The following is a 57,671-nucleotide window of genomic DNA, read 5'->3' on the forward strand; positions in this document are numbered from 1 at the left end:
GTTTTTGAGTAACAGCTTGCCTGCTCTTCAAAGCCAGCTACTTTTAGCTGCGACTATTTTTTAGTCTAAACTACAGTCACCGTCAACATTTAGCAAAACCACACCACCTCTACCATCAGAAACGCTGCTAACACCGGAATTTTCGGCATTGGCGCGAGTATAAACGCCCCAACCGTGAACTTGCAACCGGGGAGCAAGGCGGTAGAATCCTTGTACGCCAACAGAATCGCTGGATGTAGCAATATTGTCCCCAAACGGTCGCGCAGCCAGAAAACTGCCCGTACCGCCTGTGAGATCAGCTTTACCGCTTGGTGCAAAGGTACGAGAATAGGCTACGCCAATGGCGCCGCGATCGCCCCGGTAGGCAAGCTGAACCAGAGCATTGTAGGAACCGTTGAATAAACCGTTACTTTGCTGCGAGAGATTGGGATTTCCGGCGACATAGCCTACAGTCAGGGTGAGGTTTTTGACGATCGTCCAGTTGACAGCCGCACCGCCACCTCCCCGGCGGTAGAGGGGATTGTATTGTCCGAACTTCGAGGGAATTCCCTCACTATCGCTGGCGATCGTGGGAGGAGTCAGTAAATCCGTAATATCGGGATACCCGACACCTGTGGGGCCGACGGTCAGCGCGAGATTAGAAGTCAGCGGGGTCACATACAATACGTGAGGGACGGTGATTGTGTTATCGACATTGCCATCAAAGTTTAAGGCCGTCATATTTGTACCCGTCTTGTCGGCAATCCTGCCCAAGTTGCCGAATTCCAAACGGGTTCTCAGCAGATCGCGACCGGTGAAGCTGGTTTCAAAATTTAATCGCCCCCGGTTGGCAATAATAGTGTTGGTGCGATCGCGCGAATCCCCAACACTGTTACCGGAGGTATCTGTTACCACCACGATAATTTCTGCATTCAGCTTAGTTGTAGTCGAGAACTGATTCGCTTCTAGTTGTGCCGTGCGTGCATCTAGGGCATCGACTCGACCCCGCAACACCGATAATTCAGTTGCAAATTCTGCTTGCAGTTTTTGGACGATCGCTAAATCTTCCCCAGTAATCAGGTTGGTTGTTCCTGTGGCAATTAGTGCGCTGAGTCGATCGAGACAGCTATTCAATCCTGCTGCAAATTCGTACCGCCCCGTCGCGCGGTTTCCTCTGTATGTGCCGTCGGGATAACCGGCAATACAGCCGTAGCGTTCTACTAAAGATTGCAGCGCCTGAAACGCCCAGTCAGTTGGTTTTACATCCGAGAGTTGAGAGACAGAATTCACCTGTGCGAAGGGGTCTTCTGCCAAGGTATTTAACGGTTCAGGAGCAACTAATCTATCAATTGGTGCAGCAAAACTTGGGGATGATGTTAGTAGAAATACAGCAGGTGAACCCAGGATAAAAGCAGTAATCAGGTGATAAAAATGCTGGATTTGCATAGGAAAAAGCTCCGCATCAGGAACCGAGACACCGAATTAGCAATACCTTTACGCTGCGCTAGAGCCTGTGCGAACTTTGTCAATCGTCACTGCGATAATTATCACCAAACCTTTGACAACTAACTGCCAGAAGAAAGACACATTCATGAGAGTTAGTCCATTGTTGAGCAGGGCAATAATTAAAGCCCCCAGCAAAGTACCCCAAATAGTACCAATTCCACCTGTAAAACTCGTTCCTCCCAAAATTACAGCAGCGATCGCATCTAATTCGTAGCCCTGCCCCAACATCCCCGTCGCACTGTAGAGGCGCGACGCGCTCATAATTCCACCTAAACCAGAAAGCAACCCACTCACACCATAGACAAATAACAGCACGCGACTCACCTTAATACCTGTCAATCGTGCTGCCCGAATGTTGCCTCCCACGGCATAAATATGCCTCCCTAGAACAGTCCGCCGCAAGACAAACCAACTCGCTAACACTGCGAGAAAAGCGATAATAACTAACCAGGGAATAGGGCCAACATAGCTGTTACCTATCCAAGCGAAAGTGAGATTTCTATTGATAACTGTAGTGCCGTTAGCTACTAAATAAGCCACTCCCCGCAAAGCAGTGTAAGAACCCAGGGTTACGATGAACGGAGGCAAACCTAAATAGGCAATTAGCGAGCCGTTAAGTAATCCTAAAAATACTCCGGCTATTAACGCAGCCGGTACGGCAAACCAACCGAGGCCTGGAACTAAAGAAACCAGCACCCCGACAACTGCTGTCACGCCCAAAATTGACCCGACTGAAAGGTCAATTCCGCCTGTCAAAATCACAAAAGTCATGCCGGTAGCTAGGACAATATTGATCGATGCTTGCCGGATGACATTGATCAAATTTCCTACTGAAAGAAAGTTGGGCGTTACCAAGGAAAAAATTATACAGATCCCCACCAAAATTGGTAAGATACCGGCAACCTGAATAAAATTTCTCCAAGCTTGAGCTTTACTTGCTTTCTGCCGATCGCTCCCTGAATTTCCGCTGGTTTTTGTTTCCGTTTGACTCATGATTTTACTACCTCTTTTGCACCAGTGGCATAAGCCATAATGTTTTCTTGCGTAATCTTTTCCCCAGTCGTTCCGCCTACTTCACCGACGAGGCTTCCTGCTCGCATCACTAAGACGCGATCGCTCATTCCCACAATTTCCGGCAACTCGCTGGAAATCATCAAAATAGCCACACCTTTGGCTGCCAAATCGCTAATAATTCGATAAATTTCGCTTTTTGCGCCAATGTCCACACCCCGCGTCGGTTCATCTAGCAAAAGTACCTTTGGGTTGATAGCCAACCAACGCGCTAGCAGCAACTTCTGCTGATTTCCTCCAGAAAGATCCATTGCCCTGATGCTCGGACTTGCAAGGCGAATCTGCAAATTATCAATAGCATCATTCACAATTTTCAACAGAAAATTTGAGTTGATAATGCCAGCTTTTGCTTCTCGATCGAGGACATTCATGGTGATATTTTCCCCCGAAGTTGCCTCCAAAAATAGTCCGAGAGCCTTGCGATCTTCGGGCACGTAAGCAATTCCAGCGGCCATTGCTTCATTGGGTGTCGAGACATTGAGATGACGATTTTCGAGTTTTATTTCACCGCTTGTCTTTCGATCTGCACCAAAAATCAGGCGGGCAAGTTCTGTTCTGCCAGCGCCAACTAAACCCGCTAAACCCAGAATTTCGCCCGCATGAAGTTGAAAAGTAGCAGGCTTTACTTTGTGGCCGTCGCTTAAATTTGTTACGTCAAGAACAACAGCACCCGGTGTTATTTGATGCTTGTTTTCGTACAAATCCTGTAAAGAACGACCCACCATCATTTCCACCAAGCGATTGGCAGAAATTTCGTGCTTTTCAAGAGAGCCAATATACCCGCCATCTCGGATGACGCTCACGCGATCGGCAAGGGCATAAATCTCTTCCATCCGGTGGCTGATGTAAATAATAGCAATTCCCTCAGTCCGCAAACGGCGAACCACTTCAAAAAGCTTATCTGTTTCGCGGTCTGAAAGCGCTGCCGTCGGCTCGTCCATTACTAAAATTCGGCTTTTATCTTTGAGCGCCCTAGCTATTTCCACTTGCTGCTGTTCGGCAATTGAAAGTGTGGAAACCAGGTCTCCAGCATCAAAACTTGCATCGAGGTTTTTTAATACCTCAGCGGCCCTACGTCGCATTTCATCTTGGTCTAAAAATGTACCTCCTTTCTTCAGCTCGCTGCCCATAAAAATGTTTTCAGCAACTGTCAGATTGGGGGCGAGATTGAGTTCTTGATAAATAATCGCTATCCCTAAATTTCTGGCTTGACCGGGGTCTGTCATCTTAACAGCTTGACCGTCAATTCTGATTTCGCCTGCATCAGCTATGTAGGCTCCCGCCAGAATTTTCATCAGCGTACTTTTGCCCGCACCGTTTTCCCCCATGAGGGCGTGGACTTCGCCTGGGTAAATGGTGATATTTACATCGTGCAAGGCTGTAAAACCGTGAAAGGTTTTTGTAATACCTTGCATTTCGAGGACTGGCTTAGTTTTAATTGAATCTTGAGTGCTATTTACCATCGTAAATACCTTAAGGAAATCTGCTTGACTATTAAACTTATATCCCCCTTCTTAAGAGGGGGAGAAGATGCTTTTCAAAGTCCCCATTCTTAAGGGGAATCTAGACTAGGGTAAAAACGGGATTCCTCCAAGGTTTTAGTCTTAACTTGACACGAAGAAGGTCACTCGCTTGTCCAGCCTTTATGTTGATTGACGTTTTCGCGAGTAATCAGCGCGACTGGAATCAGAATGTTTGGATTGGCTGGCTTTTTGCCTTTCCGAATGTCGTTGCCGACTTCAACTGCCTTGGCTGCCATGCGAAAGGGATCTTGAGCTGCTGTAGCCACAAATAAACTGTTGTTCTGCTTGAGCGCATCTAAAGCTTCAGGTGCACCATCGACTCCAACAATAAAGAATTCGCTCCTTTGTGCTTGTTTGGCTGCTAATTCTGCACCAATGGCACAGGGGTCATTAATTGCAAAAACAGCATCAATTTTTGGGAAGGAAGTAAGCAAATCGCTCATCACTCTTAACCCGCCATCGCGGCTGCCTTCAGCATTCTGATCTTTGGAAAGAACCTTGAGATCGGGATATTTGGAGAAGACACTCTGGCAGCCCTGAACTCGCTCGACCACTGAAGCGACGGGAGGCCCGTTGATAATCACAACGCTGCCTTTTCCTTTCAAGCGATCGACTATATATTGACAGCTTACTTCGCCAGCTTGCACGTTATTTGAAGTAACTGTGGCATCAACACCTCCCTCGGCGGCGGTATCAACTGCAATTATCGGAATTCCGGCTTGCTTGGCTTTTTCGACAGCGGGTGCAATGCCTTTGGTGTCCGCAGCATTAAGTATAATCATGCTGACATTAGAGGCAATAAAGTTTTCGATTTGATTAAATTGCTGATTTAAATCGTCGCCGCTGGAAACGAGAGTTGTCCTCACGTTTGCACCGCCGAGTTTCTTGGCTTCGGCCTCAGCGCCCTTGCCGACTTGTACGAAGAATGGATTACCGAGGTCGCGGACTGCTACAGCAACTGATGAAAGTTCAGAGTTGCTTGGTTGTGTGCCGTTTTGAGCGTTCCGGGAAGCTGCTGTGCAACTTGCCAGAGTGCTGCTGAGTAGACTAAAAAGACTGAGTGCGATCGTTACTCGTTTCACCTCAAACTCCAATGAAGGCTCGTTTGGAGAGAGTCGTTCGTAAATATGACGTTGCCAACCTAACATTAGCTTTTGTCAGGTTTCAGCTCGAATACCTAATGTTTTAGGTAACAGGATTTTCCCGGTACAGGATTGTACGATACCTTGTTTCTTTTGCGCTCGTAAAATTTTCTCGATCGGCTCGCTAGACTGCTTGTGCGAACAGAAGAAATACGAATATAAATCTCTGTCCTAGCTGCAAATAAAATCAACGATGCTTGAATGTATTAAATGCTTGATGAGCATTCTTTTTTTCAATCTTCAAGAAAACTTTTAAGAGACAATTTTTGACAAAATATTTCACAACTTGCTTTTAAAACCCGAGCGAGTCATATTTAATTTAGTTCTCTATCTTGGTTTATCCTAACAGTTAAATAAGGGCTTAATATCTATCTTTGGATAGACAATACTTCTACCAAAAACTAAATATCCGATCCTCTATATCGGCACTGATAATAATAACCCGCATTCTGGTCTGATTCCGCTAACTCAATAATTCTTAAAGTTTGCTCGGTGTAGGAGATTGTAAAAATTCATTAAGTTTAGAGTCCATTAGGGTCGATTATAGTAGACTGTAATTGCCATTTTTTCGCAAAGTCATTTTACAGAAATAATTGTCTGCGCCCTCAAGGCGTAAATCTGAGATGCGATCGACAAATCACCTATTCTGTTTCCTAGAAATATTTTCCAGCGAAGGCGGCATTCAATCCTACGCCCAAGACATCCTGAAAGCTTACCTGTCACTAACCGCAGCAAACAACTTTCCGCCACAAGCAGAAGTTTTGCTATTGCGAGATTCTCCAGATTGCCAAAATCCCTTCGAGTCAAAAAATCTCAAATTCTCTTACCTAAAAACTCATCCCGCTTGGCTTGGTCGTCTTAAGTTTGCCGCAAAATTGCTAACTTGTTTGCTGCAAAAACGACCGGAACGGGTTTTTTGCGGTCACATCAAACTCGCACCGCTAATTAAAACTTTATGCCAGCCGCTGGGAATTCCCTACACAATTTTAACTTACGGTAAGGAAGTTTGGGAACTGCTTCCACCAAAATATCAAATAGCAATGAGAGAATGTGACAGTATTTGGACGATTAGCAGGTACACGCGCGATTGTACTTGCGAACTTAACAATTTAAATCCTGACAAATTCCAAATAGTGCCTTGTACTGTAGATGAAAATATATTTACGACTGGGCCCAAACCGCTGCATTTATTAGAAAAATACGATCTGGTTGGTGCTAAAATATTGATAACTGTGGCTAGATTGCGATCGCACGATAGTTACAAAGGAATCGATGTCACAATTCAAGCTTTGCCGGAAATTGCCAAAAGTTTTCCCAATGTGAAATACTTAGTTATTGGACGCGGGGACGATCGCCCTAGATTAGCAAAAATCGCCCAAGATTTGGGAGTTGCCGAAAAAGTAATATTTGCGGGTTTTGTACCGACAGCAGATTTAGCAGCACATTACCAGTTGGCGGATGCTTATGTAATGCCCTCCCAGGAAGGCTTCGGTATAGCTTATTTGGAAGCTCTAGCTTGCGGAGTACCAGTGCTGGCGGGGGACGCGGACGGTTCGGCAGATCCGCTGCAAGATGGTAAACTGGGATGGCGAGTTCCTCACCGAGATTCGGCAGCAGTAGCGGTTGCTTGTGTAGAAATTTTGCGAGGACAGGATCAAAGGTGCGATCGCCCTTGGTTGAGGGAACAAACCCTGGCACAATTTAGTTTTGCATCCCTTTGTCAATCTTTACAAGGGATTTTTCAACCCTCTGACTCAGATTAGCTTGTAACGTAGAGAGCGGTTTCTGCGTGTACAATGGGAAGATTAAGTCGATCGACCGCCTGAATTTCTGAGTAGGATAGAGTCAAGCCTACCTGCAAAGACACCCAAGGAGACCACCGTGAACCAAGGCACCCCCAAAATATCTTTAAATTTACCGCGTATTAGCAATTGGCTGATACTGCTGGGCATCGCTTGTTTGTTGGTGTCAATTGGTTTGGGCTGGGTAGTTAAATCATTTTTGATTGTAGTAGGTTTGTTGCTGCTGACACCTGTGGTGGGATTTTTCGTGCTTCAGTGGTGGTTGAAACGCAATTTAATTGAAGACAAGTGTCCAGTTTGTCAATACGAGTTCACAGCTTTAAATCAAACTCAGTTTCAGTGTGCTAATTGTGGCGAACCTTTGAAAATAGAGGAAGGTCATTTTAGCCGCTTGACGCCGCCCGGTACGATCGACGTTACCGCCGTTGAAGTATCATCGGTACAACAATTAGAAGATTAATCATTGGGAATTGGGAATTGGGCATGGGGCATTGGGAATTGGGCATCGGGCATGGGGCATCGGGCATCGGGCATCGGGCATGAGTTAATTGTTGGTTATTATTTGTTATTTGTCACTTGTTAAGCTGTCGCGCATTTAAATTACATATTCGGTACGGCGTCGAATCCCATACCACTCATTGTTTGATTGATTTTTGAGACACAATTTAAATGTAGAACAGCTTATTTGTTATTTGTTATTTGTTATTTGTTATTTGTTATTTGTTATTTGTTATTTGTTATTTGTTATTTGTTATTTGTCACTTGTTATTTGTTATTTGTTATTTGTCATTTGTTATTTGTTTTAATAACCAATTGTCCATGCCCAATTCCCGATGCCCAATTCCCGATGCCCAATGCCCCATGCCCGATGCCCCATGCCCGATGCCCGATGCCCCATGCCCGATGCCCGATGCCCCATGCCAAAAATTACTTTTCTAGACGGACTGCGTACCACTGCAAAAACTTTCCAGGCCCGACATCTAATTCACAATAAGTATCAATTAAATACTTAGCTTGTTCTTCCACAGAAGAGAATTTTAGCACGTCGGCTGGCAAATCTTCATGTTCCTGAGCTAAGACCGCTTTCAGCTTTTCTAATAGTTCCGCCGCAGTCACAAACTGCTCCGGCTGGTTTGTTTCTAACACCACAAAGGTGTCTTCGTCATACAGTGACATAGTTTCAGTGTTTGAGGTTAATTATTTCTAAAGTTTCCGGCAGTTAAGCTAGCGAAAGTATAAACTCTTAATTACAATTTTCTTGCCCCGGCTCGATCGTGTTACAATAGAACAACATCAGAATTCCTACCGGATTACCGTTATTAACTTAGTTATTAACCGAGTTGTCAACAGATCCGAACAAGCATTTCTGCGAATGTTTCTCAATTACAAGTTGGTCGAGCGTCAAATTCTCAAGAAATATTCGATCGACCTTCCTCTAATTATAACTGGCACTATACATTCCCATGATCACATCTTCGACTTCAACCCCTGTTGCGCGCAAGCCATCTAAATCAGAAGGCCTCAAAGAACGCAGCAACTATTTACGAGAACCCGTTGCGACTGAACTGTTACAAGACACAACCCACTTCACCGAAGACGGGATTCAGATTCTCAAATTTCACGGCTCGTACCAGCAAGACAATCGCGACAATCGAGTTAAAGGACAAGAAAAAGACTATCAGTTCATGCTCCGCACCCGCAATCCCGGCGGGTTCGTTCCGCCGCAGCTATTCTTGGCCTTAGACAAGCTATCCGAAGAATACGGCAACCACACGCTCCGCGTCACAACCCGCCAAGGTTTCCAAATTCACGGCGTGTTGAAAAAAAATCTTAAAGCAGTGTTTTCCTCAATTATTAAAAATATGGGGTCAACCTTGGGAGCTTGCGGCGACTTGAACCGCAACGTCATGGCACCGCCAGCACCGTACAAAAATCGCCCAGAATACGAGTATGCGCTCAAATATGCCAACAATGTCGCCGATTTGCTAACACCGCAAACTGGTGGTTATTACGAAATTTGGTTGGACGGCGAAAAGGCAGTTTCGGCTGAGGAAGACCCCGCAGTCAAGGCGGCCAGACAGCAAAACGGCAACGGCACAATCTTTAGCGACGACAAGGAAGAACCGATTTACGGCGAGCATTATATGCCGCGTAAGTTCAAGTGTTCTGTTACCGTACCGGGAGACAATTCAATTGACTTGTACTCTCAGGATTTGAGCTTGGTGGTAATTACCGACAAAGCTGGGAATCTGCAAGGTTTTGACGTGTTTGCTGGCGGTGGTTTAGGCCGCACTCACAATAAAGAAGATACTTTTGCTCGCCTTGCTGATGAGATTTGCTATGTTGCCAAGGATGATGTTTACAGTTTGGTCAAGGCAATTGTAGCAACACAAAGAGATTTTGGCGATCGCACAGACAGACGACACGCGCGACTCAAGTACCTGATTAATGACAAAGGTGTCAAGTGGTTCCAAGAAAAAGTCGCAGAATATTTTGGCAAACCGCTAGAAGCGTTTAAACCGCTGCCTGAGTGGAAGTATTTGGATTTCTTGGGCTGGCACGAACAAGGCGACGGCAAGCTGTTTGTCGGCATTTCCGTAGAAAATGGCCGGATTAAGGATGAAGGCTCGTTTCAGCTAAAAACGGCTTTGCGGGAAATCGTGCAGAAGTACAACTTGCCGATGCTGGTGACTCCGCACCAAAACGTCATGATTTACGATATTTCACCGGATATCAAATCAGAAATTCAGGGCATACTCGATCGATGTGGCATTCAGCGGGAAACTGCGATCGACCCCTTAGTGCGCTACGCTATGGCTTGTCCGGCATTCCCAACCTGCGGGCTGGCAATTACCGAGTCCGAGCGCGTGATTCCGGCAATTTTAGATCGAATTCGGGCGAGTTTGACCAAAGTTGGTTTAGAAGACGAGCATTTTGTGGTGCGGATGACTGGTTGCCCCAATGGATGCGCCCGCCCTTATATGGCAGAATTGGGGTTTGTCGGGAGTTCGCCGGAATCCTACCAGATTTGGCTGGGCGGTTCTCCATCGCAAACGCGGCTGGCAAAACCGATTGAGGAAAAGCTGCACATCAATAATTTTGAAGCTTTTCTGGAGCCGATTTTTGTTTATTTCAAGCAAAAACGGCAAAAGAGTGAGAGTTTTGGCGATTTTTGCGATCGCGTTGGGTTAGAATCTATCCGTCAATTTGTAACCAATCACCAATCTACTGACTCGATGACAACTGAGATTAATGATTTAGCTGTTACGTCTAGTAACGACGATGAAAACGAGACTCCCACTGCTGGCGGTGGCAAAGTCCGCCGTCGAATTAGTGTCCGCGATGAAATCTACAACGAGCTCAAGGAAGAAGCAGCCCGCCAGGGCAAGCCAATCACGCAGTTAGCTACAGAGGCAATTTCCACTTATTTGAAGAAGATTAAGGAGGAAGCATAAGCCGATTCTTGATTTTCGATCGCATCAGATAAACCTCACACAAAATTAATATAAAGGCAAAGCATTTGCAGAAAAAATTAGATTTTCAACATAAATCTGATTGTAAATGCTTTGCCTTTAAACTTGCCAACAAAAAAACGATCCCTTCTCCTCCTCTCTTCCTCTGCGTTCTCTGCGCTCTCTGCGGTTAAAGAAAAAAAATCTAATAGAAAAACGAACAATCCAAAATTAAATGCCCCAACTACAAAGATTAGCAGTTAATGCAGATCAAATTTGCGATCGCACAATCAACTTAACCCCCGAACAACAGCATTATTTATGCCGAGTGTTGCGACTGAATCAGGGCGATCGATTTATTGCAATGGACGGACGGGGACATTGGTGGTCAGCAGCCCTAGAAGCACGGGAAACCGGGTTATTTGCCTCGATAGCAGAGGAGATTGCTGTAAACATGGAGCTACCAGTGGAAGTAACTTTGATGGCGGCATTGCCCAAAGGAAACGGCTTTGACGAGGTTGTGAGACAGGCGACGGAGTTGGGTGTGGCAAGTATTGTGCCGATGACGAGCGATCGCACTTTGCTCAAACCGAGTGCTCAAAAGGTCGATCGCTGGAGAAGGATTGCTGCGGAGGCGGCGGAACAGTCGGAACGTCAAATTGTACCAGCGGTTTATGAACCTGTTTCCTTTGATTTAGCTGTCAAAGATTGCAGTCAAAAATATCGATTTATTTGTCTTGCTCGCGGGGACAATCGGCATTTGTGGGATTGTTTGAGTGGTTTGGAACCCCCCCAGCCCCCCTTGCTAAGGGGGGAGCAAGAACCGGAGGAACCCCCCCAGCCCCCCTTGCTAAGGGGGGAGCAAGAACTGGAATCGATCGCGATTGCGGTTGGCCCGGAGGGCGGCTGGACTGATGGAGAAGTGGAAAGGGCGATCGAATGTGGCTTTGAACCTGTTTCTTTGGGTAGTAGAATCCTGAGAGCAGTAACAGCACCGATGGTGGCTTTATCGTTAGTAGGAGCAGCTTTTGAAAAGTGGCAATCCTCAACAAATATTTCTCTGAAGTGCTAGATATCGTAAACGAAGCTAAAATGTCAATGATTCATTAGGAATAAAACTAAAATGTTAAAATCAGTAAAGGGTATATATCGAGATGGCAAAGTTGTGTTATTGGAAACTCCGGGTGACTTAACAGAAGGGAAAGTTATCGTTACTTTTCTGGCAGAATCAGGATTGGTAGAGCTACAATCTCGCGGTATCGATCGGGAGAAAGCAGCAGATTTAAGGATCAGGTTGAGCAGATTTGCAGAGGATTGGGAACTACCGGAAATGGATGCTTATGATGCTTTATAATCGTGGTGATGTAGTCCTGGTTTTGTTTCCCAATGCTGATTTGCGTACTGCCAAGCGCCGTCCTGTTTTGATAGTTCAATCAGACAATTTGAGATCTGGTTTAGGGCAAACTATTACAGCAATGATTACTAGCAATTTAGCCCGTGCAGGACATCCAAGCCGAGTTTTAGTTTCCCTAGAAACACCGGAAGGTAAGCAAACACGATTGTTGGCTGATTCGGTAATCATGACAGACAATCTGGTGACGCTTCTAGAAGTTGAAATCGATCGCAAAATTGGTATTTGGTCAAATATGGCCGCAGTAGATGCAGCGCTCAAGCATACTTTAGCAATCTGATAAACAGGGCGATAGCTCGCAGAATCTAAAAATAATCTTTAAATTCATTGAATCAAATCAGTCTTGTGTTAGGAAAATTAGTAAAATAGGTTGACGGCTAATGAAAATAAATTTAAGGAAAAGTCGATCGCTCTTTTGCTCGATTGCGCTTTTGACAATGTTAGCAACAACATCAGTTTTTGCACAATCTGGGCGTTTTCCGATTGCTCAACAGATTAATTGCGATCGCCCGCAAGGAGACGTGGAAGTCAGAGCTTGTATTAGGTTTAGGTACGAAACCTCAGACAAGAAGTTGAATGAGGTTTACAAGCAACTGGTTGCTAAATTGAGCGGCGAAGAGCGATCGATTCTTGCGGAAGCACAATTAGGGTGGATTAAGTTGCGCGACAATAACTGCGAATTTGAAACCTATAGAAGTCGTGGCGGTACTGGCCATTCCGGTTTCCTTAATGAATGTTTGGATCGCATGACAAAAGCGCGCACTGCGGAATTGGAAAAGTATTGAAATTGGTTTGATTTGCTTGAAAGGCGATCGATCTCAACCCGCCTCGGCTATTCCTATCCAGCCAGATTTGACCAGTTTATGTAAATTTTTGTAATAAAACTCGATTTTTTGCATAAATATAGCGGAATCAGGCTGAAAGAGAGAGAAATATACATATATACAGCCTTTTGAGTATTGCTGTTGCGGTTTACCAAGGCTGGATTTGCAACAACAAGAAAACTTATAACACAGAGGAAAATTTATGAAAGGGCGATCGATTTTTAATGCAGTCGTAGGCTTAGTTATTGTGGGATTTACGTCTTCGCCAGTGTTTGCAGAGTCAAAAGGGGCGATCGAAGTCGCACCAACTCTGATAGCTCAACAACACTATATTTGCGAAAACGCCACAAACACCATAGAGATTAACAGGTGTCTGCGCTTAAGGTACGAGGCTTCGGACAAACGACTGAACCAGGTTTACAAACAACTAATGTCTAAATTGAGTCGCCAAGAGCGATCGACACTGATCAAAATACAGCGACAATGGATTAAGTCACGGGATCAAGACTGCAATCTTGAAGTTTCAATCAATCGAGGTGGTACTGGTTATAGCGGTTTTCTCAATCAATGTTTAGAAAGAAAAACCACACAACGCACCGCTGAATTACAAAATCGTTTAAAAAAGAGATAAAACAGGAAGTACACCGTGTAAAAGTTGGTGTTTCTGGCGATGTTTGACGAAGACAAAACTTAGACAGAAGCTGATGTAGGGTGCGCAGTGCGCACCTTCCCCCTTCAATTAGCGCATCAAACCAATTTTTATGTTAGTCCTGCGATCGTTTGAACGCTGACGAATCAACTTGATTTTGTGTTATAAAAGAGCGATCGCCCAAAATAACTAAAAAAATCATAAAAATGCGATCGCACATCCTACTCAGCACCAACCTAGCAATCTTCAATATTTGCTGTTTACCCATTTTAGCCCAGCCAGCGCAGACACTCCAAAACCTACCAGACGGCAAATATTTTTACGGAGAAGTACCAGAAGCCAACCGCCTAGCAACTCAATACATAATTTTCGAGAAAACTGGTGAAACTTTCACAGCCTTTGAATACCGCAGCAATACGAGCGACAATAGCTGTTTAAAAGGTACAATTAGTCAGAATACCTTTAATATTCAAACCATAGCATCTCCTCCCGACCGAGGTTACGATCGCCTTAAATGGCAATACTCCTCCGGGAAACCCGCCGATTTCAGTAAATGGCACCAACTCAACATCAGCCAACTACCTGATTTTGGCGAAAAAAGACTCGCAGAATGTATCCGCGTATTCACTACAATTCCTGACCAAAAGAAATAGAAGCAAGTATTATGAAAACTCTCCCCTTTACCATCACCCTCATTTCAGCATCATTTATAACCGCCATCACACCAGCGATTTTCGCCCAAGCGCAGCCAGCCACCGAAATCTACATCGATAAAAATTGTCGCCGTAACCAACAACTACCCCAACTTGAAAGATACACTATCTTCTTCAGAAATGAATTTACAACTAACGGTCAAAAATATTTATTCTACAGCGCCCGCTATCAAGATGGAGGCGTGATTCTATGTGTATCAAAACCCAATTTTAACCAACCAAAATCTTTAAATCAACCCAAAATACAAGCAAATTTTATTGATAAAATAGTCCCAGATACCAAAAATAAAACTGCTTTTATCATCACAGTCAGAGAAGGAAATGGTTTGGATACACCCATGACAAATTCTGGCTTAGATTTCAGTAATGTCGATCGACCAAAACTCACCTCCCTTTCCCTCCTACAGCAACGCGGAACCCTCAAAGACGGCGACCCCAGCCTTCCCAACGGCAGCTTTTACCGCGAACACAGCTTCCAAGGACGTGCAAATCAATCCATCACCATCGACCTCAAAAGCAGATCATTCGAGCACTTCATCACACTCATCGCACCCAGCGGCAATAAAATTGTAGACATCAAAGCTGTTCGCGTCAATAACAGAGAATCCCAAATCACCGTAAAATTGCCTAGTAACGGCACTTACAAAATAATTGTTCAAGGACTCGATCGCACCAGCAAAGGTACTTACACATTAAGCGTTAATTCCAACCAACTTTAACTAAACTTTAACCAACCGCTAAGCAAACTCAAAAACAGGTGTTTCAATCACCCTAGTCGGCTTTCTATCTTCCCAAATCATCTTCTGCAACTGTTCCACAGTCTCAGGCGAAAAAAAACGCTCTCCCGTTTCCAAACACACTCTAGCAGGAACATTTTCAATAATAATAAACTTACCATTGATTTCAAGCGTGTAAGTTACCTTTTGTTCCACCATTGTTTCTTTCCAAATATCATTGTTCATTTTGATTTATCCTTAACTTAAAATCAAGCCAAATTTTCGGATCTGGTTCGTATAAAGTAATGATTTTTACCAAAGGGCGAGATGGATAACTGCACTGAACGTGCAAAGGTCTATTGGCAATGGTGAAGCCGAAAATCAAACAGCTTGGGCCATATTTGTCATCGGGATACTCTTCGATAACTTCACCAGCCATTATTGCTTCCCGGAGTTCTTGTACCCTGATACGGCGAACTATGCTTTGGTTTACGGCGTGTTGTGAAAGCTCAAAATCATTTTTTACAATTTTGACACGTATTTTTTCAATGATTGTCATAGTTTCATATCATATCTATAACTTAACACAAGAGCCAAAATTGTTAACCACTGGCGGAACCAACCAAACATCAGCCAAGATAGAAACACACCCATTCCCCCAACCGCCATGACAGACATCCACCAAATAGCCACCGCCCTAGAAAGCCAAGACTACAAACAAGCAGCCCAACTCATCAAACAACTGCAAAAAGAATCACCCGAAAATCCCTGGGTAAAATACTACATTGGCCGCTACTACGAACTCACCAATAACCTCGAAAAAGCCCAAACAACCTACAAACAAATACTCCGCGACATCACCAACCCCAAAATCGTTACCCAGGCGCGCCAAGGCATTCAACGGATAGAAACGATAGAACAAAACCTCCGCCAACAAGCCATAGAAACCGCCAAAAACGACCCCAGCAACCTCGAACCCGGACTCCTAATCCTCGAAGCCGTCAGCCCCGAAAACAAACCCGCAGCCGTACAAAATATCAGCAGAATCTTCAAAATTGACGCCTACACAACCCGGACGCAAATTCAAAGCCGCGGCTGGAGACTCTACAAAACTGGCCCCATCGCCGAACTCCGAATTTACGGCAAAGAACTCCTCAACGTCGGCATTCCCGTATTTTGGGCAACCCTAGCCGACATTCAAAAAATCCAAATCTTCCGAGTGCAACACTTCCAGTCTCTCTCTTCCCCAGCCGTTGTTTGCAAAGACAACCTAAATAGACTCGGTTCTATCGAATTTCACTGGTCAGAAGTCAGCCAAAGAGTAGAAGGCTTGTTGCCGATGTTCATGGAAATCATGGACTACTCGCCCAACCGCAGAACCGATCAATTTCGCCACAAAGAAATTACCCAAGATTACGCTCAAATCTGCGACTTGCACATTCCCAGCCGCAACTGCATTCTGCGAATTTGCGACCAAAGCTACGAATTTCAACAAGGCGTTGACTTCACCCAAATTTCAGCAACTAGCGCAGCTTCACCGAACCCGAAAAACAAAACATCCAGAGTCAAAAAATCCCCACAAATACCTCAAAGTACCACCAGAATTAACTGGAATCACTTGCTGGAAATATTTGACCAACAGCTTGACGTTACAGTGTGGTCGGAATTTACTTTATTTGCCGAGACAGTCCTCGATTACACGCAGATGTTAAGCAAAATCGTATCTCATGTAGAGGTCGAGCGCAAATCCGAAACTCCTTGGGACTCTGCGTTCCAGCTATACAGTGGATTAGCCTTTCTCAAAAACCTAGGAAATAGGGAATAAAAAAAGAGTTAAAAATTCAAAATGAGCAATGACATTTTGAATTTTTTAACCCCAGCATTTGCAATTCTCAAATGCCCAATTCCCTATTACCAATTCTCAATTTCCTACTTCATTTTTACCTGACGTGCCATTTCCCGGAAATTGTTCATGCTAGGGCCAGGGCTGCGACGAGTTGCAGTTGGTATCGGCATTAAATTATTAGGAGCAAAAGTCCGAATCGGTTCAGCTTGACTCGGCACTTTTCCGTTAGTTGCAGCAGCCGGTACCTTGGCGGGTTCGGAAGTCTTAGCAGGAACGCTAGCGACTGGTTCCTTTTCTTTCTTAGACTTTTTCTCTACCTTAGCCTTCTTAGCCGGTTCAGACTTGCCTGACTTAACAGCCTCAACTTTTGCAGGTACGGCCGCAACAGCATCCCCTACCTTCGCAACAGTATCCCCTACCTTCGCAACAGCATCCTCTACCTTCGCAACAGCAGCCTCTACCTTCGTAGGTGCAGCCTCTACCTTCGCAGGTGCAGCCTTAGCGGGTTCCTTCGCAGGTGCAACCTTAGCGGGTTCCTTCGCCGAAGATTCACCTAAATCCATGAAATATTCAGACTTTTTCAAGCCCAACAGTCCGGCAAAAAAGCCGAAAATACCGCCGAAGAAATTTTTGATAAAACCAAACATTAGACTTACTCCTTTTGTTCTTTTAGAGAAATTTGTACAAGTTTGTCAACAAAGTTAGAATACGAGGTAAGGCAATTTTTGTCTACATTTCTTAATCAATATTAACATTGTTTGATTAAAAATGTAGAGCTTCTAGTAATTTTTACTCAGTAATGCCAGTCTTAACTTTGCACTTATTCACGATTATCTCAGAATTTATGACTTATTTCCTAATTTGCCCGAGATACCTCGATCCGATTCGCGATCTGTCCCACTAGGGGTCAAACTCCCTAAGGCAGTGATTTATGCTGTAATCGGCAAGCAATTTTTCCGCAAAATGAACAGTTCGCTCGATCGCAATCCCGTCATCCTGATCCACGGAATCTGGGACACAAAGGCTATTTTCAGCAAAATGTCCGCCCGCCTCACCCAACTCGGATGGTGCGTCCACAGCCTCAACCTCACCCCCAACGACGGCAGCCTCGGCCTCGACTCCCTAGCCAAGCAACTCGCAGACTACATTTCTGAAACCTTCGATCCAAAACAGTCTTTAGACATAGTAGGCTACAGCATGGGCGGCATCGTCAGCCGCTACTACGTCCAGAGACTCGGAGGCATTAACCGAGTCCAGCGTTTCATCACCATATCTTCCCCCCACAAAGGAACCCTCACAGCCTATTCCCTACCCCTACCAGGATACCTGGATATGCGACCCAATAGCGACTTGCTGCGCGATTTAAATCAAGATGTAACCGTACTCAAACGCATAAATTTTACATCAATGTGGACACCATTTGACATCATGATTTTACCGTCAAACAGTTCCCAAATGCCAGTAGGTAAAGAAGTCAAACTAAACGTCATGCTGCACCGCCAAATGGTGACAGAACCCCAAAGTATTAACGCATTAGTTGAAGAACTAAAAGCACCTATTAAAAATAAAGTTCCCACTTAAAAATGAATAGCAATTTCAGCCGCAACCCAGTCTTGCTAATTCACGGAATCTTTAGAAGATCGGGAATTTTCCACAAAATGTCTGCCTACCTCAGAGATTTAGGTTGGTCAGTCTACACCCTCGATCTCTCGCCCCACTGGGGCAACGCCAGCATCGACGAATTAGCCAAACAAATGGCAGATTATATAGACAAAAACTTCGAGCCACAACAGCCTTTAGATATAGTAGGATTGAGTATGGGCGGTTTAGTAACTCGCTATTACTTGCAAAGGTTAGGCGGAATTAACCGAGTCCAGCGCTTTATTGCCATATCTTCCCCTCACAGCGGTACTTGGACGGCTTGGGTTCTTTGGGGAAAAGGCTGCATCCAAATGCGTCCGCGCAGTGCTTTTCTGAAAGATTTAAATCGAGATGCTGCCTTGTTGGAAAAGCTGAATTTTACTTCGATTTGGACAGATTGGGATTTCATCATCGTCCCTGCTTCTAGTTCCCAAATATCAGCAGCAAAAGAAGTAAAATTGTCCGTGTTCGCCCATGCTATGATGGCGAGGCATTCCACCAGTTTAAAAGCGGTCGCTGAAGCACTTTCAGAACCCTTGAAAAATTCTTATTAACTTGTGGCGACTATCATTTGTACGGTGCGTCAGCATACAGATGCTCAATGACACACCAAATAACTCTCTGCGGACGCACCCTACTAGCTGTCAACTGTCAACTGTCAACTGTCAACTGTCAACTGTATCGCCGACTTCAGCGTATTCGCTGCGGCCAAAAATTGCTTCAGCTTCGCAGTAATACTTGAACTCCAGTATATTGTGGAAAGGGTCTTCTAAGAAGAAAGTGCGGTGTTCTGTGGGCAAACCGATAAATCGCCTTCTCGGTTCTTGATAGAAATTCAATTTGTTTTGCTGGGCTTTTTCTAACAGCCCTTCCCAGTCAGCCTCGTTCGTAAAAATTAACCCAAAATGCCGGGGATAGATGCCTCGCTGAGGGGTCAAAGGTTCGTGGCTGAGGTGGGCGACTATTTGATGGCCGCACAGCCCCATAATTGCAGAATTCGGCGATTCGCGACCGAGTTCGCAGCCGAGCCCGTCTACGTAAAAGGCTTTGGTTTGGGCAATATCGGTCACGGGGAAGGCAAGATGAAATAAGACTTTGCTCATGGAGGTACTAAATGCAGAATTCAGAATTGTTCTTTAATTATTTATCTTGGTCTAATCCTTGGTTGGTGGCGATCGCCCTGAATACATTTTTACTCGCGATCGCCACACTTGCTCCTAAAAAATTGCTTACTCCGGCTGGACAACTCCACGGTTGGCTGCTGGGTGTCATCATCTGGGGCAGTTTGGGATGGCAAGGCTATGCTGTGGTCATGTTCTACTTTCTTGTCGGATCTGGAGTTACCCGCATTGGCAAAGCCCAAAAAGAAGCTGAAGGCATAGCTGAAAAGCGATCGGGTACGCGCGGCCCGGAAAATGTCTGGGGTTCGGCTTTAACCGCTGCTACTTGTGCTGTGGGAGTTTTGGCTTTATCTATTTTAGGAGACACAGGCGGTATTTTAGGAGACACAGGCAATTTTTTAGGAGACACAGGCAAGATGCCTGTGTCACAAGATCTGATTTCCCTGTTATTGCTGGGTTATGCGGCGAGTTTCTGCACCAAACTTTCTGATACCTGCGCCAGCGAAATCGGCAAAGCTTACGGGAAGCATACGTTTTTGATTACTACCTTGCAGCCTGTACCTAGGGGTACGGAAGGGGCGGTAAGTTTGGAAGGAACGATCGCGGGTATTGTCGGATCGATTCTGATGGCGCTTGTTAGCTGGGCTGTGGGTTTAATTGACTTGACAGGAATTCTGGTTTGTGTTATTGCAGCTTTTATTGCTACGAATATCGAGAGCGTGATTGGCGCGACGGTGCAATCAAAGCTTGAGTGGCTGACGAATGAGGTAGTGAATTTTTTTAATACGCTCATCGGAGCGATCGCTGCGATCGTCTTAGCCTCTGTCTGGAAAGCTTTTTTTGCTTAGTCAGTTCTGGATGTAATCGCCACTCAAGAAACCGGGTTTTTTACCACAATTCAAGGCATTAATGCAATGTTTTCGGAAAAAAACCGGTTTCTGCGCCCAGCACAATTAGTAATTAATCATTACCCATTAGTTTCAAGCAACTGACAACTGACAACTGACAACTGACTAACCACATTAATCGTCGTCTTGTGGCCCAAAAACCATTTGTACAATCATCGTTGGTTCGCCCCGTTTGTGATAGCGATCGGCCCAATTACGAATAATTTCATCTAATTCCTCAACAGCTTGGTCGAGCCGTTCCGGCGGAATATCTAAAGTTTCCATAACTCGCATCACCTTGGGTTGTTTTTCCGCCCAATCCTGCATCAGCCGGAAATATCTAGCCGTATCCTCCACCATAATAAATGTCCGCTCTTCCTGCTCTGCCGGAGAGTAAGTAGCGCGGGTGAGGGCATAAAAAGGCATTCCCCAAGGAGAATCAATGCGAGTCACTGTTCCCGAATAGATCAAGCGGCGCTTGATGTGTTCTGCTAGAGCTTCGCTCAAAGGCATTCGCCTTTCTGGAGACATATCATCTTGCGATCGCCTGTGCAGAAACTCGATCAACTCCATAAACTGAAAAGAATTGATCAGTTGAGCATCAGGTGGATTAGCAGGAACCTTGCCTTCGAGATATTTTTTTTCATCCGCAGTCAAACTGTTGCCCGGAATCCGAGGGCGTCCCGGAACCCAAGCATACTGTTCCAGCCAGACATAAGGAAACTGAATCAAATATCTAGGTTCTTGGGAACCCAACATTTTCAGCAATTTTCCCTTAGTCAGAGCTTCCCGGACTTCCTCGACGATCACTTTCACCCGTTTAGGCTCAATGTGATGCAAGTGTCCGGTCATCCGCAGGTTGTTATCCTGCTCCATATAGGTCATATAAATGGCACACTTAGCCGCCGTTGCGGCCGCGTCTAGAAACGCCCCGTGCCTGTGCCCACTGGTTCTCATGGCGCTAAACGCCAGATATAGCATGATCTGATCCATTGCACTGGGGCTCAGGCTTTTGACCAAATCTAAAGAGTCATTTTTCATCACAATCTCCGAAATAGTAAAACTTGGAGGCATCTTTTCATCCTCCATTAATAAAATATTGCGAGACCGCCGAATCAAGCATAGCCGACTGTCGCCGGAAATCTTGGCAGCTACCCTAATATTCAGGCGAGTTCATTTCCCTGAGATAACAGGGGCATTGACTTAAAGGCGATCGACACCGAATAAATGGTTCTTATTGGCCAATTTAAGTCAAGTGCTGCACCCTCTGCACTCAGGGTGTACTTATATATAAGTTAGTTATCGCACGTTAATTATAGTGCAGCCGTTGAAAATTCAACCCCACCTGCGGGGGGAAAAGGTAAAGAACTATTGCGATCGGAGGAATTTGAGGTGGCTCCGAGAGGGGGGAGATTGACACTCAAGCGGGCTGAAGCCACTGAGATTCTGCTGACAGAATAACCTTAGTTATCACTAAAGCCTGATTCTCGCTACGGTAGCCAAACACCGTCTACCCAGTCGGTCAAGTTTTACACCTAACTTACTGGCTACTTTTCTTAGAATATTAGCGGCACCGTGAAGATCCGCGTTAACTAAACTTCCGTCCGCAGAACAATACAATCCACGCTTAATTCGCCTTCCAGACGCTTTCCACCCAAGCGGTTTTTCACCGTACTTGGGTAGGGAGTCTCCATCAAGAAAGCTAGCTTTGGAACTGTACGCTTCTTCTGTTTCGGTGAACTGAATACCGTGCAAATCACAAAGTTGATTTAAACGCTCTTTCAATTTGCCCAAAGGCATCTGAACAAATTTCTGATTATTCAGACTGCCCATATCAACATTGGATTTAAACCCTTGGTTCCATCCAATTACTAGATTGCCAATACCGTGCTTCAAGCAATAATCGACGATTAACTTTGCAGCTTTATTGACACCATCGCGCATCCGATGATTGCGCTTACGAGTTACGCGGTCTAACCAGCTATCCCAATAACCTGTGGGCTTCCCTTCTTTCCTGGTCGCTATTTTTTTGTTCCAAAGCTGATTCATCGCCTTCATAACGCGAGCGTCGAGCAAGAAAGAATTTCCCAACGTGTCAACACCAGCAGCTAAATTGTCGGCAGTTCCCAAATCGATTGATAATGCTTGACTGGGATCTAAATTATGCTGCTGGCATTCTACCTCGTAAGACACTTCCAAATAGAAAGCACCGTTTTTCGGGAGAATCGTGAACTCTTTAACCTTTGCACAGTCAATATTTGATGGCATCGGCAGAAAGAATTCAGAAATCCCAAACCATCGCCGCACTGTTAAACCCAGGGAAAATCGCAATTGATTACCGACAAGGGCTGGCTTTAGTCCTCCCGAATTGGGGTAAGCTACTTTAAATAGTTTAGGCCCCGTTAGATAGTTCGGCGGTTTAGGTTTAAAGTGTAAATTACCTTGAAGATATAATTTTCTCAATTCCTTGAAGCTTTTAAATGCCTCCGCCACCGACATCAGAGTTTGCTGCATGGGTGTTGAAGGCAGTGACTTAGCAACCATCGATTTAGAAATTGACGGTTCAAAAGATAAGTCGAATTTTCCTGTTAGCAGTTTTCCCGTTTTAAAAAATGTCTGACGAGCGAAATAAACAGCGCTATTGTATAGCTTGCCCGATTGCCGACAGAGATACTGCAACACTGCTTCAACTTCTTTGGTGGGAGCCAGCAATACCTGTTGTACTCCCATTGCTTTTTTGATTTTAGCCACCCCTTTTTCCTAAAAAATTAATTGATTTATTTAGTTTAGAGGAATATTGTGGACAAGTCAAGTTACGACAACACAATTTTATTTAGTAGTGAAGTCGTTAAGAAATATATAGAATATCCACACCATTGTGCTAACTAAGAAAGACACGGGGACTGAAGTCCCCCGCGTCGCTTTCCTCTCAGGACTAAAGTCGCTGAGTTTCCCGCTTCCCGTATTATTTTTATGAGAGCGTTTTCAATAAAAAACCGCCACCTACTAGAATTTATCTCTAAGTAGATGGCAGGTTGCAGTTTATATTGTGACATTTATTGCGAAAAAAATCTCCTACGGAGTATCAATAAAAAGTGCAGTTGCCTGATCAACCTGACCAACTATAAATCCCAGAAAATCAGATCGACAGGGGCGATGTCAAACCAGCCTCGAAATAAGAAATAAGTCTGTTGCGGAACGAGCTTTCTGGCAATGCGATTAAAATTCTTGTTGTAGCTGAGTGTCAGCGCTGGGCCCCATAAAATCGTACCGTCCGCTGCCTCTGCGGGGAGCGCGATCTCCTCTTTGTTGAGTTTGCGCTGACAACATATATTGAGCGGTGGAAGTTTCTAGCTGTTCGACTGGGGATTCTATGGATAGAGCGCAGGTAGCACTCAAGCTAAGGCCCAACAGACTGAGTAAAGCAATTGCAGTGTAGTTTTTCATGGGTAGTATCCGTGGAGCGTGTCTATTTAGAGATACGGACTTTCCCCTTGCTAATCAGGATTGATTTCCCTGAAATTGCCAGACTATCCCAAAAACATGATGCGAGAATTATTTAACTTGTCAAATTGTGTCACCCACAATAAATTTTAGTTGCCTACATTGATAGGTAAAATGTATCTCCAGCCTGGAACAGACAAAACCGCCAAATATCGCAAGAGTAAATCCCTTGATAGATGGCGGTTGCAGCTCGATCTGCTATTATTTTTAACACACAAAAAATATCCTAATAACTGTCAACAAGAAGTGTAGTTGCCAGATGAACATGACCAACTAGAATCCCAGAAAATCAGAGCGACACGGGCGGGCGAAACCCACTCATTTGCAGAACTTCCTTTCGTCCTATGCCATTAAAATGCTGGTATTTGACATACTCCCAATTTTTTGGTAAATATCTGTCTGAGCAAACTCTCTGCGTCCGCTGCCTCTTTCGGGAGAACGATCGCCTTTTTGTGATTGAGTTGGCGCTAAAACAATATAATGAGCGATGGTAATTTCGAGCAGTTGGATTAGAGATTCAAAAGCTCTCTGGGCGCTGGCACTAAAGGTAATGCCCAACAGGCTCAGTAAAGCAATTGCAGTGTAGGTGTGCATGGGTAGTATCCGTGTCAGTGTCTATAACCTGATACAGACTTCCCCCCATCCGTCAGGATAAATTTCTGGCAATTTTCGGAACTTTGCAAAAAACCTCACCCCTTCTATGCTACTCCTGTCGCCAGTAGCCAAGCACCAGAAAAATTCAGCCTGCCCCATACCGTCAGAGGCTTTTCGGTTTCGCAACTCTCTAAAAATCTGTCGGTTTCCCAGTCCAAAGTCACGAGTTGCCAAGTTTGATCGGCTAAGGATGCGGGACTTGTCAGCCTCAGTGTCCAGTCTTGTGGGCCCAGACGGCGGAAAATTCCCGAAAATTCGCTCTCGGTATTTGCTGTTTTACTGGGCGGATTTACGTATAAACCGGGTTCAAATACAGAACTTTCCTTGAGAAACGGGGTTTCTCCATAGTTTTTGACTGACAAAGGACATTCGCCGCTGGCGGGATATGCTTGAGGTCGATCGAGATAATAGCGTTGCCAATCGAGCCAGTCCGATCGCTCCCGTGTCAAATTAAATAAAGGAACAACCGCCGCCCTAGCCGAAGCATCTTGCAGCAAAGCCTCCTGCAACACCCTAACTGACAAATCCCGCGGCTGACATCCAGCTTCGGCGCACAAAGCCGCCGCCATCCCCGCAGCCTGTCCGATATTCATCACTAAAGGTTGCAAGCGAGTTGCACCGTTGGCGATGTGAGACACGGAAATATTTTTTTCGCAGACTAGCAATCCGTCTGTACTCGCAGGAATTAGCGCACTGTAAGGAATTGTAAAGGTCGTTCCAGTCCAGCGGCCGCCCCAGCGGATAGATTTTGGCTGCAAGGGAATGTCACCACTGGGATAATGATGGTCATTGGCATAGTTGCCGATCGCAATTGTCTCGCAAATTCCCTCACAATCGATCGGCAATTTCGCAACTCTGCCGCCGACAATCGGCAAAATATCTTGTTCTCTGACTGTACTTATTCCTCGCAAACGGCGGCTTTCTCGGTAGTAAGGATGTAAGGCGAAGGAAGGAAGAATGGGAGAATTTTGTTGATGTTCGCTCTGGGAAATGGGGAAAATGTTTTGTGCTAAACCGTAGCGGCGGCCGAGTTGCATTTGAATGCAGCGGGCGAAACTTTGGCTGTGCCAGAGACTTTCTTGGAGGAATTCTTGTCGAGATGTTTCAGATCCAATTAGTCGATCGACTCCTTCACCATAATCATTACCACGAATCGGCCAATTAATCATCAACAATCCCCCCGGCAGTCGGCCGTAATTGAGAAATTGTTCAGGAGTGTAATCTTTCCAAGCATCGGAAAATCGATCGGGATTGTCAACAGGCGGCGCGGGAATTTCTGGCCGGGCCACACCAGCCCCAAAATCCTGCATAATTGCCACCCAAGTCGGAGCTTGCACCGAATAACGCTTTGTGAGAACATTAGAGGCGATCGGCGCGCTGGGTTCTCCCCACTCAGCTTGGAATTCCCAACCCCAGCGGTGTCCAACCTCCCCTAAAGCCAGCAAATCTCCCAATTCCGTTGCATCCAAAGTGATTTTCGCCGAAACCGTAAAATCTGCAAACCGAACTCCAGAAATGCGATCGCCTTCCCATAGCACATCTTGAGCTATTTGTCCAGAAATCCACTGCAAGTTCGGTAAACACTTAACCCAATCAGCAAAAATTTTCGCACCGATGCGGGGATCGTAAGTAAAAAAACTGACCCAGCCCCAATCCAAACCTCCCGGCTGTCGCTGCTGAAGTTCCCGTAGAAACGCGCCCCACAAACCAGTTTGAAAAGCTGCTAATTCATTGCCGTCCGGGGCAGAAACACCAGCCGAAGTCAGCATTCCTCCCAGCCAGGGGAATTCGCTCACCAAAATAGTTTTGGCACCGCGGCGGGCTGCTTGCACGGCGGCTGCTGTACCACCGGTGCCGCCACCGACTACCAAAACATCTGCTTTTAAGGTTGGGGACATGGGGAATAGGATTTTAGATTTTAGATTTTAGATTTTAGATTGCCAAAGACTCCTTCAGGTAATACAGGATAGATGTTAGGCATGGGCGTTAGCAAACATATTTTAAGATTGCCTATTTCTCCTCTTCCCTCGAACCTGGGAATCTGTGTCCTCTGTGTCCTCTGTGTCCTCTGCGGTTCATAAAAAAAATTAGTTGTGGGAGACAGATAAAATTAAAAAGCATCGGAAAGTAGGGAACTCGCACAATAAAGTCCTGCGTCATGTAATTTCCCCGACTATTCACTAATCACCAAGCAATTGAAAATGGAAAAAGGTTTTATTTTGTGGTTCACCGGGCTGAGTGGTTCCGGTAAAACAACTATCAGCAAAGCTCTCGAACCCGAATTGAAGGCTCTAGGCTGCAAAGTTGAAATCTTGGATGGAGATGTCGTTCGCACCAACTTGTCAAAAGGTTTGGGATTTAGCAAGGAAGACCGAGATACTAATATTCGGCGGATTGGATTTGTCGCGAACCTGTTGAGCCGCAATGGAATTGTGGCAATTACGGCAGCGATTAGCCCCTACAGAGCCATTCGTGATGAAATTAGGGCGATCGAGCCAAATTTTGTTGAGGTGTATGTCAAAGCGCCTTTAGAAGTGTGCGAAGCCCGTGATGTCAAGGGGCTGTACGCTAAGGCCAGAGCAGGAGAAATTAAGGGCTTTACGGGCATTGACGATGCTTATGAAGAACCCCTGAATCCTGAGATCATTTGTTACACAGAGCCGGAAAGTATCGAAGACTGTGTTAAACAAATTCTGAGCAAGTTAGAAGAGTTGGGTTACATTTGAGATTGGCGGGGTAGGAACAGGATAGGGGCAAACAGCGATGGTGGTGAAAAGTTCTTCGCGCGGGGTGCAACTTGATAAAAAATCTCAGCCTTCGGCCTCCTTCGCGGACAGGGAAAGGAGAGAAGTTCTCCCCTATCTTCGCAGGAAAGGGTCTGAGGGAGACGTTTTGAGCAAAAGTGGCAAGCTGGGTTATCGGGCAAGTAATGCTGTCAAAAATTTAATTTTCCAAAGTTTAACCGTGTCAGTGCTGGCGGCGGCTGTGGGCTCATCTCCGGCGGCGGCCCAGTTTTTGCCTCCTCCTCCTCCTCCTGCTTCGGGTTCTCCCCTTCCTGTACCGGTACCCGCAGCGCCGGGATTTTCGACATCTCCGGCAAATGCGCCTTCAAGTATACGATCGGAAGTTTACACTTTGGGCGCGGGCGATCGCATTCAAATGGACATCTTCAACGTCCCAGAATACAGCGGCCCCAACGGTCAACACCAAATACAAGCCGACGGTTCCCTGAGTTTGCCGTTAATTGGCAGCCTGGGAGTGGCTGGGATGACCTTAGAACAAGCTTCTAATGCTGTGAAAGATCGATACGGCAAATACCTCAAACGTCCTTGGATTACTCTCAAACTGCTAGCTGCGCGGCCTTTGCAAATTGCGATCGCGGGCGAAATCAATCGCCCCGGAGCCTATACAATATCCTCAGCAGCAGGCCCCGGAGGCACATCAGAGCAAATCGGGACTCAAATGCCCACGATATCGCGAGCTCTGCGACTGGCGGGCGGCATTACCCAGTCAGCAGACGTGCGGCAAATCAAAATCCGCCGCCCCCAGCGCAACGCACCGGAACAAATTATTAGTGTGGATTTGTGGGAATTATTGCAAAACGGCGATTTGCGCGCCGATATGACTTTGCGCGACGGCGATACGATATTTATTCCCACTGTCACTAGCCTCAACCGCCAAGAAGCACCGACTTTAGCAGTAGCTAACATTACCGGCCAAAGCACTCAACCAATTAATATTGCTGTGGTGGGCGAAGTAACTCGCCCCGGTACTTATACTTTGGCAAAAGAGGTGCAAACTAGGGTACAAGAGAATGAAATGGGTGCAGATTCTGGTTTGTTTGCCGCTCAGGAAACTCCCGGCGGGGAAACAGTTTTGCAGCAAACTGTAACTAGGGCTATTAAAATGGCGGGCGGCATTACGCCGGTAGCTGATATCAGACAAATACAAGTTCGTCGCCTGACGCGGGCGGGTACGGAACAAATTATTAATGTGAATTTGTGGCAACTTTTGGAAGCGGGAGATGTATCGCAAGATTTAGCGCTGCAACAGGGAGATACGGTAATTGTTCCCAAAGCCGAAAATCTCAATACACTCGAAGGTGCACAAGTTGCTAATTCTAATTTTTCACCGGATACGATTAAGGTGAGCATTGTGGGAGAAGTCGTGAAACCTGGAGCATTTGCGGTGCTTCCCAACACTTCTTTAAATCAAGCACTGGTAGCAGCGGGAGGGTTTAATAAATCGCGGGCAGAAATGGATTCGGTGGATTTAATTCGCCTCAATCCTAACGGCACTGTTTCACGCCTAACTGTTAAGGTTAATTTTTCGGCAACCGCCAATGAGGAAACTAATCCCAAATTGCAAAATAATGATGTAATTATGGTAAGGCGATCGGGCCGCGCTGCATTCTCGGATAATGTAGGCGGGACTCTCGCTCCTTTCAGCCCGCTATTGGGAATATTCCGATTGTTTAACATTTTTCGGTGATTTGAATAGACTAGCGCTAAGACCTCAGAAACCCGGTTTCTACAAAAAATTTCGGTTTGGTAACGATATATGTAGAAATCAACCAGGTTGATGAAACCACGCCGTACAGACGTTTAAAATGATCAGTTGTAGTAAAAAAAATGAAACCAGATAAAAATTCTCAGTTAGCACTGTTTAATCACAATAAAAAAGCAGCAAAAACGCCAAAAATATCTTCTGTACTTGATCAAGATGATATTTTTTTATACCGGGAACAAAGAGAGGCAGAACCCCTAGGTTTTTGGGAAGTTAGCCGCAGTCGATCGCTCTTAGTGATCGCCGTCGCAGCTGCAGTGACTACCGGGGTTTTTGCCTGGACGCTTAATCAAAAAAGCGAGTACGAAGGACGCTTTCAATTATTAGTAGAACCCGCAGTTACGCAAAACAGTTTAGCAAAAATCTACTCCGGCGAACTAAAACTGCAACCAGGGAATCCCGCGACGCCAGAAAGTCCAGCTTTTGACTACGAATCGCAAATTCAAGTTTTGAAAAGCCCGCAAGTAATGTCGCCGATTATTAAACAGTTGCGGGCTAAATACCCAGAAATAAATTACAACTACCTGTTGAACCAAAAAGCCGATAATTTGCCGTTTGATCAGGAAACCAAGCTGTCAATTAATCGGTTCAAGAATACCAAAATTATCGAAGTTAGATATCGGGATTATGATCCGAAAAAAATTCAGTTTGTTTTGGAAAAAGTTGCACTAGGCTACCGCAACTACAGCGTGCAAGATACCAGAACTCAAATTAGTCAGAGTCTGGATTTTGTGAAATCGCAAATTCCCAACCAGCAAAAGCGCCAACAAGCTCTGCAAAACGAAATTCAAAAATTGCGGCAGCAGTACAATTTCATCGATCCGCAAATTCAAACCCAACAACTCGCACAACAAATCACTCAACTTCAATCGCAACGATTGGACGCTCAAACGCAACTAAATCAGCAGAATTTTCTCTACTCTAACCTGCAAAACCAGCTAGGATTGAACCAAAAACAAGCGCTGATGGCTTCGGCTCTAAGTCAAGCACCTCGCTATCAAGGAATGCTGACTCAATTGCAGCAACTAGAAGGGCAAATTGCGATTAATTCGGCTACGTTTACCGATCAAACTCCGCAAATGCAATTGTTGCGAGAACAGCAGAAAAACCTGATTCCTTTGTTGAAAAAAGAAGCTGAACAGGTTTTAGGAACGGATTTAGGTAAGGTGAATTCCCAAGTGCTGGCTTTTCAAGATCCGGTGCGGATTAAGTTAATCGAAAAGTTTATTGATACCGCTAATTCTATTCAGGTGCTGGGAGTGCGGAATCAAGTTTTGGAACAAGCTACTAAGCAGTTGAATCAATACTCTCAAGGATTCCCGGTGATTTTGCGGCGCTATGGAGATTTGCAGCGGGAGTCGGAGTTGACGAATAATACACTGAATAGTTTGTTGGCAAAACAGCAAACTTTGCAGCTTGAAGCTGTGGGTAAAAAAGAGGTGGCTTGGGAAGTTATTGCTAAGCCGGAAATTCCGCGCTACAAAAATGGCGAGTTGATGGCTGTTGCTCCGATTATGCCTTTGAATTTGGCTTTGGGGGGATTAGTTGGTCTAGTTTTCGGTATGTTGGCGGCGCAGTTGGCGGAACGGTTTAATAATAAAACTGTATTCCAGACTCCAGAGGATGTCAAACATTCGATTCGCCTGCCTTTGTTGGGGGTAATTCCTGCTAGTGATAAAATTTTGAGACTTCCGCCTGCGGAGACAACTACGATTGATGTGGGAAGTTCGCCGGTACCGACGGATGCTTTTCAAGAAGCTTTTCGATCGCTCAATGCTAATATTCGGTTGCTAAACGTTGATACTCCGATCAATTCTTGTGTAATTACGTCTTGTCAAGTGGCTGATGGTAAGTCTACTGTGGCAGTAAATCTGGCGCGGGCGGCGGCTGCAATGGGCCAGCAAGTGCTGTTGGTGGATGCGGATTTACGCAGGCCACAGGTGCACGAAATGCTCGGTTTGCCCAACTGGCAAGGCTTGCACAATGTGATTGCTGAGGATTTGGATGTGCAAGAGGTGATTTTGCGATCGCCCCGCGATGAAAACCTGTTTGTGTTAACATCAGGCCCGGTTCCTCCCGATCCGACAAAGGTGCTTTCTTCCCGAAAAATGCAGCATTTAATGGCTGCTTTGGCAAGTCATTTTGACTTGGTTATTTACGATACTGCACCGCTTTTGGGTTTGGCGGATGCGAATTTGTTGGCGGCTCATACTAACGGATTGATGCTGGTGGTGGGGCTGAATCAAACTGAGCGGGAGGCGCTGTTGTTGGCTTTTGAGGATTTGAAAATGGCGGGGATTCCGCTGTTGGGAATGGTAGCGAATAATGATAAGGGCAGCAGGTATTACTATCAGTCTTACGTGCAGAATTACATTGAGGAAAAGTCGGTTTAGGAGATAGGACGTACGGTTGAAACCGCGTCTACACACACGAAGCAGACGGCGGTTGAAACCGCGTCTACACACCGAAGCAGACGGCGGTTGAAACCGCGTCTACACACACGAAGTCCGCCTCCGCGGACTGAATAAAATAACGTAATAACTGGTTCCCAGGCTAAGAGCGAAAGGAATCGAGATTCTTATGCTCTGCCTCGCTTAGGAAAATGGAAATCGAGGCAGAGCCTCCGGATCTGCGTTACTTTCGCTCTTGGCCTGGTAACGAGTAATAGATGATCAAGGTTCGATCGCCATTCTGCAAAGGTATTCGATCGCAAACATAAACTTTAAAAACAAAATTTCTTAAGATTTGTGATTAATACCTTGCACTATAATGAAAAGTTGAGAGATTTAAACACATCCCGGCACTTACAAGTTAGCAAAACCTAAAAGTATGGCTGGTAAATCCAAATTTTGCAATACATCAATACGACTCCCTATGCTAGCTTAAAAACTAGAATAGAGTTTTGTATTTTTTGAAATGGAGATGAAACAATGGCTATTGCTACTATCAACCCGGCAACGGGAGAAACGCTGAAAACTTTCGAGCCGATCGCCGATGAGGCCATTGAAGCTAAGCTGGAATTAGCACAGCAAGCTTTTAACAAGTACCGCTACCTGCCGTTTGAGCAGCGATCAATCTGGATGCAGAAAGCTGCGGATATCTTGGAGCGCGATCGCGAAATTTACGCCGAAATGATGACGCTGGAAATGGGTAAAACGCTCAAATCGGCGATCGGCGAAATAGAAAAATGCGCCTTAGTTTGCCGCTACTACGCCAAAAATGCCGCTCAATTTATGGCAGACGTACCCGCAACCACCGACGCTAGCAGCAGCTTTGTCCGTTACCAACCGCTGGGGGCTATTTTAGCCGTCATGCCCTGGAATTTCCCATTTTGGCAAGTTTTTCGGTTTGCCGCACCGGCGCTGATGGCCGGCAATGTCGGCTTGCTCAAACACGCTTCCAACGTGCCGCAGTGCGCCTTAAAAATCGAGGAAATTTTCGCGGAAGCTGGCTTTCCCGAAGGAGTTTTTCAAACTTTGTTAGTGGGAGCCGACAAAGTAGCTAAGATAGTTGCGGATGATCGCATCAAAGCAGCAACTCTCACCGGTAGCGAACCAGCGGGGGAAAGTTTGGCTGCAAATGCGGGCAAAAATCTCAAAAAAGTAGTGTTGGAATTGGGAGGAAGCGACCCATTTATTGTAATGTCTAGCGCCGATTTAGAAGCAGCTTTATCAACAGCAGTCACATCGCGGATGCTGAATAACGGCCAATCTTGCATCGCCGCCAAACGCTTTATTTTAGTAGAAGAAATCGCCGACGAATTCATCAAAGGATTTATCGAAAAATTCGAGCAATTAAAAGTAGGAGATCCGATGTTGCCCGAAACCGATATCGGCCCTTTAGCTACCCCAGCAATCCTCAAAGAATTGGACAATCAAGTGCAAACCTGCATCAAATCGGGAGCAAAACTGCTGACAGGCGGCCGGCCATTGTCAGAGAATGCCGGCAATTTCTACTTACCAACTATCCTGTCAGATATTCCTGCGGATGCTGCGGCGCGCCAACAAGAATTTTTCGGCCCGGTAGCCTTAGTATTCCGGGTTGCAAGTATTGATGAGGCGATCGCCCTAGCTAACAGCACATCCTTTGGCTTGGGTGCAGCAGCTTGGACTACAGTAAGAACAGAGAGCGATCGGTTTATTTCCGAACTAGAAGCCGGCGCCGTATTCATTAACGCCTTAGTCAAATCCGACCTCAGACTGCCCTTTGGCGGCATCAAACGCTCCGGTTACGGACGCGAATTGAGCATCCAAGGAATTCACGAATTTGTCAACATCAAAACAGTGTGGGTAAAATAAACAAAATTTGATAAACTGTTCGTCAAAACATAAATTAATCTGCGTCAATCCGCGTTCATCAGCGGTTAAAATTAATTTAGTATTTTGACGAAAAGTTTGTCAAAAATCACCACTACACTTAAATAGGAAAAAAACCGAAATGAACACTGCTGAATTACTCGTAAAATGTTTAGAAAACGAAGGCGTAGAATACGTTTTTGGACTGCCTGGGGAAGAAAATTTAGAAGTTCTAGAAGCCCTAAGAAAATCTTCAATTAAATTTATTACTACTCGCCACGAACAAGGCGCGGCTTTCATGGCAGACGTTTACGGCCGCCTCACCGGCAAAGCCGGCGTTTGCTTATCCACCTTGGGCCCAGGAGCAACTAACTTAATGACAGGAGTTGCTGATGCTAACTTAGACGGCGCTCCTTTAGTAGCAATTACCGGACAAGTCGGCACAGACAGAATGCACATAGAATCGCACCAATATTTAGATTTGGTCGCTATGTTTGCACCAGTTACTAAGTGGAATGCTCAAATTGTTCGCCCCGGTACGACGCCAGAAATTGTCCGCAAAGCCTTTAAAGTTGCTCAAAGCGAAAAGCCGGGAGCAGTTCACATTGACTTGCCAGAAAACATCGCAGCAATGCCTGTGGAAGGAAATCCGCTCACTAAAGACAACCGCGAAAAAACTTTTGGCGCTTACCAAAGTTTGAATAAAGCCGCTGTGGCAATTTCTAAGGCAAAAAGTCCTCTGCTTTTAGTGGGAAACGGTACGATTCGCGCTAACGCCAGCGATGCTTTGACAGAATTTGCTACTCGATTAAATATTCCGGTAGCTAATACTTTTATGGGCAAAGGTGTAATTCCTTATACTCATCCTTTGGCACTTTGGACGACGGGATTGCAAAAACGGGATTACATTAGCTGTGCTTTTGAAGAAACGGATTTAGTGATTGCTGTTGGCTATGATTTGATTGAATATTCCCCGAAAAAGTGGAATCCTGATGGCAAAATTCCGATTATTCACGTGGGAGCTCTGCCAGCAGAAGTTGACAGCAGTTATATTCCGATTGTAGAAGTTGTGGGGGATATTTCTGATTCGCTGAATGAAATTTTGCAGCGTGCCGATCGCATGGAGAAAGTAGACCCTTTTGCGAAGCAATTGCGGGCGGATATTCGCGCTGGGTACGAACAATATGCAAACGATGATGGTTTCCCGATTAAGCCACAAAAAATCATTTACGATTTGCGGCAAGTTATGGGCCCGGAAGATATTGTGATATCTGATGTGGGTGCTCACAAAATGTGGATCGCGCGGCACTATCATTGCGATCGCCCGAATACCTGTTTAATCTCCAACGGATTTGCGGCGATGGGCATTGCTATTCCGGGCGCGGTGGCTGCAAAACTCGTTTATCCCGATCGCAAGGTAGTAGCAGCAACGGGCGACGGCGGTTTTATGATGAACTGTCAAGAGTTAGAAACTGCGTTGCGCGTCGGTACTAATTTTGTTACTCTCATCTTTAATGACGGCGGCTACGGGTTAATTGAATGGAAGCAGGAAGATCATTTTGGTCATTCAGATTTCATCAAATTTGGCAATCCCGACTTTGTGAAATTTGCCGAAAGTATGGGTTTAAAAGGCTATCGTGTGGAATCCGCCACCGATTTTATTCCTATTCTGAAGGAAGCGCTGGCTCAAGATGTCCCCTGCGTGATTGACTGCCCGGTAGACTATCGGGAAAATGCTCGTTTCAGTCAATTATCTGACGATATGAGCTGCAATATATAAGTTAGGAAACTGGCATTTTTGTGTTCGCCTAAATCAACATAGTTCAGTTACCTGAAATCCTCTGTATTTCAGGTAAAGGACACTCTTCGACAATTAATTGAGAACCGCTATAGCGTCTGCTCTTTATTTAAATTAGTTGTCTTTGTCCTTCCCTAAAAACAACAAGATTAAAGCATCATCATATCACTAATTGAAAAAATATTGCCAAGAAAACAAGTCTATGGTATACTAGAAGATTGTGAATATTAATCAAAAGTAAAGTAACAAGCCGGGAGAAATCGAAATGACACAGCAAACCCTGCACGGAACCAGCCGCAAAAGAAAAAGAACATCCGGTTTTCGCGCCAGAATGCGCACCGCCACCGGTCGATTGGTAATCAAAGCCCGTCGCAGCAAAGGTCGCCACCGCCTCGCAGTCTAGCACTGCACTGTTGGTTGAAAAGCCCGATCGCACGCAGCCGCCATGTTGCCTCCTACAAACCGACTCAAGCACCGCAAAGACTTCAGCGCCGTCTACCGCAAGGGAATGCGCCGCAACTCCGCTCATTTCAGCTTAAGAGCTCTGCGTAAACCCAAAAGCGTCGAAATCAGCAAACCGACAGCCGAGAAATCGTTGCAGCCGACTCGCACAGGCATTTCTATCAGCCTGAAAGTCAGCAAGCGCGCTGTAGTCCGCAACCGGATTAAGCGCCAGATTCGCGCTGCTTTGCGACAGCTATTGCCCCGATTAAAATTCGGGTGGGATTTAGTAATTGTCGTGCGTCCGATCGCACAAGAGTGCAATTATGCAGAAATTCTGCAAGAATTAGAGCAGTTGTTGGTAGAAGCCGAGGTACTAGATGGGAATTCGAGAGGAAGTATATTATGAAGGCGGCCCCGCGCCGGGAGACTTGATTATCAACTTACTCCTGGGGCTGACTGTCGTGGGAATCCCCCTCGCAGTAGGAGCAATTGTCCGGGCTCTGTGGCTGCGCTACCGGATCACCAGTCGCCGAGTGTCCGTAACTAGCGGTTGGATGGGGCGCGATCGCACAGATGTTATCTACTCCGATATAGTCAAAATGGTCACAGTACCTCGCGGTTTCGGGAGTTACGGAGACATGGTGCTGACAATGAAAAATGGCGGCCGCTTAGAACTCAGAGCGATGCCGAAATTTCGAGCCATGTATGACTACATTAACGAAAAACTGCCCGCAGCCGCTCAAAAAGCCAACGCGGCCAAAGCAAAATAACCGAACCGCTTTCACCCTGATTAGAGACCCAATTCAGTGCGAGTATTGGCAAACTTATTGCAAAAACCCGCAGGCCGGGCGGTCGATCGACGGGCAATGTCCTAAGATGTAGACAAAAGCCTAAAAGTTGAGGCGCCCCGTATCCAGCGGATGTAATTCGTTCTCAACAGCAAACATAGAGCACCTAAATTAACTCAAAGCGAATGGATTTTGGTATCTCGTTTCTTTCCAACAACCTCATGCTGCCGATCCTAGATTTTTTCTACGGGATCGTGCCAAGCTACGGTTTAGCGATCGTATCTCTGACGCTCGTGATTCGCTTTGCTCTTTATCCTCTCAACGCAGGCTCTCTTCGCAATATGCGACGCATGAAAGTAGCGCAGCCGTTGATGAAAGAGCGAGTAGATCAAATTCAAAAACTCTATAAAGAAAATCCTGCCAAACAGCAGGAGGAAATGAGCAAGGTATACAAAGAATTTGGCAATCCTTTAGCGGGATGCTTCCCGTTGGTGCTGCAAATGCCAGTGCTGTTTGCACTGTTTGCAACGCTCAGAGGTTCGCCATTTTCTGACATAAATTACAGCGTCAACGTTCAAGTTTTGCCCAAAGAACAAATCGAAGCTGTTCAACCGCAAGCTTTTGCTACACCGCCCCAAAATATTTACGTCACAGGTACTTTTCATGCTCCAGTTGTGGGCGTGATTCCAGGCGGCGACAAACTCGCAGTCGGCGACACAACCAAAATTGATTTTCAAACCCCAGAGGGCAAAGCTCTCCAAGCCTTAGCGGCTGAAAAAAAGAGCGAAATAGATTTTGTTCCTAGCTGGAAAATCATCAAAGGCGAAGAATTCGTCAAGGTAGACGAACAGGGCAACATTGTGGCTTTAGCGCCCGGTGAAGCCACAGTTCAAGGCACAATCCCTGGATTGGCTACTAACAAAGGATTCCTGTTTATCGAAGCTCTCGGCCGCGTTGGCGCGATCGACCCAGACGGTAAAATCCACTGGGATATTTTGGTGATGATCCTGGGCTTCGGCATCAGTTTGTATATCAACCAAACTCTTTCGGGACAAGCACAAGGGCCAAACGACAATCCCCAACAGGCTACAATCAACAAACTGACGCCTGTCATATTTTCGGGGATGTTTTTGTTCTTCCCGCTGCCCGCTGGCGTGTTGATGTATATGCTGATTGCTAACATCTTCCAAACAGTTCAATCGTTTATTTTGTCCAAAGAACCGCTGCCCGAAAACCTCCAAAAAATCGTGGACGAAGCAGAGGCGAAAACCCAAAAAGAACAGGGATTAGATGCACTTCCCTTTGAACCCAAGCGTTCTAAGAAAAAGGCTTGATTTTAACAAAAATGAAAGAATCTCAAATGCAGGGCGGACAGCAATGGTTAGAAGAATTGCTACAACTGTCCGCAATTCCATCAAACGTGGTAAGCCAACAGCAAGATGATTGCTATTGGATGACGATCGATCAAAGTAATCTGACTCCAGAACAAATTGCGATCTTAGTCGGGCCAGACGGTAATGTACTAGATGCCATTCAGTACCTCTGCAACACGGTTGCGAACATAGCTCACGAATCAGATGAACCGATTGCTTATACAGTCGAACTGAACGGCTATCGCATCCGCCGCCAAGAGGAATTGCGATCGATGGCAGAGTACGCAGCAGAGCAAGCGCGATCGACGGGAGTTGAAGTTGAACTCAAATCGCTGTCTTCGGCAGAACGCCGCCAAGTCCACAGCTTTTTGAGCGAATGTGAGGATATAGAAACTTACAGTCAAGGACAAGATGCCGATCGGCGTTTGGTAGTGCGGCGGCGCTGACGTTCATTCAGTTGATAGTTGACAGCGACCTCTACCTAGAAGGAAGAGGATTCGAGTAATGAATAGTCTGATTTTAATTTATCCCGATCAGGCTTCCGGCTTTAAACCAATTCTTTCTGGGAAAAAAGGAAAAAGGAAAAAGGAAAAAGCCAAAAATTAGCTATTCCTTTTGACTTTTGCCTTGAGACGACGAGAATAAAACGGCAAAAGATGATTATGGAGACAATTTATATCCCTCATCTACTCACAAAAACCGAGCGGAAAGAGGTCATTGATTTTGAAGAAATTATCCCCGATTTAGAAACTCTTACTCCGGTGCGGGGGCGACTGCAAGTTACTCACCAAGGGAATTTCCTTGAGGTGAAGGCGAAAGCAGAAACAATTGTCACTCTCACCTGCCACAGATGCTTGAAACAATACAATCACCGTTTGAGACTCCAATCATCTGAAATAATTTGGCTCGAAGAAAAACCGAATCAGCATGATGCAAGTTCAGGAGAATTTGAAATTGATTTAGAAAATTTGGTGGAAAATTTGTCGCCTACCGACTCTTTTTCTCCAAGTGATTGGGTGTATCAGCAACTGTGTTTGGAACTGCCACACAAACAGCTATGCGATACTAAATGTCCGGGAATAGATTTCAATGAGGATGCAGAGACAGAAAGCTCAGAAACAATCTCTGACAGTCGCTGGGCATCTTTGGCAGCACTTAAACGGCAATTGCCTTAGTCAGTTGTCATTAGTCAGTTGTCATTAGCTAATGAGGTATTTCAGTTTTGCTTTTACACGCGAGTGCGAACGTCCCCGATCGCACTCAAACAAAAAATATTTTTACTCTCCGAAACAAATGCTTTCATAGCTACCCACTAACGAACGGTGGAATAACGAGTGCAAAAAAATAACACCACCTAGCAACCGATGACTAATAACTAATGACGTTTCCGAGCGGGGACTAATGACTAATGACTAATGACTAATAACGGAAAACGAGCAGGGATAGCACTAATAACTAATAACTAATAACTAATAACTAATAACTAATGACTACTGACTACTGACTAATGACTACTGACTACTGACTCTTGACTAATAACTAATGACTATTTTTAGCGACGAGTTTGAACTGCTGCTACGATCGCGCTACCCCCTAATTTACATTCCCACACGGGAAGAAGAGCGCGTCGAAGTGGCGATCGCCCAATGTGCCAAAAAACAAGGTGCTCGCGCCGTCTACATCTGGGATTTTGTTGACGGCTACCAAGGCAATCCCAACGATGCCGGTTTTGGCAAACGCAACCCACTACAAGCTTTAGAATTTCTCGAAAAATTGCCCGCATCCGCGCCAGCGATCTTTATTTTGCGAGACTTTCAGCGGTTTTTAGAAGATGTTTCAATTTCCCGCAAGCTGCGGAATTTGGCGAGACTCCTCAAATCGATGCCCAAAAATATTGTCATCGTATCTCCGATTACTTCGATCCCAGAAGACCTTAGCGAAGTAATCACAGTGTTGGAGTTTCCCCTGCCTGCGGCGGCGGAAATCAAAATTGAGGTGGAAAGACTGTTAGGAGCTACCGGACAAGCCATAGAAGGGCGTTTGCTGGACGAAACGGTGCGCTCCTGTCAAGGGCTGTCGATCGAACGAATTCGCCGAGTTTTGGCAAAGGCGATCGCCACCAGAGGCGAACTCCATCCCGACGACGCGGAACTAATTTTAGAAGAAAAACGCCAAACAATCCGCCAAACTCAAATTCTCGACTTTTACCCAGCCCGCGAAAACATCTCCGATATCGGCGGTTTGGACAATCTCAAAGAATGGCTGCTGCGGCGCGGCGGTGCTTTTTCCGATCGCGCCCGCCAATACGGTTTGCCGCATCCCAGAGGTTTGTTGCTAGTCGGAATTCAAGGCACCGGCAAATCCTTAACTGCAAAGGCGATCGCCCACCACTGGCATTTACCCTTGCTACGGTTGGATGTCGGGCGCTTGTTTGCCGGGTTAGTCGGGGAATCGGAATCCCGTACCAGACAAATGATTCAACTAGCGGAAGCTTTAGCGCCTTGCGTGCTGTGGATTGACGAGATTGACAAAGCTTTTTCGGGATTAGACGGTAAAAGCGATTCCGGGACAACCAGCCGCGTGTTCGGGACTTTTATTACTTGGTTAGGCGAAAAAACTTCGCCAGTTTTTGTCGTCGCCACAGCCAACAATATCCAGTCTTTGCCGCCGGAAATGCTGAGAAAAGGTAGGTTTGACGAAATATTTTTTGTGGGTTTGCCGAGTCAGGAGGAACGGCGGGCGATTTTTGAGGTACATTTGTTGCGGTTGCGATCGCACATCATCAAAAATTACGATTTAGAGCGCTTGGCTTACGAAACTCCCGATTTTTCAGGAGCGGAAATCGAGCAAACTTTGATTGAAGCAATGCACATTGGGTTTAGCCAAAATCGAGATTTCACCACAGATGATATTTTAGAATCAGCTAGTCAGATGGTGCCGTTGGCCAGAACAGCTCAAGAACAAATTCAGTTTCTCCAAGATTGGGCTGCTGCTGGGAAAGCTCGCCTTGCTTCCAGATACGACAGTTTGAGCCGCCGGATTCAAGGATAGTCGATCGAAGACATTGTGCAGAAAGTATTCGGCATTCGATCGAAGCTGAAATTTTCCTCCCAGAGTCTATCCCGCCCAGCCCAAATTTCCCGATTCCCGATTTTCCCGATTCCGTCTTCCTTCTTCCTTCTTCCTTCTTCCTTCTTCCTGATGACTACTGACTACTGACTACTGACTTCTTCCGTCTTCCTTCTTCCTTCTTCCTTCTTCCTTCTTCCTTCTTCCTTCTTCCTTCTTCCTTCTTCCTTCTTCCTTTTTCAATTTATGAACAGTGTATATAGCGTCTTCAAATTTTTAGTGGGTTTTCTGCTAGCGATCGTCCTAATGGCAGGCGCTAGCGTGGCGGCTGCACTTTACTTTGCCGCTAAGCTGAGCACAACCCCCGAAAGACCGATTTTTTCCAACGACAAAACAGCAGTTCAGATTGCCGGCACTGGGGCGAAGTCAACAGGCCAGGCTAGCCCAGTTTCTACGTCTGATGATGCTGCGTCTAGCGATGCCCCGTCTCCTAAACCCCTGGAACCGGGAGCTTACCGTGCTCTAGTGACTCAGCCGATCGGCTTAATTCTGCGGGATAGTGGCAATCGAGACTCGAACCGTATTGGCGGTGTTGGTTACAAGGAAAAAGTTGTAGTTTTGGAAGATTCGCCGGACAAAGAGTGGCAACGAATTCGAGTTGAGGATGGCAATCGCGAAGGTTGGGTGAAGGGCGGCAATACCGAAAAAGTTGAGGGCGAATAGGACTTCAGGCTCAAATTATGTCCTGCAAAATAACCATTATCGGTTTGTATTGACAACTTCAGTCCTCTGAGTTTTACTAGACTTGAATTGCCAGCATTCGCAAAATATCTGGAAAAGCATCTGCGTTAATCTGCGTTGATCTGCCTTAATCTGCACTTGGTCGATCGATCAAAAATTTATGCAATCAGTCTCATGTTAATCTCCGGCTTCAAAAATCCATTATCACATTTTATCCTAAAAGTCAAGTTAAATTTATTTACGATATTGGGAATTACAATCTGAGACGCTGAGACTGTGGGTGTGATCGCCCCAGCAAAATCCTAAATTCGACATAAAAGCCCAGCAGAGAAAGGGTTTTAATAGCTAAAACTTGACAGGGAAACGGAAAGATACATAATTTAAACTTATGTTATCAATAAGAGTATGTTAAGAAACTTAGCAAAATTTTAAGCTTAGTTGCAAAACTGAAGGGTTTCTCACCGCAGTAGAAGCAAGAGTGGTAGCTTTGATCACAAGATCTAAGTTTTAAGCCATAAAAAATATGTACGACAAACGTCCCGATCGAGATTTGGCGACTGCTGCTGTAACTGCGGCTTTAGGAGCTGGGGTGGTCACTTCTTTTGCAGTCAGTAGAGGACAAAACCCGCTGGTAGCCTTGGGAATTACTGTTTTTGCAGCGGGAGTAGCTTTGATTTGCGATCGGTTTGGCTTAATTTAAGTGAATGTCCCATTTTTACAGATTAGTTAACCAATAAAATCCCCATCCTGTTTGCAACGAGCAAGGGTGGGGATTTTTAGTCGATCGTCAATCATTAATATTTTTATATAAATAAATTAATTTTTAGCGAATAATACGCAAAAACTGTTGATTTTTTTCTCATGAAGGCTAAGATGTGGCTGCAAACTATTTTTCTGACACTCGCGTCTTGCTAAACAGCGATGCTATCTTGGTTGTTGCCTGTAATTATTTTTGAAGGTAATTTTTTTTCAGAAACGGGTGCTTCGTGCAAACAGGTAAACATTAGCCTTGATAGCTCCTGGGCGGCTCACAGCTCAGCTTGAGTTTGCTCGTACATCACAGCCACAAACAATTTCACACTAAAAATTTATGGAATCCCTCGCCTACCTCGAACTTGCTCTTGTTTGCGAAGCACCCGCAGAGTCGAAAATTTTTGATGGGCTAAAGTGGCAAAATCGATCGAGTCACACTTATGTTCGTTTGTTATCTCTGGCTTTGATGCTGTCGGTTTTAAGTGCGGCCGGTTCGGCTTTTGCTCAAATAGATCCTGTTAGTCCAGATGTGCGCTCTGTTCAAGACAGGTTGCGGGATCTTGGTTATTTTCCCCGCTCTTCCACTGGTCAGCTCGGCCCAGTAACTAGACAAGCTCTGACTAACTTTCAACGAGACTATCAACTGTCACTGACTGGTCAGCCCGATCGAGCTACGGCGATCGCTCTCAACAGTTTAGCCCAGGACGATCGACCTTTTAAAACTACTTATACAAACTATAGCTATACCGAGCTCAGTTTTGGAGACACCGGTGCAGAGGTTTCGGCCCTCCAGCGCAGGTTGCGGCAGCTAGGCTACTTCAACACTCATCCCACAGGAAATTTTCGCGAAGTTACTGTCCGTGCGGTGAGATATTTCCAGCGAATTAATGAGCTGCGGGTGACTGGAGTTGCTGATAGGCAAACTTTAGCTTTGCTGTTTGGCTCCATCGGGCCGATTCCGCCCGCTACGCCTCCGGGGAATATTGCGGGAAATGGTGGTTGCAAGGGGCTGCGGTTCGGCGACAGAGGGGCGACGGTAGACTTGATCCAGCGGCAGTTAAAAGCTTTAGGCTATTTTGAAGGTGGCGTTGACGGCAAGTATCGGGAACGCACTCTCTACGCTGTAACTCGTTTTCAGCAAGATTTCAATCTGGTTTCTGACGGCTGCGCTGATACTGCTACTTTGACGGCTATCGATGCCCAGATGAGGGCTAATCAAATTACCTCATATCCTGGGGAAAATGACGAGCAGAGTAATGCTGGAGATTTTCTGGAGTTGGGCGACAGAGGCCGAGAAGTAGAATTTGTGCAGAGGCGGCTGCAACAATTGGGTTATTACAGAAGCCAGATTCACGGTTGGTTCGATCGACCAACTCAACAAGCTTTGATCCGGTTTCAGAGAGATTGCGGGATGTTCGGGACAGGGCGGGTGGATCGCAGCACTCGATCGGCTTTGCGAGAAGGCAACAGGCAGGCAGCAAAGGCGCAGCAGCCAGTCGCAACGGGTATCCGGCGGGGTGATACAGGGCCTGCTGTCCTACAGCTTCAATCAGCGCTCAGAAGTCTGGGTAAAAATCCCGGCCCGGTGAACGGAGTATTTGGAGCCGAGACTGAATGGGCGGTGCTGTCGTTTCAGCAGGAACGCAATTTGTCGCCGGCGACGGGTATTGCCACTCCGGCAACTTTGGCGGAGCTCCAAAACGGATTGGCTCGACGGTTGGCTGTTCCTGCTGTTCCGATTAGCAGCACTGTCAATTCTCGATCGAGCATTCAGCAATTACAAACGCGACTGCAAGGTCTCGGCTTTTACACAGGCTCAGTCAGCGGAGTTTTTGATGCTCCGACGAGAGACGCGCTTGATCGAGCTCAGCGCAGTTACGGCGTTAGCAGTGACGATTTGTTGAGCCAAACTTTTTAAGGACTTGCGGACGCTACATCAAACAAATCGGGTTTCTCACTTCCGAGTCATTCGTGAAATGATGTATTTTCCTTGAAAAACCGGTTTCGGCGTAACTGCGATCGCACTTGCGCCGATTTTTTTTGTTAATTATTGTAACAATCTGTACTTGAAACGCGAAAATAGTGTATATTCACTCGATTGAATCCAGAGCGTTGTGACCGTTTTCGGCGATCGACTTCGGACAAGACCAATTGCTGGAAACCAAAGACGGCCATCCCATCCGCAAAGCTTCATGGCACACCGTATGAATGGTTAGCTGGCAGTCTAGCAGGTGCAATCCAGACTTTTCAGATTGCTTCATGCCAATTTTTAAGATCGAATCGTTGTTAAACTCGATCGTTCTGTTGCACTGAACGCAGACTAAGTGATGGTGGTGGTGCGGATAAGGTTGGTTTATTTCATAGTGTTTGTGACCTTCTGCTAGTTCTAGTTCGCGGAGCAGGCTCATCCTTGCCATTAACTTCAAAGTTCGGTAAATGGTGGACAAGCTAATGTTTTCCCCCCGATTTTTCAACAAAGTATACAAATCCTCGGCGCTCAGGTGATTGCCTTTGGGGAGGTTCTGAAATACGTGCAAGATGGTTTCCCGTTGGGGAGTCATCCGCCAGCCTTTGTCATTGAGTTCGGATTTGAATGAAGACGCGGTGTAAAGTGCCATTATGACCCTCTCAAGAAAGTCTGCCTATTGACAATCATACACAACGATCGAGATATTGTGCAAATATCGAAGCTAGTTGAAAAAAGGTTGAGGAAAAAATTTATTTTTTGATATTTTTAGATCGTAAACAGGCCCGAAAGCCCCAGACAGAAGACAGAGAAATCGTTGAGAAGTAGAAATCAATACTTCTGCTTTCCGCCTTCTATCTAAATTCAGAAACCGACAGTAGATGCACACCCATTAATTTAATTCAGAGACTCCAGATAGTCACGGACGCGGTTGCGGCGCTTCGGTTGACGGAGTTTTTGCAAAGCTTTGGCTTCAATTTGGCGGACTCGCTCGCGGGACAAGTCGAGAGCACGACCGATTTCTGCCAGAGAGTAGGGGTGTCCGTCACCCAAACCAAAGCGCATCAGAATTACATCTCGTTCGCGGCTGGTCAAATCTGCCAACAGTTGCTGCAAGTCGCGGTGCAGAGCTTCTCGCATCAGCATTTCTTCTGGGGAGATGCTGTCGGTTTCGAGCAAGTCGCCCAATTCTGTATCTTTTTCGTTGCCCACTTTAGTTTCCAGAGAAACAGAGCGGGGGACTCGCAGCAATACTTCCCGAACTTGGGCGGCGGTCATGTCCAACTCAACGCCGATATCTTCGATCGTAGCTGTCCGACCTTTTTCTTGAGAAATTTTGCGCTGGGCTTTCTTGATTTTATTAAGTTTTTCGGTGATGTGAACCGGGAGGCGAATGGTACGGCTTTGAGTTGCGATCGCCCGCGTGATTCCCTGCCGAATCCACCAGTAGGCATAGGTACTAAACCGATAGCCCCGCGTCGGATCGAATTTTTCGACAGCTCGTTCCAGTCCGAGAGTACCTTCTTGTATTAAATCGAGCAATTCTAAACCGCGATTTTGATATTTTTTTGCCACCGAAACTACCAGGCGCAGGTTCGCCTTAATCATGTGGTCTTTTGCTTCAACGCCTTCAGATTGAATTCTTTCGATTTCCTCCACCGTCATCTCTGCCAACTCAGCCCAATGGCGCTTGCCTTCGGCCATAATTCGCTTGAGTTCTGGCACGTCACTGACACCGGCGGTTAATGCCCAGCGTTCTAGGGAAGGTTTGTGTCCCAACTGTGCAGACAGCCGATCGCGCACTTGAATTAAATGTACGAAGCTTTGAATCAGCCCTTCTTCCTGAGAAGCGACGGTGTTGCGCAATTCCATCAATTTGATGTAGCGCTGAACTTTTTGAGCTTCAGAAACTTCTTCGTCTCTACCCAAGAGACGAACCCGACCGATTTCTTGTAAGTACAGGCGCACTAAATCTGTAGTGCGGCGGTTAGCATTTTTTTGCAATTTGGATGCTGTGTCTGCATCTTCAGTCTCTGCTGCATCTTGGTCGATGGGTTCGTCTCCAGCTTCTTCAGCATCTTCATCCAACACATCTACATCTTGCAAGGGATTCACTCGCAGTTGTTCGTCGAATTCAGCTTGAGCGTAAAAAGAGGTGGCTGGCATAGTGATTTTCTCAATTGCTTTTGGTGAAAAGATGCTACGCTTAGCGGTTATTTATAATTATGATGCCCACTTTGTTAAGAAGAAGCATCGCCGCTGTTTGTTTCTTGACTAACTTTCCTGACTTTGTGCTGTTGTTCGATCGAGCTTTTGCTGCCCCACTTGTTTTACCAAGATTCGGGAAAACGCTAAGAACTTTCTGATGTAACAGGTTGAAGGCCCGAAAAGTGCGTTGTACTTCTTTGTTTCTGTAGCTAGTATAGATAGTGACTGGCTAAAAACAAGTGACGTTCGTCAGAAGTTAAGTTAATCTTCATCACCAATAACCTGGTTCCCGATCACTTCGGAAAAATAGGTATTTTTTTAATAAAACTTTACATAATTCGGCGATCTTGATTAAATACTGGCAGTTTGCGGAACTTGAATCCGTTGCCGGTTATGAACTTCAGAGTTTTTACAGTTCGCATTACCGAAGCTCGCGCCTGACGTAAAAACCGGGTTTCTCGACAAAAATTCTGGATTTAAACCCAGAATTTGAGGAAGAAACCCGGTTTCTCAATATTTTTGGAGTAAGTATGGAGTTTGATGGGGCGCGAGGCCGATATTTTTTTGCTGTTTGCCGTGGCTTCCCGGTTAACTTTACCTCAGAGCGCCAGCAATTGAGAATGGTTCTCTATCGCGTGAGTTAACTCCAATTAAAATTGCTAGCGTGGGTAAAGCTTCATCAATTCCCTCACTTGTTCGGCGTGATACGAACTGCGAGTTAAGGGAGAAGCGACAACTTGCAAGAATCCCAAAGATTCGCCAAACTCTCTCCAAGCATCAAACTGTTCTGGCGGTACAAAGCTTTCTACGTTCAAGTGCTTTTGAGTCGGTTGTAGATACTGTCCAACTGTCAAAATATCGCAGCCAACAGCCCGCAAGTCCTGCATCGCCTCCCGAATTTCGGCGTCTGTTTCTCCTAATCCCACCATGATCCCGGATTTGGTATAAACCGCTGGTGCGATTTCCCGGCTGCGCTGCAAAAGTTCCAGGGTGCGATCGTACTTTCCTTGTGGTCGCACCTTGCGGTAAAGTCGCTTTACGGTTTCAGTATTGTGATTCAGTACATCGGGCTTGGCTGCGAGAATAATTTCTAAAGCTTGCCAGTTGCCACACAAGTCGGGAATCAAAACTTCTATAGTTGTATCGGGCATTGTCGATCGCACCGCTTGAATGCACTCGACAAACTGAGATGCGCCCCCATCCGGCAAATCATCCCGGTTAACAGAGGTAATCACGACGTGGTTGAGTTTGAGTCGCTGCACCGCCTGCGCTAATCTTTCTGGTTCCGTCGGATCTAAAGCTTGGGGCTTTTTCTCAAAATCGATATCGCAGTAAGGACAGGCACGGGTACAAGCCGGGCCCATAATCAAAAATGTGGCAGTACCTGCGCTGAAGCATTCGCCGATGTTGGGACACGAAGCCTCTTCGCAAACCGTATTCAGGGATAAATCCCGCAAAATTTCTTTAACATTGCCGACGCGCTCCCACTGAGGGGCTTTAACTCGCAACCACTGGGGCTTAACCGTCACGTCTGTCTCCGCCTGAGTAATGTTTTACAAAACATTATATACGAGCTGGCTAAGTTTTTACCTGAGTGATATGCTAAAAGTAGATTGACTAAATTCGGGATGTAGCGCAGCTTGGTAGCGCACCTCGTTCGGGACGAGGGGGTCGCAGGTTCAAATCCTGTCATCCCGATTTTCAAATTAAATCGGATATTCCGCAGCAACTGAGTTTGTTTTAGCTTGGTTTGGGCGATCGCGAGGCGTTCTATACTTATGGTGGGGCTGAAATTGGCGATCGGGCTGTTAATCCCCCTTGACCCTAAAAATTAACTATAACCGTTATTTTTGCAAAGCAATGTAGAGAATAATGTGTCAAGAATCAGAGCAGCAGTAGAAAGTAGAGAGCAAGTCTGAATATTCTCCCTTTGTTGAGATTCGGGACAGGGTTTGATTGTATTTACTCGATTCGGTGCTTATAAATTTTACCAAGGTTTGAAACCAGAGGCAAGTAAAAACACTGCCCTAATATTTTTTAACGATTCCTTAATCAATATTTACACCTTGAGGTAGATGTATTAATAGCTGAATAGGCTTAGATTTAATAATCTATATTATAGTAATTCTGAAATTAATTCAAAAATCGGAGGATATTCTAGTGAAAAGAAGTGGCAAAACCTTCGGCTCCTGCTCTCGCTGCGAAACAGTACCCGAAAAAATAGAGGGCAGCGGAGGTTTATACCTGTGGTTTCCAGTATCGCATACGCTGAACAAATTTATTTCTGCACTGGCAAAGACTAAACTTGAATTCCAGCTTGTAGAAGAGAGCAAGTGTTTGTATGTGATCCTTCATGACATAGGAAAAGAAAAGTTTAGCGCCCTAGCATCATCGGTTCTGACAAATCAAGAGTTGAAAGAGACAAAAGTTTTGTGGATGCGCGAAGCTGAACAACCAAAATTTAGCGATTTTTATCGCAGCACTTCCTTAGACTCGTTTATTAACTTCAGCAAGTCTGATTGGCTGTTAGATTTATTGTCCGAAGAACGCATTACTACACATTTTCAGCCGATTGTTCATACCTCAGATACTTCTAAAATTTTTGCCCACGAAGCCCTACTCCGAGGAATTGACGAGCAAGGAAACTTAATTTATCCGGGTCGGATTTTTGCCCAAGCAGAATCAGCAGGCCTACTTTTTCAACTAGATGTTTTAGCCCGGACTCGCGCTATCCGCGAAGCCCATGTTTACGACATCAAAGAACTACTTTTTATTAATTTTTCTCCAACTTCAGTTTACGATCCCGCTACGTGCCTGCGAAGAACAGTACAGGCTATTGATGAAGCGGGAATTCCTCACAGCAATATTGTTTTTGAAGTAGCGGAATCTCAGCACCCCCCTGATATCGATCACTTGATAAATATTCTGAGGTTTTACCGAGAGGCGGGATTTTTAATTGCCCTGGACGATTTTGGCAGCGGTTCTTCTAATCTAAATTTGATGCACCAGTTGCGTCCCGATTTTATTAAGTTAGATATGCAATTGATTCGCAACGTCCATCAAGATTATTATAAGGCACTAATTACTGAAAAAATGTTAGAAATTGCCGTTCAATTAGAGATTAAAACTGTGGCTGAAGGTGTGGAAACGGTCGAGGAATTAGATTGGGTTCGGGAACGAGGAGCCAATTTTGTTCAAGGTTATTTGATTGCTAAGCCGACTTCTCCGCCCATAACAAATACTAGCTATATTGGTGGAGTACAAGCTGTTTCTTTGTCTGATTAAAATGTTTGTAGTTGCGTTGGTTTTTGTGCAACTGCAAACGAGTCTTTTAAACGCTCAAATTGCGCCGCAAAAAGCTTTCCAGAGATTCCATTCTCATGCCGTAGATTGATTCCAGATTTTGCACTTCTTCGGGAGTGCAGAAAAACTCATTAGCCAGCAATACCCGCAAAGTTCCTAAGCCTTTTTGAGCTTGAGGATTCAACAAGCCCAAGGCATTTCGCAATCCGTCAAACACAACCAAGGGCGGGTTAATTACCAGAGGTTCGCGATTGAACAAGCGTCCGAAAATGCGAGCAATGTCGTCTCTGCTCAGAACATCCGGGCCGCCGACTGGTAAAATTTGGTTGCGCGCGCCTTCAGTAGTTGGTGAGTCTACGGCAATTTTTGCCAAGTCGTCGGTACTGACAACAGAGGTGCGGTTTTTGCCGTCGCCAATCAGCAGGTAAAGTCCGGTTTCTCTAAATCTTTCGGCCAGTGGCAGCAGGCTCGAAGCGAAACCGGCAGGCCGCAAAATGGTATAATTTAATCCGCTGTTTTGCAGGTATTTTTCGACTTCTCGCTTGGCTTTGAATACTGCCGAATCTTCGTATCCGCGATCGACTCCCAGTACAGAAATAAAGACAAAATGCTCAACTCCGGCTTCTTTGGCGCAGTCGATTAGTTCTATATTGGCGCGGTAGTGTACTGCTTGAACGTCGCCGCCGGTGCCGTGGGTGCTGATGATGTACTGCACTCCTTGGCAAGCTTTTTTGATGTCTTTGTCTTGTTTCAAATCACCGATAAAAATTTCTGCGCCTCGATTTTCTAGTTCCGAGTAGCGAGAACTGAGGCGGACAAATGCGCGGACAGGCTTTTGTTGATGTCTGATTTCTCGTACTATTCGGCGGCCTAGTGCGCCTGTTGCTCCAGTTACTAAGAACATAATTTTTTGGGGTTGGTTGTTATAAGCGAAGGAAGTTCGACAGCGGATTTTGTAACGGATTTAACGGATTGAAGAAGTAATTTTCTGCAAGGGGTTTTAGAAACCAGGTTTCTTGAATTTATGGTTGCTAAACCTAAGATTTACGGTATAAACCGGGTTTCTTTTGCAAAGCATCGCCTAGGATTCTAGAAAGAAAACCAGTTTTTTAAATTTCTGGTTGTTAAACCTAGGATTTCTGGTATAAACCGGGTTTCTTTTGCCTTATTTTTATTTATAACTCACAATTCAAATCTCGACAATTACGGGGGTGTGGTCGCTGGGTTTGACTAATTTTCTGGGAGCAATATCTATTGTACAGCTTTTTGCTTTTTCGTAGAGGGCAGGGCTGAGATAATGGTGGTCTATTCTCCAGCCGTTGTTGCGGGGAAATGAGGCGGCGCGATAGTCCCACCAGCTATAATGTCCGCCTTCTGAGGTGAATTTGCGAAAGGGGTCGTTTAATCCTAATTCGGTGATTTCTGTTAGTGCTTGGCGTTCGGCTACTGATAGGCCAGCGGAGTTTGCAGCAGCTTTGGGATTATGAATATCTCGATCGCCCGGTACGATATTGAAGTCACCGCAAATGCACAGGTTTGGCGATTTGTCTAGTGCTATTTTGAGGTATTCTTGCAGCAGTTTGAGCCAATGTAGTTTGTATTCATATTTCTCTGAACCCACTTCGGAACCGTTGGGAACGTAGACGGAGATGATGCAAATATCGTCGATAACCCCGGCTATGAGGCGCTTTTGTTCGTCGAAGCTGCCGACGGTTGCGTCGCCGAGAATGGGCGAAAATCCGGTGCTGATCTGTGACATGGGCGATCGGCTAAAAATAGCTACGCCGTTGTAGGATTTTTGACCGGAAATGTAACAGTTGTAGCCGATGTCGAGGAAGGGTTGCAGGGGAAAGTCTTTGTCTGTGACTTTGGTTTCTTGCAAGCAGAGAATGTCTATTTGGTTGGTTTGTAACCAGTTAGTAACGTGTTCTATGCGAGTGCGAATTGAGTTGACGTTCCAGGTAGCGATTTTCATTATAGTAATCCTAAAGGTTAGGTGAGAGGGAGAGCGATCGCACCTATTTTAAGCTATTTTTTGCCCTGTCAACTCACTTAATTTGATAAATGTAAGCATCTTCTATCCACGTACGATCAACAAAATTATTTGTCAGTCTTGTGCCTGATAAGTTTAAATTCCAATCTTGCTGTAACTGACGTAAGCCCTCAATTAATTCATGTTTGGGGCTGACTGCTACAAGTGCTGTCCAATCGATTTTCAGGTCTGGTTTAACTTGGCGAAAAACTGATAGAATTTCCCCATAAGTTTTCAGGGAGCCTTCGCGATCGTGCAGAGGTGAGGTGAGCATCAGTCGCCATGTTTCCGGTTCTGGTGCGTAGTTCCAGAGAGCAGAATCAACTGATAAATCTGCTGCATTGAGAGCATCTATTAGTCTTTGACCTTCTGCTATTTCTTGACTTAATAATGTTGCTGTAGCCATTGTAAAACTCCGTGAGTCGGATCAGTGATTGCTGAATAAATATCGAGGGCTTTTTGTCGGTTATGTGTTTGATAGCGGCTTTCTTCTGACCAGTCTCTGACCTCTAACCATCGCAATGAAAAATTAGCATCGTTGAGGAGAGACTTTAACTCTTTATCAAGTTTAGAAACTTTAACCAACTTTTCTAAATCGTGGGTGTAACTGTCCATAACAGTTTTTTTGTCAGGAAAATCAAATTCCTGAGTTTGCTTGGCAATGCAAGCCTTTAAAGCGCATTCAATGACATAACCGCTCAGGTAGTAAGCACCTGAATATTTATGATTGTTGAGCAGCACTTCTACTTCTTCCAGTCTAGTGAGTGCTAGGTTCTGTAAATCTTGTCTATTCAAAAGTTTAGCATACCTCCATAAAATTTGACTATTTTAGCTTTAGTTTAGCAGAGCGATAAGTTTATCCGTTTTTGCTTCGGGTTTTGTTTATTATATATTCTCTGATTACTGGCTCGATCGTAAAGTGCGATCGCCCATTTTGCTTGACAGTTTCAATTAATAAACGCCTTCCTAAAGATTGGATGACTTTCAATAACTCTGGCGGTGATAATTCAAGATTAGCTGAAATTTTTGATATTTCAACTGGTGCAGCTTCACTAGCTAACCAGGATATCGCCTGTTGTTCTGATTCGGTTAGGCGATCGCACTACTGGTGCAGCAGAAACTCTAAATCACCTAAAAATAAGGTATCATAGGAGAGAAACTCGGCAACGCTGCCGCCGAATAAATCTTGAATCATAGTTGCAACTATATTTAACCATAGGGGATTGCCTCGGTAAAGATCAATCAGTTGGGAGCATCTCATTTTAGATTTTATAGTGCTGTCCCCGCTCGCGAGCGGGCACGGGCACCGCGCCTACAAAGGACTTGAAGATTGAATTAAGTTTGTTTGCAGGGTTTGCAGTGATGGAGAATTGCGGAGGCTGCGGTAAATAATCTAATCTAATTCGTATTGAATTTGTGGGATAAGTTGGAGAGTTAGGGCGGTTTTGCCAATGCCGGATCAGCCGTATATGCTGATCGCGCGGGTGCGGTTTTCAAAAATCCACTGTTTGAGGGTGATGAGTTCGGATGTGCGGTTATAGAATAGGTTGGGTTCTAGTACATCAGCTAAGTTCAATCGCAGTTTTGGCTGACTGTTGCTAGAGTTTTCCTGATTTTGCTTCTCTAAGTTTGGGGTTTATAAGGATTGAGGATGGCTTCCACAAACCTTGAACTTACCAACTTGTGCATTCTTGCCAAAATGTGATGAAACTATGAAAAACTGCCATCGTTTGTATATCGAAAGTTTGATTGATGTCTTCGCCTAATGTTTCCGAAAGTATATTCCATAATTTCGATGCTACTTTCTTGATATGAACCTGACTCAGATGGCAGTTTTTAGCAATTTATGGGTATTTCTGACGTTGCCAAGTGCCACCTAAAATCGCTTCTGGTACGTGGTTGAAATGCTTTGCTGTGTTGGCCAATACGAATTCATCAGCCCAGTTTAAGACTTCTTGATCATCCATAGGTCGAGGAGGGAGTTTGGTTTTTCTTATTTTATCCTAATTAGATTGTCTCTCTTTGTTGAGGGATGGTCGATCGCCACACACCCTACAGCTACAGTAAATATTGGGTAAGGTGCGTCGCTATTAGATTGTCGCTCTTTGTTGAGGGATTGTCGATCGCCACACACCCTACAGCTACGATTAGAAACGATATCACTTACTTGCTTGCTGTTTCCAATACTGACAAGCGGCATAGGCCAAGGTGACAGCGCCGGTGACGATGGCGGCTTCATCCACCTCAAACTGCGGGTGATGGAGGGGATAGTTGGGTTTGTCAACCAGTCCGACTCCTAGGCGAAACATGGTTCCCGGTGCGTGTTCTAAATACATTGAAAAATCTTCCGCGCCGAGGGATGGTTCTGGTAAAATTTGGACGCGCGATCGCCCTAAAGCTTCTAAAGCCGCAGTTTCGACTAATTGCGTCAGTTTTGGGTCATTTTGGACTCCGGGGACACCGCGCTTGTAGGTGAGTTCGTATTTTGCGCCGTAAGTCGCGCAGACGCTGGAAACAATTTGTTCGATCCAAGCCGGTAGTTTTTCGTGGGTTTCGGGATGGAGCGATCGCACGGTTCCTAATAATTTTACGCGATCGGCAATCACGTTCGGCGCCCGTCCGCCGCTAATTTGCCCGATCGTCAAAACCACAGGCCTCAAAGGATTTTGCGTGCGGCTAATTGCCTGCTGCAAAGTGGTAATTATCTGAGAAGCAATCCAAATTGCGTCGATCGCCTCGTGAGGACGCGCACCGTGGCCGGATTCGCCAATTACAATCAATTCTAGGTCATCTGCCGCCGCCGTCAGTGCCCCGTGGCGGATACCGACACAACCGCCCGCAATCGTCGGAAAAACGTGCACTCCGAGGATACCATCAACATCTTGCATCGCCCCATCTTTAATCATCCATTGAGCGCCTTGGGCAATCTCTTCCGCAGGCTGAAACAAAAAGCGGACATTACCAGGCAATTTTTCTTTTAACTTCGACAAAATCATTGCCGCGCCCAAACCGACTGTAGTGTGGATATCGTGGCCGCAGGCGTGCATCACTCCCTCATTGCGGGAGGCAAATTCTAGGTTAGTACGTTCTTGAATTGGCAAAGCGTCCATATCGGTGCGAATTGCCAGCCACCGGGGCTCGGTGTTGTCAACTTTGAGCTCGCCGAGCACTCCTGTCTTGCCGATTCCTTCTATGGCGCGGACTCCGCTGGAAGCCAGAACACCCGCTACATAGGCGGCGGTTTGATATTCTTGGCCGCTGAGTTCCGGGTGCGAGTGGATGTGGCGGCGAATTTCGATCAAGCGGGGTGCGAGGGTGGCGGCTAGTTCTTGGATGCGGGCAAGAAGCATAGATTATCTTGGGGAGAGCTTTAGTCAACTAGGTTAACGCATATGTTTGGGGGTGAACAGGGTTACAACGCACAAAAGTGCGATTCACGCGCGGGATAGCTGCGCCGCGCGTGCTTTTAGATAGCAATTCTATTTCGTTTGTGAATAATATTTTTTCTCACCGCAGAGAAAAGAGAGAAAAGAGAGAAAAGAGAGAAAAGAGAGAAAAGAGAGTTAGGTAGAAACCCGGCAGAAACGTCTATATTTTAGGTTGAAAGGCTGACTTTTAGGAGGAAACTCTATGATATCACCGCCAAAGTCAGTTCCAGAAATGCTCCGGGAAGAAATTCCTGATGTACCTCAAGGTAAGCAACCGATTCGTTTGCTGTTGTGTGGCGTTCCCAAAGCGGTAGACAGCATCGTTAATCTGTTGCACGTTTTAGGTTTTGCTGAAGTTGGGGAATGGAGCCCGCCTCTACCATCGCCGATAGCGGGTGAGGTAATTCGGATTTTAACCCGTTACTGGAAAGAGTAATCTTGGAGGGCGATCGGATGAATTGAAAAAGTGCGATCGCCCTTTCTGTCTCATTTAGGACTTACCCATAAATACCAAAGAAACCGGGTTTTTCACGACAGTTAAAGGCCCGGATGCAGTATTTCGGTGAAAAACCCGGTTTCTGCCTCCAGGAGTACGCTCGTCAAATTGATACAGCCTTGGCACGGTTGGCGTTGGCGGTGATCGAACAGAAGGAGCCGTTGCTGATTTACGGTATGAAAGGCTAAATATGCAATTCATAAAAACCAGCGTGTACAAAGCTTCTGGATTTTAAAATTATTTATTTCATACCCTGATTAAGCAACGCCCAGAAGGAGCCGTCTTCACGGTTCCGGTTGCAGGAAAGGCACTGCGGAGGTTTTGGGAAGTAGCCAGATTTTTTAAGAGGGTGATGGGGGTGGAGTAGTTGAATCGGAGATATCTTTAATGGGATATTTGCTCTGAATACACTCAGCAAGTAACTTAGCAATTAAAAGATCGTCAGCATCATGGAAAATGCCACAATGAGGTAAGTTTTCTTCTCTATAGTAAATTTCTGATGAGCTTTCTTCAAGAATATATTCTCTGGATTGCTCTATATTAAGAACTGCAAAAGAACCATTGGGTTTACACTGAAAACTTTTTGCTGTCATGTATTTTTTGACTTCTATGACATTTTCTACTTCAGTGTGCATTTTAAAAAAATCAAGCAAATAGACAGACAAATATTTTTCCTCACTTCGTCTTTCAAAAGCAGAACTATTTGGCAATCCATTCTCCAAAGTTGAAGGTTTACAATAGCGCGTAACATTACCCGCTTCGATCTCTTTCATTTTTATACCTATTGATGGATTTTTATGTTTAAATCATTGAGATAATCAATTAGATCTAGAGCATACATCGAACCATTCAGAATAATTCGTTTACTTATATGCGAACTTGGCTTAAAAATAACATAGTCTGAAAAGTAATCTTTTTTGAATCGTAAAGTTATTGAATTATTTCTATCTCTTTCCCATGCTAAATGAAAAATACCATTTTCACTTACTGTTAAGCTACTGGGTTTAGAAATACTTCCAATTGCTTCAACAAATAAAAACATTGTCTTGAACGATTCCAAAGAAACATCATAGTCTTCTTCTGAGTCGCATAATTCTTTTAATTCACGAACACGGTTAAAAAAATAATCATCCTTCAATTTAATAGCCTCGATACCATATTTCAGTATTTCTTCAAAGGTCGATAATTTATCTATTTCATCTATTTTACTTGATTGATTTTTGGGTTTTTCGAGATTATCTGATTTATGTTCTTGAAAAACTATGGGCGGGTTTTTGGTTATAATAGAATATTCGTTCTGAGCGACTTTATCTAATTGAAAAGGGGAGTTCTTCCCTTCTAAAAAAGGGGAGTAAATTTTATAATTAGCAGGATAATAAGTGCTCGATCGCGCCTCAACAAATCGTAAAATGGTAGCACTCACATCGCTATTTATCCTTGACTTAGTGCCAGTCGGACTGTTATCATTTTGATTACTCATCATTAGTTTCATCTTGCTCCTGCATTAATTTTTCAATTTCAGCGGAAATTGGTATTGTTTGATTTGTTTGAGCTTCAAATCTTCTCAGAGCTTCACCTAGAGAGCTTACAAATGATTTTGCTGTAATGTGAGAAGCATTGAGTATCGCTTCTGGTTTTCCATTGCGGTTTAAGAATATGATAATATCATGTTTAGAAACTCCAATAGCAAAATCGTTGAAATAGATACTGTTTAATTCACCAGATTCGATGATCTCTGTCATGGTTGGTTTTTGAGGGTCTTTTGCTGAATCCATTATCTTATCTGTTAGTGTGATTGTCGATCTTCTGAGTTGGGTTGAGGGAACGCAACCAAACACCCACTCATTTACTAATTATGGCATAGTGACACCCCAATTATCAATCTCGCCAAACTTCCCCAACTTCTGCTTTCCCCAACTCACCGAAACCAACCCTCCAACCCCTCTGCATCGACGGCAGGAAATTCGATC

At 45.3% G+C, this 57,671-nt stretch carries 58 protein-coding genes and 1 tRNA gene; 32 read left to right on the forward strand and 27 right to left on the reverse strand.

All coding sequences use genetic code 11. The features are described 5' to 3' along the window. Positions 1-60: 60 nt before the first annotated feature. From QUB66_RS20570 to QUB66_RS20585, 4 genes are all read right to left on the reverse strand, one after another. Complete coding sequence (locus tag QUB66_RS20570; RefSeq protein ID WP_332969575.1) at positions 61-1,425, reverse strand: iron uptake porin; 1,365 nt, start codon at positions 1,423-1,425, stop codon at positions 61-63. A gap of 48 nt (positions 1,426-1,473) precedes the next feature. Further along, positions 1,474-2,478: an ABC transporter permease subunit gene (locus tag QUB66_RS20575; protein WP_332969577.1), complete on the reverse strand. Its 1,005-nt coding sequence runs from the start codon at positions 2,476-2,478 to the stop codon at positions 1,474-1,476. Further along, positions 2,475-4,019, reverse strand: coding sequence for a sugar ABC transporter ATP-binding protein (locus QUB66_RS20580; protein ID WP_332969578.1), 1,545 nt, complete (start codon positions 4,017-4,019; stop codon positions 2,475-2,477). The genes QUB66_RS20575 and QUB66_RS20580 overlap by 4 nt, the downstream gene beginning before the upstream one ends. Positions 4,020-4,180: 161 nt before the next feature. Next, positions 4,181-5,227, reverse strand: coding sequence for an ABC transporter substrate-binding protein (locus tag QUB66_RS20585; RefSeq protein ID WP_332969579.1), 1,047 nt, complete (start codon positions 5,225-5,227; stop codon positions 4,181-4,183). A gap of 617 nt (positions 5,228-5,844) precedes the next feature. Between QUB66_RS20585 and QUB66_RS20590 the strand changes: the two genes are divergently transcribed. Further along, entirely contained in the window at positions 5,845-6,984 is a 1,140-nt protein-coding gene (locus QUB66_RS20590) for a glycosyltransferase family 4 protein (protein WP_332969580.1), read from the forward strand. Positions 6,985-7,102: 118 nt separating this feature from the next. Then, entirely contained in the window at positions 7,103-7,483 is a 381-nt protein-coding gene (locus QUB66_RS20595; RefSeq protein ID WP_265236666.1) for a hypothetical protein, read from the forward strand. A 467-nt stretch (positions 7,484-7,950) separates the two neighbouring features. Here QUB66_RS20595 and QUB66_RS20600 read toward each other — a convergent pair whose 3' ends face one another. Continuing rightward, complete coding sequence (locus QUB66_RS20600; RefSeq protein WP_332969581.1) at positions 7,951-8,199, reverse strand: chlororespiratory reduction protein 7; 249 nt, start codon at positions 8,197-8,199, stop codon at positions 7,951-7,953. Between the two features lie 287 nt (positions 8,200-8,486). Here QUB66_RS20600 and sir point away from each other — a divergent pair, with 287 nt between their 5' ends. From sir to QUB66_RS20640, 8 genes are all read left to right on the forward strand, one after another. Further along, positions 8,487-10,478 carry a sulfite reductase, ferredoxin dependent gene (gene sir, locus QUB66_RS20605; protein WP_332969582.1) on the forward strand — a complete coding sequence of 664 codons (1,992 nt, stop codon included), beginning with the start codon at positions 8,487-8,489 and terminating at the stop codon, positions 10,476-10,478. A 232-nt stretch (positions 10,479-10,710) separates the two neighbouring features. Beyond that, positions 10,711-11,547: a 16S rRNA (uracil(1498)-N(3))-methyltransferase gene (locus tag QUB66_RS20610; protein ID WP_332969583.1), complete on the forward strand. Its 837-nt coding sequence runs from the start codon at positions 10,711-10,713 to the stop codon at positions 11,545-11,547. 51 nt (positions 11,548-11,598) lie between these two features. Next, positions 11,599-11,829, forward strand: coding sequence for a hypothetical protein (locus tag QUB66_RS20615; RefSeq protein ID WP_332969584.1), 231 nt, complete (start codon positions 11,599-11,601; stop codon positions 11,827-11,829). Continuing rightward, on the forward strand, positions 11,816-12,166 hold the full coding sequence (locus QUB66_RS20620) for a type II toxin-antitoxin system PemK/MazF family toxin (protein ID WP_332969585.1): 351 nt from the start codon (positions 11,816-11,818) through the stop codon (positions 12,164-12,166). Before QUB66_RS20615 ends, QUB66_RS20620 begins: the two co-directional genes overlap by 14 nt. A 157-nt stretch (positions 12,167-12,323) precedes the next feature. Then, positions 12,324-12,671 carry a lysozyme inhibitor LprI family protein gene (locus tag QUB66_RS20625; RefSeq protein ID WP_332969586.1) on the forward strand — a complete coding sequence of 116 codons (348 nt, stop codon included), beginning with the start codon at positions 12,324-12,326 and terminating at the stop codon, positions 12,669-12,671. A 241-nt stretch (positions 12,672-12,912) separates the two neighbouring features. Next, the gene (locus QUB66_RS20630; protein ID WP_332969587.1) at positions 12,913-13,341 is read left to right on the forward strand and encodes a lysozyme inhibitor LprI family protein; all 429 of its coding nucleotides are present in this window, start codon (positions 12,913-12,915) and stop codon (positions 13,339-13,341) included. A 224-nt stretch (positions 13,342-13,565) separates the two neighbouring features. Further along, a complete protein-coding gene (locus QUB66_RS20635; protein ID WP_265236653.1) occupies positions 13,566-14,012 on the forward strand; it encodes a hypothetical protein in 447 nt (148 codons plus the stop codon). 11 nt (positions 14,013-14,023) lie between these two features. After that, positions 14,024-14,791: a PPC domain-containing protein gene (locus tag QUB66_RS20640; RefSeq protein WP_332969588.1), complete on the forward strand. Its 768-nt coding sequence runs from the start codon at positions 14,024-14,026 to the stop codon at positions 14,789-14,791. Between the two features lie 18 nt (positions 14,792-14,809). Here QUB66_RS20640 and QUB66_RS20645 read toward each other — a convergent pair whose 3' ends face one another. Both QUB66_RS20645 and QUB66_RS20650 read right to left on the reverse strand, forming a co-directional pair. Beyond that, the gene (locus tag QUB66_RS20645; protein ID WP_265236650.1) at positions 14,810-15,034 is read right to left on the reverse strand and encodes a YgiT-type zinc finger protein; all 225 of its coding nucleotides are present in this window, start codon (positions 15,032-15,034) and stop codon (positions 14,810-14,812) included. After that, positions 15,024-15,347 carry a DUF4258 domain-containing protein gene (locus QUB66_RS20650; protein ID WP_332969589.1) on the reverse strand — a complete coding sequence of 108 codons (324 nt, stop codon included), beginning with the start codon at positions 15,345-15,347 and terminating at the stop codon, positions 15,024-15,026. The genes QUB66_RS20645 and QUB66_RS20650 overlap by 11 nt, the downstream gene beginning before the upstream one ends. A gap of 108 nt (positions 15,348-15,455) precedes the next feature. On the opposite strand from QUB66_RS20650, the gene QUB66_RS20655 reads away from it, so the two are divergent. Beyond that, positions 15,456-16,613, forward strand: a complete 1,158-nt coding sequence (locus QUB66_RS20655; protein WP_332969590.1) for a tetratricopeptide repeat protein — start codon at positions 15,456-15,458, stop codon at positions 16,611-16,613. A 104-nt stretch (positions 16,614-16,717) separates the two neighbouring features. On the opposite strand, the gene QUB66_RS20660 is transcribed toward QUB66_RS20655, so the two are convergent. After that, the gene (locus QUB66_RS20660) at positions 16,718-17,281 is read right to left on the reverse strand and encodes a hypothetical protein (protein ID WP_265236646.1); all 564 of its coding nucleotides are present in this window, start codon (positions 17,279-17,281) and stop codon (positions 16,718-16,720) included. Between the two features lie 316 nt (positions 17,282-17,597). Between QUB66_RS20660 and QUB66_RS20665 the strand changes: the two genes are divergently transcribed. Both QUB66_RS20665 and QUB66_RS20670 read left to right on the forward strand, forming a co-directional pair. Further along, positions 17,598-18,215, forward strand: coding sequence for an esterase/lipase family protein (locus QUB66_RS20665; protein WP_265236689.1), 618 nt, complete (start codon positions 17,598-17,600; stop codon positions 18,213-18,215). A 2-nt stretch (positions 18,216-18,217) separates the two neighbouring features. Then, the gene (locus tag QUB66_RS20670; RefSeq protein ID WP_332969591.1) at positions 18,218-18,829 is read left to right on the forward strand and encodes an esterase/lipase family protein; all 612 of its coding nucleotides are present in this window, start codon (positions 18,218-18,220) and stop codon (positions 18,827-18,829) included. A gap of 111 nt (positions 18,830-18,940) precedes the next feature. On the opposite strand, the gene QUB66_RS20675 is transcribed toward QUB66_RS20670, so the two are convergent. After that, positions 18,941-19,378 (reverse strand): VOC family protein, encoded by a 438-nt coding sequence (locus QUB66_RS20675; RefSeq protein ID WP_332969592.1) that lies wholly within the window; start codon positions 19,376-19,378, stop codon positions 18,941-18,943. Between the two features lie 11 nt (positions 19,379-19,389). Here QUB66_RS20675 and QUB66_RS20680 point away from each other — a divergent pair, with 11 nt between their 5' ends. Continuing rightward, complete coding sequence (locus QUB66_RS20680) at positions 19,390-20,244, forward strand: DUF92 domain-containing protein (protein WP_332969594.1); 855 nt, start codon at positions 19,390-19,392, stop codon at positions 20,242-20,244. Between the two features lie 174 nt (positions 20,245-20,418). Here the strand turns inward: QUB66_RS20680 and hetR are convergent, their stop codons facing one another. The 5 genes from hetR to QUB66_RS20705 all read right to left on the reverse strand — a co-directional run bounded on the left by hetR (position 20,419) and on the right by QUB66_RS20705 (position 26,339). Further along, positions 20,419-21,324 (reverse strand): heterocyst differentiation master regulator HetR, encoded by a 906-nt coding sequence (gene hetR, locus QUB66_RS20685; protein WP_332969624.1) that lies wholly within the window; start codon positions 21,322-21,324, stop codon positions 20,419-20,421. 432 nt (positions 21,325-21,756) lie between these two features. After that, positions 21,757-23,034 carry an RNA-guided endonuclease InsQ/TnpB family protein gene (locus QUB66_RS20690; protein WP_332969595.1) on the reverse strand — a complete coding sequence of 426 codons (1,278 nt, stop codon included), beginning with the start codon at positions 23,032-23,034 and terminating at the stop codon, positions 21,757-21,759. 468 nt (positions 23,035-23,502) lie between these two features. After that, positions 23,503-23,730 carry a heterocyst-inhibiting protein PatX gene (gene patX, locus QUB66_RS20695; RefSeq protein ID WP_332969596.1) on the reverse strand — a complete coding sequence of 76 codons (228 nt, stop codon included), beginning with the start codon at positions 23,728-23,730 and terminating at the stop codon, positions 23,503-23,505. A gap of 399 nt (positions 23,731-24,129) precedes the next feature. Continuing rightward, positions 24,130-24,381 (reverse strand): heterocyst-inhibiting protein PatX, encoded by a 252-nt coding sequence (patX, locus tag QUB66_RS20700; protein WP_332969597.1) that lies wholly within the window; start codon positions 24,379-24,381, stop codon positions 24,130-24,132. Positions 24,382-24,485: 104 nt separating this feature from the next. Next, positions 24,486-26,339: an FAD-dependent oxidoreductase gene (locus tag QUB66_RS20705; protein WP_332969599.1), complete on the reverse strand. Its 1,854-nt coding sequence runs from the start codon at positions 26,337-26,339 to the stop codon at positions 24,486-24,488. A gap of 303 nt (positions 26,340-26,642) precedes the next feature. Between QUB66_RS20705 and cysC the strand changes: the two genes are divergently transcribed. The 15 genes from cysC (at position 26,643) to QUB66_RS20780 (ending at position 44,186) form a co-directional block, all read left to right on the forward strand. Then, positions 26,643-27,167, forward strand: coding sequence for an adenylyl-sulfate kinase (gene cysC, locus QUB66_RS20710; RefSeq protein WP_332969600.1), 525 nt, complete (start codon positions 26,643-26,645; stop codon positions 27,165-27,167). 37 nt (positions 27,168-27,204) lie between these two features. Further along, positions 27,205-28,932 carry an SLBB domain-containing protein gene (locus QUB66_RS20715; protein ID WP_442923326.1) on the forward strand — a complete coding sequence of 576 codons (1,728 nt, stop codon included), beginning with the start codon at positions 27,205-27,207 and terminating at the stop codon, positions 28,930-28,932. Positions 28,933-29,072: 140 nt separating this feature from the next. Continuing rightward, positions 29,073-31,400, forward strand: a complete 2,328-nt coding sequence (locus QUB66_RS20720; protein ID WP_332969602.1) for a GumC family protein — start codon at positions 29,073-29,075, stop codon at positions 31,398-31,400. A gap of 537 nt (positions 31,401-31,937) precedes the next feature. Beyond that, positions 31,938-33,305: an NAD-dependent succinate-semialdehyde dehydrogenase gene (locus tag QUB66_RS20725; RefSeq protein WP_265236634.1), complete on the forward strand. Its 1,368-nt coding sequence runs from the start codon at positions 31,938-31,940 to the stop codon at positions 33,303-33,305. Positions 33,306-33,444: 139 nt separating this feature from the next. Next, on the forward strand, positions 33,445-35,082 hold the full coding sequence (locus QUB66_RS20730; RefSeq protein WP_265236633.1) for an acetolactate synthase large subunit: 1,638 nt from the start codon (positions 33,445-33,447) through the stop codon (positions 35,080-35,082). Between the two features lie 283 nt (positions 35,083-35,365). Next, a complete protein-coding gene (gene rpmH, locus QUB66_RS20735) occupies positions 35,366-35,503 on the forward strand; it encodes a 50S ribosomal protein L34 (protein ID WP_006632320.1) in 138 nt (45 codons plus the stop codon). 42 nt (positions 35,504-35,545) lie between these two features. Beyond that, complete coding sequence (gene rnpA / locus QUB66_RS20740; protein WP_265236627.1) at positions 35,546-35,950, forward strand: ribonuclease P protein component; 405 nt, start codon at positions 35,546-35,548, stop codon at positions 35,948-35,950. Continuing rightward, entirely contained in the window at positions 35,922-36,314 is a 393-nt protein-coding gene (locus QUB66_RS20745; RefSeq protein ID WP_265236625.1) for a PH domain-containing protein, read from the forward strand. The genes rnpA and QUB66_RS20745 overlap by 29 nt, the downstream gene beginning before the upstream one ends. Positions 36,315-36,517: 203 nt before the next feature. Continuing rightward, complete coding sequence (gene yidC / locus QUB66_RS20750; RefSeq protein ID WP_265236623.1) at positions 36,518-37,666, forward strand: membrane protein insertase YidC; 1,149 nt, start codon at positions 36,518-36,520, stop codon at positions 37,664-37,666. Positions 37,667-37,677: 11 nt separating this feature from the next. Next, complete coding sequence (locus QUB66_RS20755; protein WP_265236621.1) at positions 37,678-38,151, forward strand: Jag family protein; 474 nt, start codon at positions 37,678-37,680, stop codon at positions 38,149-38,151. Between the two features lie 216 nt (positions 38,152-38,367). Then, entirely contained in the window at positions 38,368-38,880 is a 513-nt protein-coding gene (locus QUB66_RS20760; RefSeq protein ID WP_265236619.1) for a YceD family protein, read from the forward strand. Positions 38,881-39,247: 367 nt separating this feature from the next. Continuing rightward, positions 39,248-40,756 (forward strand): AAA family ATPase, encoded by a 1,509-nt coding sequence (locus QUB66_RS20765; protein ID WP_332969604.1) that lies wholly within the window; start codon positions 39,248-39,250, stop codon positions 40,754-40,756. Positions 40,757-41,020: 264 nt separating this feature from the next. Continuing rightward, on the forward strand, positions 41,021-41,497 hold the full coding sequence (locus tag QUB66_RS20770) for an SH3 domain-containing protein (protein WP_265236616.1): 477 nt from the start codon (positions 41,021-41,023) through the stop codon (positions 41,495-41,497). Positions 41,498-42,038: 541 nt separating this feature from the next. Beyond that, complete coding sequence (locus tag QUB66_RS20775; protein WP_265236614.1) at positions 42,039-42,215, forward strand: hypothetical protein; 177 nt, start codon at positions 42,039-42,041, stop codon at positions 42,213-42,215. A 390-nt stretch (positions 42,216-42,605) separates the two neighbouring features. After that, entirely contained in the window at positions 42,606-44,186 is a 1,581-nt protein-coding gene (locus QUB66_RS20780; RefSeq protein ID WP_332969606.1) for a peptidoglycan-binding domain-containing protein, read from the forward strand. 172 nt (positions 44,187-44,358) lie between these two features. On the opposite strand, the gene QUB66_RS20785 is transcribed toward QUB66_RS20780, so the two are convergent. From QUB66_RS20785 to lipA, 3 genes are all read right to left on the reverse strand, one after another. Then, the gene (locus QUB66_RS20785; RefSeq protein WP_265236610.1) at positions 44,359-44,886 is read right to left on the reverse strand and encodes a transcriptional repressor; all 528 of its coding nucleotides are present in this window, start codon (positions 44,884-44,886) and stop codon (positions 44,359-44,361) included. Between the two features lie 245 nt (positions 44,887-45,131). Next, complete coding sequence (sigC, locus tag QUB66_RS20790) at positions 45,132-46,400, reverse strand: RNA polymerase sigma factor SigC (RefSeq protein ID WP_265236608.1); 1,269 nt, start codon at positions 46,398-46,400, stop codon at positions 45,132-45,134. A 701-nt stretch (positions 46,401-47,101) separates the two neighbouring features. Continuing rightward, a complete protein-coding gene (lipA, locus tag QUB66_RS20795) occupies positions 47,102-47,992 on the reverse strand; it encodes a lipoyl synthase (protein ID WP_332969625.1) in 891 nt (296 codons plus the stop codon). Positions 47,993-48,066: 74 nt separating this feature from the next. Between lipA and QUB66_RS20800 the strand changes: the two genes are divergently transcribed. Continuing rightward, positions 48,067-48,140, forward strand: a tRNA-Pro gene (locus QUB66_RS20800). A 462-nt stretch (positions 48,141-48,602) separates the two neighbouring features. Next, positions 48,603-49,727, forward strand: coding sequence for an EAL domain-containing protein (locus tag QUB66_RS20805; RefSeq protein ID WP_332969607.1), 1,125 nt, complete (start codon positions 48,603-48,605; stop codon positions 49,725-49,727). A gap of 46 nt (positions 49,728-49,773) precedes the next feature. Here the strand turns inward: QUB66_RS20805 and QUB66_RS20810 are convergent, their stop codons facing one another. From QUB66_RS20810 to QUB66_RS20840, 7 genes are all read right to left on the reverse strand, one after another. Continuing rightward, positions 49,774-50,649 carry an SDR family oxidoreductase gene (locus tag QUB66_RS20810; RefSeq protein WP_332969609.1) on the reverse strand — a complete coding sequence of 292 codons (876 nt, stop codon included), beginning with the start codon at positions 50,647-50,649 and terminating at the stop codon, positions 49,774-49,776. Between the two features lie 285 nt (positions 50,650-50,934). After that, a complete protein-coding gene (gene xth / locus QUB66_RS20815) occupies positions 50,935-51,720 on the reverse strand; it encodes an exodeoxyribonuclease III (protein ID WP_332969610.1) in 786 nt (261 codons plus the stop codon). 73 nt (positions 51,721-51,793) lie between these two features. Then, positions 51,794-52,183 (reverse strand): hypothetical protein, encoded by a 390-nt coding sequence (locus tag QUB66_RS20820; RefSeq protein ID WP_332969612.1) that lies wholly within the window; start codon positions 52,181-52,183, stop codon positions 51,794-51,796. Continuing rightward, a complete protein-coding gene (locus QUB66_RS20825; protein ID WP_332969613.1) occupies positions 52,162-52,572 on the reverse strand; it encodes a HEPN domain-containing protein in 411 nt (136 codons plus the stop codon). The genes QUB66_RS20820 and QUB66_RS20825 overlap by 22 nt, the downstream gene beginning before the upstream one ends. Positions 52,573-52,879: 307 nt before the next feature. Next, the gene (locus tag QUB66_RS20830) at positions 52,880-53,038 is read right to left on the reverse strand and encodes a hypothetical protein (RefSeq protein WP_332969614.1); all 159 of its coding nucleotides are present in this window, start codon (positions 53,036-53,038) and stop codon (positions 52,880-52,882) included. Between the two features lie 583 nt (positions 53,039-53,621). After that, entirely contained in the window at positions 53,622-53,744 is a 123-nt protein-coding gene (locus QUB66_RS20835) for a hypothetical protein (protein WP_265236594.1), read from the reverse strand. Positions 53,745-53,936: 192 nt separating this feature from the next. Next, the gene (locus tag QUB66_RS20840) at positions 53,937-55,127 is read right to left on the reverse strand and encodes a M20 family metallopeptidase (protein ID WP_332969616.1); all 1,191 of its coding nucleotides are present in this window, start codon (positions 55,125-55,127) and stop codon (positions 53,937-53,939) included. A gap of 280 nt (positions 55,128-55,407) precedes the next feature. On the opposite strand from QUB66_RS20840, the gene QUB66_RS20845 reads away from it, so the two are divergent. Next, the gene (locus tag QUB66_RS20845) at positions 55,408-55,641 is read left to right on the forward strand and encodes a hypothetical protein (protein WP_332969617.1); all 234 of its coding nucleotides are present in this window, start codon (positions 55,408-55,410) and stop codon (positions 55,639-55,641) included. A gap of 401 nt (positions 55,642-56,042) precedes the next feature. Here the strand turns inward: QUB66_RS20845 and QUB66_RS20850 are convergent, their stop codons facing one another. Genes QUB66_RS20850 through QUB66_RS20860 form a run of 3 tightly spaced genes read right to left on the reverse strand, consistent with a single transcriptional unit; the run spans position 56,043 to position 57,476 of the window. Next, positions 56,043-56,474, reverse strand: a complete 432-nt coding sequence (locus QUB66_RS20850; protein WP_332969618.1) for a hypothetical protein — start codon at positions 56,472-56,474, stop codon at positions 56,043-56,045. An 8-nt stretch (positions 56,475-56,482) separates the two neighbouring features. Beyond that, positions 56,483-57,184: a hypothetical protein gene (locus QUB66_RS20855; RefSeq protein WP_332969619.1), complete on the reverse strand. Its 702-nt coding sequence runs from the start codon at positions 57,182-57,184 to the stop codon at positions 56,483-56,485. Continuing rightward, entirely contained in the window at positions 57,174-57,476 is a 303-nt protein-coding gene (locus QUB66_RS20860) for a hypothetical protein (protein ID WP_332969620.1), read from the reverse strand. The genes QUB66_RS20855 and QUB66_RS20860 overlap by 11 nt, the downstream gene beginning before the upstream one ends. Positions 57,477-57,671 lie beyond the last annotated feature (195 nt).

Source organism: Microcoleus sp. A2-C3 (assembly GCF_036706065.1).
GTDB lineage: Bacteria > Cyanobacteriota > Cyanobacteriia > Cyanobacteriales > Microcoleaceae > Microcoleus.

Coding starts and splice junctions, on each gene's coding strand:
- QUB66_RS20570 (WP_332969575.1), bottom strand. CDS start 1,425: ATGCAAATCCAGCATTTTTATCACCTGATTACTGCTTTTATCCTGGGT.
- QUB66_RS20575 (WP_332969577.1), bottom strand. CDS start 2,478: ATGAGTCAAACGGAAACAAAAACCAGCGGAAATTCAGGGAGCGATCGG.
- QUB66_RS20580 (WP_332969578.1), bottom strand. CDS start 4,019: ATGGTAAATAGCACTCAAGATTCAATTAAAACTAAGCCAGTCCTCGAA.
- QUB66_RS20585 (WP_332969579.1), bottom strand. CDS start 5,227: ATGTTAGGTTGGCAACGTCATATTTACGAACGACTCTCTCCAAACGAG.
- QUB66_RS20590 (WP_332969580.1), top strand. CDS start 5,845: ATGCGATCGACAAATCACCTATTCTGTTTCCTAGAAATATTTTCCAGC.
- QUB66_RS20600 (WP_332969581.1), bottom strand. CDS start 8,199: ATGTCACTGTATGACGAAGACACCTTTGTGGTGTTAGAAACAAACCAG.
- sir (WP_332969582.1), top strand. CDS start 8,487: ATGATCACATCTTCGACTTCAACCCCTGTTGCGCGCAAGCCATCTAAA.
- QUB66_RS20610 (WP_332969583.1), top strand. CDS start 10,711: ATGCCCCAACTACAAAGATTAGCAGTTAATGCAGATCAAATTTGCGAT.
- QUB66_RS20615 (WP_332969584.1), top strand. CDS start 11,599: ATGTTAAAATCAGTAAAGGGTATATATCGAGATGGCAAAGTTGTGTTA.
- QUB66_RS20620 (WP_332969585.1), top strand. CDS start 11,816: ATGATGCTTTATAATCGTGGTGATGTAGTCCTGGTTTTGTTTCCCAAT.
- QUB66_RS20625 (WP_332969586.1), top strand. CDS start 12,324: ATGTTAGCAACAACATCAGTTTTTGCACAATCTGGGCGTTTTCCGATT.
- QUB66_RS20630 (WP_332969587.1), top strand. CDS start 12,913: ATGAAAGGGCGATCGATTTTTAATGCAGTCGTAGGCTTAGTTATTGTG.
- QUB66_RS20635 (WP_265236653.1), top strand. CDS start 13,566: ATGCGATCGCACATCCTACTCAGCACCAACCTAGCAATCTTCAATATT.
- QUB66_RS20640 (WP_332969588.1), top strand. CDS start 14,024: ATGAAAACTCTCCCCTTTACCATCACCCTCATTTCAGCATCATTTATA.
- QUB66_RS20645 (WP_265236650.1), bottom strand. CDS start 15,034: ATGAACAATGATATTTGGAAAGAAACAATGGTGGAACAAAAGGTAACT.
- QUB66_RS20650 (WP_332969589.1), bottom strand. CDS start 15,347: ATGACAATCATTGAAAAAATACGTGTCAAAATTGTAAAAAATGATTTT.
- QUB66_RS20655 (WP_332969590.1), top strand. CDS start 15,456: ATGACAGACATCCACCAAATAGCCACCGCCCTAGAAAGCCAAGACTAC.
- QUB66_RS20660 (WP_265236646.1), bottom strand. CDS start 17,281: ATGTTTGGTTTTATCAAAAATTTCTTCGGCGGTATTTTCGGCTTTTTT.
- QUB66_RS20665 (WP_265236689.1), top strand. CDS start 17,598: ATGAACAGTTCGCTCGATCGCAATCCCGTCATCCTGATCCACGGAATC.
- QUB66_RS20670 (WP_332969591.1), top strand. CDS start 18,218: ATGAATAGCAATTTCAGCCGCAACCCAGTCTTGCTAATTCACGGAATC.
- QUB66_RS20675 (WP_332969592.1), bottom strand. CDS start 19,378: ATGAGCAAAGTCTTATTTCATCTTGCCTTCCCCGTGACCGATATTGCC.
- QUB66_RS20680 (WP_332969594.1), top strand. CDS start 19,390: ATGCAGAATTCAGAATTGTTCTTTAATTATTTATCTTGGTCTAATCCT.
- hetR (WP_332969624.1), bottom strand. CDS start 21,324: ATGAAAAATGACTCTTTAGATTTGGTCAAAAGCCTGAGCCCCAGTGCA.
- patX (WP_332969596.1), bottom strand. CDS start 23,730: ATGAAAAACTACACTGCAATTGCTTTACTCAGTCTGTTGGGCCTTAGC.
- patX (WP_332969597.1), bottom strand. CDS start 24,381: ATGCACACCTACACTGCAATTGCTTTACTGAGCCTGTTGGGCATTACC.
- QUB66_RS20705 (WP_332969599.1), bottom strand. CDS start 26,339: ATGTCCCCAACCTTAAAAGCAGATGTTTTGGTAGTCGGTGGCGGCACC.
- cysC (WP_332969600.1), top strand. CDS start 26,643: ATGGAAAAAGGTTTTATTTTGTGGTTCACCGGGCTGAGTGGTTCCGGT.
- QUB66_RS20715 (WP_442923326.1), top strand. CDS start 27,205: ATGGTGGTGAAAAGTTCTTCGCGCGGGGTGCAACTTGATAAAAAATCT.
- QUB66_RS20720 (WP_332969602.1), top strand. CDS start 29,073: ATGAAACCAGATAAAAATTCTCAGTTAGCACTGTTTAATCACAATAAA.
- QUB66_RS20725 (WP_265236634.1), top strand. CDS start 31,938: ATGGCTATTGCTACTATCAACCCGGCAACGGGAGAAACGCTGAAAACT.
- QUB66_RS20730 (WP_265236633.1), top strand. CDS start 33,445: ATGAACACTGCTGAATTACTCGTAAAATGTTTAGAAAACGAAGGCGTA.
- rpmH (WP_006632320.1), top strand. CDS start 35,366: ATGACACAGCAAACCCTGCACGGAACCAGCCGCAAAAGAAAAAGAACA.
- rnpA (WP_265236627.1), top strand. CDS start 35,546: ATGTTGCCTCCTACAAACCGACTCAAGCACCGCAAAGACTTCAGCGCC.
- QUB66_RS20745 (WP_265236625.1), top strand. CDS start 35,922: ATGGGAATTCGAGAGGAAGTATATTATGAAGGCGGCCCCGCGCCGGGA.
- yidC (WP_265236623.1), top strand. CDS start 36,518: ATGGATTTTGGTATCTCGTTTCTTTCCAACAACCTCATGCTGCCGATC.
- QUB66_RS20755 (WP_265236621.1), top strand. CDS start 37,678: ATGAAAGAATCTCAAATGCAGGGCGGACAGCAATGGTTAGAAGAATTG.
- QUB66_RS20760 (WP_265236619.1), top strand. CDS start 38,368: ATGGAGACAATTTATATCCCTCATCTACTCACAAAAACCGAGCGGAAA.
- QUB66_RS20765 (WP_332969604.1), top strand. CDS start 39,248: ATGACTATTTTTAGCGACGAGTTTGAACTGCTGCTACGATCGCGCTAC.
- QUB66_RS20770 (WP_265236616.1), top strand. CDS start 41,021: ATGAACAGTGTATATAGCGTCTTCAAATTTTTAGTGGGTTTTCTGCTA.
- QUB66_RS20775 (WP_265236614.1), top strand. CDS start 42,039: ATGTACGACAAACGTCCCGATCGAGATTTGGCGACTGCTGCTGTAACT.
- QUB66_RS20780 (WP_332969606.1), top strand. CDS start 42,606: ATGGAATCCCTCGCCTACCTCGAACTTGCTCTTGTTTGCGAAGCACCC.
- QUB66_RS20785 (WP_265236610.1), bottom strand. CDS start 44,886: ATGGCACTTTACACCGCGTCTTCATTCAAATCCGAACTCAATGACAAA.
- sigC (WP_265236608.1), bottom strand. CDS start 46,400: ATGCCAGCCACCTCTTTTTACGCTCAAGCTGAATTCGACGAACAACTG.
- QUB66_RS20810 (WP_332969609.1), bottom strand. CDS start 50,649: ATGTTCTTAGTAACTGGAGCAACAGGCGCACTAGGCCGCCGAATAGTA.
- xth (WP_332969610.1), bottom strand. CDS start 51,720: ATGAAAATCGCTACCTGGAACGTCAACTCAATTCGCACTCGCATAGAA.
- QUB66_RS20820 (WP_332969612.1), bottom strand. CDS start 52,183: ATGGCTACAGCAACATTATTAAGTCAAGAAATAGCAGAAGGTCAAAGA.
- QUB66_RS20830 (WP_332969614.1), bottom strand. CDS start 53,038: ATGAGATGCTCCCAACTGATTGATCTTTACCGAGGCAATCCCCTATGG.
- QUB66_RS20835 (WP_265236594.1), bottom strand. CDS start 53,744: ATGGATGATCAAGAAGTCTTAAACTGGGCTGATGAATTCGTATTGGCC.
- QUB66_RS20840 (WP_332969616.1), bottom strand. CDS start 55,127: ATGCTTCTTGCCCGCATCCAAGAACTAGCCGCCACCCTCGCACCCCGC.
- QUB66_RS20845 (WP_332969617.1), top strand. CDS start 55,408: ATGATATCACCGCCAAAGTCAGTTCCAGAAATGCTCCGGGAAGAAATT.
- QUB66_RS20850 (WP_332969618.1), bottom strand. CDS start 56,474: ATGAAAGAGATCGAAGCGGGTAATGTTACGCGCTATTGTAAACCTTCA.
- QUB66_RS20855 (WP_332969619.1), bottom strand. CDS start 57,184: ATGATGAGTAATCAAAATGATAACAGTCCGACTGGCACTAAGTCAAGG.
- QUB66_RS20860 (WP_332969620.1), bottom strand. CDS start 57,476: ATGGATTCAGCAAAAGACCCTCAAAAACCAACCATGACAGAGATCATC.